This is a genomic window from Streptomyces sp. NPDC017890 (assembly GCF_044328675.1).
In the GTDB taxonomy this organism is placed as follows: Bacteria; Actinomycetota; Actinomycetes; order Streptomycetales; family Streptomycetaceae; genus Streptomyces.
This window is the reverse complement of the sequence record NZ_JBIRHU010000025.1, coordinates 63,014-117,280: the sequence shown is the minus strand read 5'-3', so window position 1 is coordinate 117,280 and position 54,267 is coordinate 63,014. Positions and strand designations below refer to the sequence as shown.

Annotated in this window: 52 protein-coding genes, 5 pseudogenes and 1 CRISPR repeat array; of the genes and pseudogenes, 34 read left to right on the top strand and 23 right to left on the bottom strand. The window is 69.6% G+C overall.

Annotated elements, in window-relative coordinates; all coding sequences use genetic code 11:
* Positions 1 to 264: 264 nt before the first annotated feature.
* The 4 genes from ACH4F2_RS29215 to ACH4F2_RS29200 form a co-directional block, all read right to left on the bottom strand.
* Positions 265 to 1,317, bottom strand: a complete 1,053-nt coding sequence (locus ACH4F2_RS29215) for a FomB family phosphonate monophosphate kinase (RefSeq protein ID WP_398135746.1) — start codon at positions 1,315 to 1,317, stop codon at positions 265 to 267.
* 9 nt (positions 1,318 to 1,326) lie between these two features.
* Complete coding sequence (locus ACH4F2_RS29210) at positions 1,327 to 2,400, bottom strand: hypothetical protein (protein ID WP_398135739.1); 1,074 nt, start codon at positions 2,398 to 2,400, stop codon at positions 1,327 to 1,329.
* Between the two features lie 230 nt (positions 2,401 to 2,630).
* Complete coding sequence (locus ACH4F2_RS29205; RefSeq protein ID WP_398135738.1) at positions 2,631 to 3,716, bottom strand: Kelch repeat-containing protein; 1,086 nt, start codon at positions 3,714 to 3,716, stop codon at positions 2,631 to 2,633.
* 403 nt (positions 3,717 to 4,119) lie between these two features.
* A complete protein-coding gene (locus ACH4F2_RS29200; RefSeq protein ID WP_398135737.1) occupies positions 4,120 to 5,610 on the bottom strand; it encodes a winged helix-turn-helix domain-containing protein in 1,491 nt (496 codons plus the stop codon).
* Between the two features lie 1,550 nt (positions 5,611 to 7,160).
* On the opposite strand from ACH4F2_RS29200, the gene ACH4F2_RS29195 reads away from it, so the two are divergent.
* The gene (locus ACH4F2_RS29195) at positions 7,161 to 7,454 is read left to right on the top strand and encodes a hypothetical protein (protein ID WP_398135736.1); all 294 of its coding nucleotides are present in this window, start codon (positions 7,161 to 7,163) and stop codon (positions 7,452 to 7,454) included.
* A gap of 11 nt (positions 7,455 to 7,465) precedes the next feature.
* Entirely contained in the window at positions 7,466 to 8,215 is a 750-nt protein-coding gene (locus ACH4F2_RS29190; protein ID WP_398135735.1) for a Tn3 family transposase, read from the top strand.
* Here ACH4F2_RS29190 and ACH4F2_RS29185 read toward each other — a convergent pair.
* Positions 8,175 to 8,627 carry a VOC family protein gene (locus ACH4F2_RS29185; protein WP_398135734.1) on the bottom strand — a complete coding sequence of 151 codons (453 nt, stop codon included), beginning with the start codon at positions 8,625 to 8,627 and terminating at the stop codon, positions 8,175 to 8,177. The two genes, ACH4F2_RS29190 and ACH4F2_RS29185, sit on opposite strands and share 41 nt — an antisense overlap.
* Before the next feature lie 21 nt (positions 8,628 to 8,648).
* Between ACH4F2_RS29185 and ACH4F2_RS29180 the strand changes: the two genes are divergently transcribed.
* Both ACH4F2_RS29180 and ACH4F2_RS29175 read left to right on the top strand, forming a co-directional pair.
* Entirely contained in the window at positions 8,649 to 9,251 is a 603-nt protein-coding gene (locus ACH4F2_RS29180) for a CGNR zinc finger domain-containing protein (RefSeq protein ID WP_398135733.1), read from the top strand.
* A gap of 5 nt (positions 9,252 to 9,256) precedes the next feature.
* Entirely contained in the window at positions 9,257 to 9,652 is a 396-nt protein-coding gene (locus tag ACH4F2_RS29175) for an SRPBCC domain-containing protein (protein ID WP_398135732.1), read from the top strand.
* 342 nt (positions 9,653 to 9,994) lie between these two features.
* Here ACH4F2_RS29175 and ACH4F2_RS29170 read toward each other — a convergent pair.
* Positions 9,995 to 10,332, bottom strand: a pseudogene (locus ACH4F2_RS29170) (transposase); the annotation flags it as partial.
* A 31-nt stretch (positions 10,333 to 10,363) separates the two neighbouring features.
* Here ACH4F2_RS29170 and ACH4F2_RS29165 point away from each other — a divergent pair.
* The 4 genes from ACH4F2_RS29165 to ACH4F2_RS29150 all read left to right on the top strand — a co-directional run bounded on the left by ACH4F2_RS29165 (position 10,364) and on the right by ACH4F2_RS29150 (position 13,478).
* The gene (locus ACH4F2_RS29165; RefSeq protein WP_398135731.1) at positions 10,364 to 10,933 is read left to right on the top strand and encodes a hypothetical protein; all 570 of its coding nucleotides are present in this window, start codon (positions 10,364 to 10,366) and stop codon (positions 10,931 to 10,933) included.
* A gap of 681 nt (positions 10,934 to 11,614) precedes the next feature.
* A complete protein-coding gene (locus ACH4F2_RS29160) occupies positions 11,615 to 11,893 on the top strand; it encodes an ArsR/SmtB family transcription factor (protein ID WP_398135745.1) in 279 nt (92 codons plus the stop codon).
* 138 nt (positions 11,894 to 12,031) lie between these two features.
* Positions 12,032 to 13,030 (top strand): zinc-dependent alcohol dehydrogenase family protein, encoded by a 999-nt coding sequence (locus ACH4F2_RS29155; RefSeq protein ID WP_398135730.1) that lies wholly within the window; start codon positions 12,032 to 12,034, stop codon positions 13,028 to 13,030.
* 52 nt (positions 13,031 to 13,082) lie between these two features.
* Positions 13,083 to 13,478 carry a hypothetical protein gene (locus tag ACH4F2_RS29150; protein WP_398135747.1) on the top strand — a complete coding sequence of 132 codons (396 nt, stop codon included), beginning with the start codon at positions 13,083 to 13,085 and terminating at the stop codon, positions 13,476 to 13,478.
* Here the strand turns inward: ACH4F2_RS29150 and ACH4F2_RS29145 are convergent.
* A pseudogene (locus tag ACH4F2_RS29145) lies at positions 13,388 to 13,736 on the bottom strand (Tn3 family transposase); the annotation flags it as partial. The gene ACH4F2_RS29150 and the pseudogene ACH4F2_RS29145 overlap by 91 nt on opposite strands.
* Before the next feature lie 32 nt (positions 13,737 to 13,768).
* The gene (locus ACH4F2_RS29140) at positions 13,769 to 14,803 is read right to left on the bottom strand and encodes an NlpC/P60 family protein (protein WP_398135729.1); all 1,035 of its coding nucleotides are present in this window, start codon (positions 14,801 to 14,803) and stop codon (positions 13,769 to 13,771) included.
* A gap of 426 nt (positions 14,804 to 15,229) precedes the next feature.
* Between ACH4F2_RS29140 and ACH4F2_RS29135 the strand changes: the two genes are divergently transcribed.
* The 3 genes from ACH4F2_RS29135 to ACH4F2_RS29125 all read left to right on the top strand — a co-directional run bounded on the left by ACH4F2_RS29135 (position 15,230) and on the right by ACH4F2_RS29125 (position 17,469).
* Positions 15,230 to 15,862: a hypothetical protein gene (locus ACH4F2_RS29135; RefSeq protein WP_398135728.1), complete on the top strand. Its 633-nt coding sequence runs from the start codon at positions 15,230 to 15,232 to the stop codon at positions 15,860 to 15,862.
* A gap of 559 nt (positions 15,863 to 16,421) precedes the next feature.
* A complete protein-coding gene (locus ACH4F2_RS29130; RefSeq protein WP_398135727.1) occupies positions 16,422 to 17,267 on the top strand; it encodes a hypothetical protein in 846 nt (281 codons plus the stop codon).
* A 19-nt stretch (positions 17,268 to 17,286) separates the two neighbouring features.
* Positions 17,287 to 17,469: a hypothetical protein gene (locus ACH4F2_RS29125; protein ID WP_398135726.1), complete on the top strand. Its 183-nt coding sequence runs from the start codon at positions 17,287 to 17,289 to the stop codon at positions 17,467 to 17,469.
* Positions 17,470 to 17,875: 406 nt separating this feature from the next.
* On the opposite strand, the gene ACH4F2_RS29120 is transcribed toward ACH4F2_RS29125, so the two are convergent.
* The gene (locus ACH4F2_RS29120; RefSeq protein ID WP_398135725.1) at positions 17,876 to 18,244 is read right to left on the bottom strand and encodes a hypothetical protein; all 369 of its coding nucleotides are present in this window, start codon (positions 18,242 to 18,244) and stop codon (positions 17,876 to 17,878) included.
* Between the two features lie 978 nt (positions 18,245 to 19,222).
* Between ACH4F2_RS29120 and ACH4F2_RS29115 the strand changes: the two genes are divergently transcribed.
* On the top strand, positions 19,223 to 19,360 hold the full coding sequence (locus tag ACH4F2_RS29115; RefSeq protein WP_398135724.1) for a hypothetical protein: 138 nt from the start codon (positions 19,223 to 19,225) through the stop codon (positions 19,358 to 19,360).
* 331 nt (positions 19,361 to 19,691) lie between these two features.
* On the opposite strand, the gene ACH4F2_RS29110 is transcribed toward ACH4F2_RS29115, so the two are convergent.
* Complete coding sequence (locus ACH4F2_RS29110) at positions 19,692 to 20,570, bottom strand: helix-turn-helix transcriptional regulator (RefSeq protein ID WP_398135723.1); 879 nt, start codon at positions 20,568 to 20,570, stop codon at positions 19,692 to 19,694.
* Positions 20,571 to 20,782: 212 nt separating this feature from the next.
* On the opposite strand from ACH4F2_RS29110, the gene ACH4F2_RS29105 reads away from it, so the two are divergent.
* From ACH4F2_RS29105 to ACH4F2_RS29075, 7 genes are all read left to right on the top strand, one after another.
* The gene (locus tag ACH4F2_RS29105) at positions 20,783 to 21,799 is read left to right on the top strand and encodes a zinc-dependent alcohol dehydrogenase family protein (RefSeq protein WP_398135722.1); all 1,017 of its coding nucleotides are present in this window, start codon (positions 20,783 to 20,785) and stop codon (positions 21,797 to 21,799) included.
* A gap of 27 nt (positions 21,800 to 21,826) precedes the next feature.
* Positions 21,827 to 22,237 carry a cupin domain-containing protein gene (locus ACH4F2_RS29100; RefSeq protein WP_359741370.1) on the top strand — a complete coding sequence of 137 codons (411 nt, stop codon included), beginning with the start codon at positions 21,827 to 21,829 and terminating at the stop codon, positions 22,235 to 22,237.
* 53 nt (positions 22,238 to 22,290) lie between these two features.
* On the top strand, positions 22,291 to 22,956 hold the full coding sequence (locus ACH4F2_RS29095; protein WP_398135721.1) for an SDR family NAD(P)-dependent oxidoreductase: 666 nt from the start codon (positions 22,291 to 22,293) through the stop codon (positions 22,954 to 22,956).
* Positions 22,957 to 22,976: 20 nt separating this feature from the next.
* Positions 22,977 to 23,513: a cyclophilin-like fold protein gene (locus tag ACH4F2_RS29090; protein WP_398135720.1), complete on the top strand. Its 537-nt coding sequence runs from the start codon at positions 22,977 to 22,979 to the stop codon at positions 23,511 to 23,513.
* A gap of 97 nt (positions 23,514 to 23,610) precedes the next feature.
* Entirely contained in the window at positions 23,611 to 24,378 is a 768-nt protein-coding gene (locus ACH4F2_RS29085; RefSeq protein ID WP_398135719.1) for a glucose 1-dehydrogenase, read from the top strand.
* Between the two features lie 58 nt (positions 24,379 to 24,436).
* Positions 24,437 to 25,204 carry an SDR family NAD(P)-dependent oxidoreductase gene (locus ACH4F2_RS29080; protein ID WP_398135718.1) on the top strand — a complete coding sequence of 256 codons (768 nt, stop codon included), beginning with the start codon at positions 24,437 to 24,439 and terminating at the stop codon, positions 25,202 to 25,204.
* Between the two features lie 726 nt (positions 25,205 to 25,930).
* Positions 25,931 to 27,574: a tetratricopeptide repeat protein gene (locus ACH4F2_RS29075; RefSeq protein ID WP_398135717.1), complete on the top strand. Its 1,644-nt coding sequence runs from the start codon at positions 25,931 to 25,933 to the stop codon at positions 27,572 to 27,574.
* A 56-nt stretch (positions 27,575 to 27,630) separates the two neighbouring features.
* On the opposite strand, the gene ACH4F2_RS29070 is transcribed toward ACH4F2_RS29075, so the two are convergent.
* Complete coding sequence (locus ACH4F2_RS29070; RefSeq protein ID WP_398135716.1) at positions 27,631 to 27,930, bottom strand: hypothetical protein; 300 nt, start codon at positions 27,928 to 27,930, stop codon at positions 27,631 to 27,633.
* A gap of 447 nt (positions 27,931 to 28,377) precedes the next feature.
* Between ACH4F2_RS29070 and ACH4F2_RS29065 the strand changes: the two are divergent.
* Positions 28,378 to 29,049: pseudogene (locus tag ACH4F2_RS29065) on the top strand (leucine zipper domain-containing protein); the annotation flags it as partial.
* 45 nt (positions 29,050 to 29,094) lie between these two features.
* On the opposite strand, the gene ACH4F2_RS29060 reads toward ACH4F2_RS29065, so the two are convergent.
* Together ACH4F2_RS29060 and ACH4F2_RS29055 are read right to left on the bottom strand one after the other, a co-directional pair.
* Positions 29,095 to 30,012: a recombinase family protein gene (locus ACH4F2_RS29060; protein WP_398135715.1), complete on the bottom strand. Its 918-nt coding sequence runs from the start codon at positions 30,010 to 30,012 to the stop codon at positions 29,095 to 29,097.
* 413 nt (positions 30,013 to 30,425) lie between these two features.
* Positions 30,426 to 31,331 carry a LysR family transcriptional regulator gene (locus tag ACH4F2_RS29055; protein WP_398135744.1) on the bottom strand — a complete coding sequence of 302 codons (906 nt, stop codon included), beginning with the start codon at positions 31,329 to 31,331 and terminating at the stop codon, positions 30,426 to 30,428.
* Positions 31,332 to 31,463: 132 nt separating this feature from the next.
* Between ACH4F2_RS29055 and rarD the strand changes: the two genes are divergently transcribed.
* Entirely contained in the window at positions 31,464 to 32,399 is a 936-nt protein-coding gene (gene rarD, locus ACH4F2_RS29050) for an EamA family transporter RarD (protein ID WP_398135714.1), read from the top strand.
* Between the two features lie 6 nt (positions 32,400 to 32,405).
* Here the strand turns inward: rarD and ACH4F2_RS29045 are convergent.
* Positions 32,406 to 32,988, bottom strand: a pseudogene (locus tag ACH4F2_RS29045) (DUF4158 domain-containing protein); the annotation flags it as partial.
* Between the two features lie 356 nt (positions 32,989 to 33,344).
* On the opposite strand from ACH4F2_RS29045, the gene ACH4F2_RS29040 reads away from it, so the two are divergent.
* From ACH4F2_RS29040 to ACH4F2_RS29030, 3 genes are read left to right on the top strand one after another with little or no spacing between them, the layout of a single operon-like run.
* Positions 33,345 to 34,469, top strand: a complete 1,125-nt coding sequence (locus tag ACH4F2_RS29040; RefSeq protein ID WP_398135713.1) for a tyrosine-type recombinase/integrase — start codon at positions 33,345 to 33,347, stop codon at positions 34,467 to 34,469.
* On the top strand, positions 34,466 to 34,801 hold the full coding sequence (locus ACH4F2_RS29035; RefSeq protein WP_398135712.1) for a helix-turn-helix domain-containing protein: 336 nt from the start codon (positions 34,466 to 34,468) through the stop codon (positions 34,799 to 34,801). The genes ACH4F2_RS29040 and ACH4F2_RS29035 overlap by 4 nt, the downstream gene beginning before the upstream one ends.
* Positions 34,802 to 34,842: 41 nt before the next feature.
* On the top strand, positions 34,843 to 36,339 hold the full coding sequence (locus ACH4F2_RS29030; RefSeq protein WP_398135711.1) for a hypothetical protein: 1,497 nt from the start codon (positions 34,843 to 34,845) through the stop codon (positions 36,337 to 36,339).
* A 30-nt stretch (positions 36,340 to 36,369) separates the two neighbouring features.
* Here ACH4F2_RS29030 and ACH4F2_RS29025 read toward each other — a convergent pair whose 3' ends face one another.
* A complete protein-coding gene (locus ACH4F2_RS29025; protein WP_176161692.1) occupies positions 36,370 to 36,999 on the bottom strand; it encodes a class I SAM-dependent methyltransferase in 630 nt (209 codons plus the stop codon).
* Positions 37,000 to 37,207: 208 nt separating this feature from the next.
* Between ACH4F2_RS29025 and ACH4F2_RS29020 the strand changes: the two are divergent.
* Positions 37,208 to 37,597, top strand: a pseudogene (locus ACH4F2_RS29020) (hypothetical protein); the annotation flags it as partial.
* Positions 37,598 to 37,865: 268 nt separating this feature from the next.
* Here the strand turns inward: ACH4F2_RS29020 and ACH4F2_RS29015 are convergent.
* Positions 37,866 to 38,954 (bottom strand): integrase, encoded by a 1,089-nt coding sequence (locus ACH4F2_RS29015; RefSeq protein WP_398135710.1) that lies wholly within the window; start codon positions 38,952 to 38,954, stop codon positions 37,866 to 37,868.
* 202 nt (positions 38,955 to 39,156) lie between these two features.
* On the opposite strand from ACH4F2_RS29015, the gene ACH4F2_RS29010 reads away from it, so the two are divergent.
* Both ACH4F2_RS29010 and ACH4F2_RS29005 read left to right on the top strand, forming a co-directional pair.
* A complete protein-coding gene (locus ACH4F2_RS29010; RefSeq protein WP_398135709.1) occupies positions 39,157 to 39,765 on the top strand; it encodes a hypothetical protein in 609 nt (202 codons plus the stop codon).
* 105 nt (positions 39,766 to 39,870) lie between these two features.
* On the top strand, positions 39,871 to 40,080 hold the full coding sequence (locus tag ACH4F2_RS29005) for a hypothetical protein (protein ID WP_398135708.1): 210 nt from the start codon (positions 39,871 to 39,873) through the stop codon (positions 40,078 to 40,080).
* 348 nt (positions 40,081 to 40,428) lie between these two features.
* On the opposite strand, the gene ACH4F2_RS29000 is transcribed toward ACH4F2_RS29005, so the two are convergent.
* Both ACH4F2_RS29000 and ACH4F2_RS28995 read right to left on the bottom strand, forming a co-directional pair.
* Positions 40,429 to 40,848, bottom strand: coding sequence for a DUF5959 family protein (locus ACH4F2_RS29000; RefSeq protein WP_398135707.1), 420 nt, complete (start codon positions 40,846 to 40,848; stop codon positions 40,429 to 40,431).
* A gap of 237 nt (positions 40,849 to 41,085) precedes the next feature.
* On the bottom strand, positions 41,086 to 41,628 hold the full coding sequence (locus ACH4F2_RS28995; protein ID WP_398135706.1) for an MOSC domain-containing protein: 543 nt from the start codon (positions 41,626 to 41,628) through the stop codon (positions 41,086 to 41,088).
* Positions 41,629 to 41,927: 299 nt separating this feature from the next.
* On the opposite strand from ACH4F2_RS28995, the gene ACH4F2_RS28990 reads away from it, so the two are divergent.
* Together ACH4F2_RS28990 and ACH4F2_RS28985 are read left to right on the top strand one after the other, a co-directional pair.
* Complete coding sequence (locus ACH4F2_RS28990) at positions 41,928 to 42,167, top strand: antitoxin MazE7 (protein WP_398135705.1); 240 nt, start codon at positions 41,928 to 41,930, stop codon at positions 42,165 to 42,167.
* Positions 42,168 to 42,170: 3 nt separating this feature from the next.
* Positions 42,171 to 42,557 carry a toxin Doc gene (locus ACH4F2_RS28985; protein WP_398135704.1) on the top strand — a complete coding sequence of 129 codons (387 nt, stop codon included), beginning with the start codon at positions 42,171 to 42,173 and terminating at the stop codon, positions 42,555 to 42,557.
* Positions 42,558 to 42,911: 354 nt separating this feature from the next.
* Positions 42,912 to 43,305: a CRISPR direct-repeat array (repeat unit 29 nt; unit sequence GGGACCATCCCCGCGGGTGCGGGGAGCAG).
* Between the two features lie 256 nt (positions 43,306 to 43,561).
* On the opposite strand, the gene ACH4F2_RS28980 is transcribed toward ACH4F2_RS28985, so the two are convergent.
* The 3 genes from ACH4F2_RS28980 to ACH4F2_RS28970 form a co-directional block, all read right to left on the bottom strand.
* Positions 43,562 to 44,695 (bottom strand): hypothetical protein, encoded by a 1,134-nt coding sequence (locus tag ACH4F2_RS28980; protein ID WP_398135703.1) that lies wholly within the window; start codon positions 44,693 to 44,695, stop codon positions 43,562 to 43,564.
* Between the two features lie 400 nt (positions 44,696 to 45,095).
* On the bottom strand, positions 45,096 to 45,509 hold the full coding sequence (locus ACH4F2_RS28975) for an ATP-binding protein (protein ID WP_398135702.1): 414 nt from the start codon (positions 45,507 to 45,509) through the stop codon (positions 45,096 to 45,098).
* The gene (locus ACH4F2_RS28970) at positions 45,506 to 46,075 is read right to left on the bottom strand and encodes a hypothetical protein (protein WP_398135701.1); all 570 of its coding nucleotides are present in this window, start codon (positions 46,073 to 46,075) and stop codon (positions 45,506 to 45,508) included. The genes ACH4F2_RS28975 and ACH4F2_RS28970 overlap by 4 nt, the downstream gene beginning before the upstream one ends.
* Before the next feature lie 225 nt (positions 46,076 to 46,300).
* Here ACH4F2_RS28970 and ACH4F2_RS28965 point away from each other — a divergent pair, with 225 nt between their 5' ends.
* The gene (locus tag ACH4F2_RS28965) at positions 46,301 to 47,605 is read left to right on the top strand and encodes an XRE family transcriptional regulator (RefSeq protein WP_398135700.1); all 1,305 of its coding nucleotides are present in this window, start codon (positions 46,301 to 46,303) and stop codon (positions 47,603 to 47,605) included.
* Positions 47,602 to 48,141: a GNAT family N-acetyltransferase gene (locus tag ACH4F2_RS28960; RefSeq protein ID WP_398135699.1), complete on the top strand. Its 540-nt coding sequence runs from the start codon at positions 47,602 to 47,604 to the stop codon at positions 48,139 to 48,141. The genes ACH4F2_RS28965 and ACH4F2_RS28960 overlap by 4 nt, the downstream gene beginning before the upstream one ends.
* Before the next feature lie 678 nt (positions 48,142 to 48,819).
* Here the strand turns inward: ACH4F2_RS28960 and ACH4F2_RS28955 are convergent.
* Entirely contained in the window at positions 48,820 to 49,173 is a 354-nt protein-coding gene (locus ACH4F2_RS28955; RefSeq protein ID WP_327315755.1) for a hypothetical protein, read from the bottom strand.
* Between the two features lie 598 nt (positions 49,174 to 49,771).
* Here ACH4F2_RS28955 and ACH4F2_RS28950 point away from each other — a divergent pair.
* Together ACH4F2_RS28950 and ACH4F2_RS28945 are read left to right on the top strand one after the other, a co-directional pair.
* Positions 49,772 to 50,176, top strand: a complete 405-nt coding sequence (locus tag ACH4F2_RS28950; RefSeq protein ID WP_398135698.1) for a hypothetical protein — start codon at positions 49,772 to 49,774, stop codon at positions 50,174 to 50,176.
* Between the two features lie 1,006 nt (positions 50,177 to 51,182).
* Positions 51,183 to 51,866, top strand: coding sequence for an NUDIX hydrolase (locus ACH4F2_RS28945; RefSeq protein ID WP_398135743.1), 684 nt, complete (start codon positions 51,183 to 51,185; stop codon positions 51,864 to 51,866).
* A 2-nt stretch (positions 51,867 to 51,868) separates the two neighbouring features.
* On the opposite strand, the gene ACH4F2_RS28940 is transcribed toward ACH4F2_RS28945, so the two are convergent.
* Positions 51,869 to 53,242, bottom strand: coding sequence for a hypothetical protein (locus ACH4F2_RS28940; RefSeq protein WP_398135697.1), 1,374 nt, complete (start codon positions 53,240 to 53,242; stop codon positions 51,869 to 51,871).
* A 208-nt stretch (positions 53,243 to 53,450) separates the two neighbouring features.
* On the opposite strand from ACH4F2_RS28940, the gene ACH4F2_RS28935 reads away from it, so the two are divergent.
* On the top strand, positions 53,451 to 54,248 hold the full coding sequence (locus ACH4F2_RS28935) for a 2-keto-4-pentenoate hydratase (RefSeq protein ID WP_398135696.1): 798 nt from the start codon (positions 53,451 to 53,453) through the stop codon (positions 54,246 to 54,248).
* Positions 54,249 to 54,267 lie beyond the last annotated feature (19 nt).

The following is a 54,267-nucleotide window of genomic DNA, read 5'->3' as shown; positions in this document are numbered from 1 at the left end:
TTTGTCCCCCCCCCCCCGGCCCCCCGCCCCGCCCCCCCGCCCCCCCGGCCCCCGGGGGGGGGGCCGGGCGGGGGGGGCCCCCGGGGGGCGGGGCCCCCCCCCCCCCCCCCCGGGGGGGGCCCCACCCCACTTCTCAACGGGCTACGTCATTGCCTTGCGGTACGGACGGGCCGGTCGCTGCCCTCGCCTTTTGCTTGTCCAAGGGAACAACACCGGCCGGGTGCAGCCGTCAGGGCTGCGTTCAGGACGGACATGGCATGGTCTTCAGTTTTCCGCGAGACGCGCCAGCGTGCGGTCCCGAATCGCGGGATCGAGCATGTCGGCGTTGATGTAGAAGCGCCGTGCTCCCCCGACGAGGTCGCTCATGCGCCGTTTCATCGCGGAGAAGGCGGCACTGTACCGGTGGATGTCGTTGTCCAGATGTGCGAGCATGTCGTCTTTCAACCCGTAGGTTCCGGGCGCGCAGGCGAAGAGGTCCAAGAAGGAGGTGAAAGACTCCGCGTCGACCTCGTCGAAGCAAGGCGGCCGGCCCGGGTTGTAGTCGATGATGCACAGGTTGCGGACCGTGGCTTCGGTGATCGACGCGCGACCGAAGATCATATCAGGATCGATCCGGTACTCGTCTGCCTCCAGGTGTTTCTCCAGCTCTCCCGAACCGATGAGCTGGTCGAATCCCGGGCCTTTCCTGATGCGCATCGCGGACGGCACGCCGTATACGGTGGCATCGCATGTCAGTACATGCGTGTTGCTCATGAACCGTGCGCCCGCGGCACAAGCCTGGGTGAGGAAGACGGTTTTGCCTCCTTTCTGGCGGCCGAACAGCAGGGTGGCACCCTGCGGCTGGACAAAAGCCGCGGCTTTGAGGTGGAGCAGACCCTGGTCGATGGCGAAGTTGGTGAGCAGACGCTTGGTGAAGTACGGCCAGAGCGTGCGTTCCAGTTCACGGCCGAAGACGAGGATCCGGTTGCCGCGGGTCACCAGATGGGCGGGCGGGCCGAAATGGTGGGTGATGTAGGACCCTCCGCGAAATCGGTCGGCGCGGTATCCCTGGTCCGCGACGGGCTCGATCAGCGCTGGATCGATCGGATCCTCATTCAGGTCCACGAAGACGAGTTCATAGGCGCAGGTCTGCTCGGGACCGGCGAACCGGCTGAAGAAGGCGTACCCGGCGAAGTCCGGGATGTTGCTGGAGACGCGCACCTTGAACACGTTCAGGTCGATCACCCGGGACGACCTGATGGTGTAGTGCTGCCCGAGAGGGTCATCCACCTTTTCGTGTGTGTCCGGTTCGACCGAGGCAGGGTTGATCGGTGACATCACGCTGCTTTACCTTCCAAGCCTTTCACCGGTGGTACCTGTCGCGGCCGTCGCCCGGCCCTCTGCCGGAGAACGCGAGTCGACCGACCAGGCGGACGGGTTCACGTCAGGAATGACGGGTTCGGCTTCCAGGTGCCGCGCGCTCAGTTGGGCTGCCACCGCCGCCCGGTCCCAATGCGACCACTGCAGCCCGTACCTGTCCGTGAAGGCCAGAAGCGACTGCCAGTCCTTGCTGTGGCCGGATCGCACCTGGTGGATCAGCGCGGCGAGTTCCGCACTGTCCGGATGGCCGGGCAGTTGCGCATCCAGCCTGTCCAACGCCGGCTTCCAGAACAGGTCGGATTCCTCGGTGCATGCCTCGACTTCCGCCAGGGCCGCCAGCACCAGTGGCGTGACGTCCTGACGGCTGTCGAGGGCGGCAAGGATTCGCCTCCGCTCCGGCCGATCGAAGAAGACGCCCAGCTCCCTGAGAACGTCGGCGGGTTCGTCCGCGACGTGAACGTAGGTGAGCACCGAAGCCTGGGCCCCTCCCGCGATGTGCCTCAGGTGGTGCGGCTGCCGGTCCTCAGGGCGCGTCGGACCCTTCATTCCGCCCAGTCTGGCGGTGGCCGGCATCCCCGACTCCGCCGTGTCCCGGAGAAGGACGTACAGCGACTCCCCTGTCGGCATGATCATGTCCATCACGTCAATGCGCTCGCGGGTCGCGACGTTCAGCTGGTATCGCCACAGTTCGCGGGTGATATGGCGGTTGAATCGGAACCTGCTCCAGGCAACGGGGACAAAGCCTGCGGCTCGCGCCGCGGCCAGCAGCCTCGCGCCGCCCCGGACAGCCACGGCGTCTGCCTTCAGAACCATGGGGACGACTCGGTGGAACTGCTCGGCCACGTCCCATTCGGTGCCGAGGAGGGCAGTCAGATCGTCCCAGGCGTCTCGGTAGTAGGGGTCACTCGCGAAAATTTCCCGTTTGCGCCCGTCCTGGCTCAGCCATTCCGGCACAACACACGCCTTTTCGGGCTGGCCCACGCTCAATGCCCCTCGTACAGCGTGCCGTCGGCTGCGGCCATCGGCGGTGTGCAACGTCATGAACCAACTGTGATCGTTGGCTGCCCCTGCCTCAAGGCGTTGCCCATTGTCCACCCTGGCGTTACCGGGGCAACACTGAATGCCGCCCCGATCGTCCGCGTCCCCGTCTTGCGTCCCGAGTCCGGAGATGGCTGGCGTTTTCATGGTGGGGTGATGCCCGTCCCGAAGTCGTTGTTGCTGGAATTGTCTGAACCGGGCCGCTGTCGGACAACAGTGTTTTCCACTGACCTTCAATGGGTGATGTCGTCGTGGCGGTGGACGGGGCGGTAGGCGTCGTTGACCTCCACCGGGGCGCCGCCCGCGAGGACGCCGCCGCCGGGGATGTGGATCGTGCCGCGTACGGCGACGGCGGCCGTGCCGTGGCGCGGCACCGGCATGGGCGCCAGCCGCTGCCACCGGTCGCGCACGGTGTCGTACGCCTCGGTCTCGTCGAAGACCGTGTTCGGGTTGTCGCCGTCGTGCCGGCCCTCACCGCCGAAGGTGTAGATCTTCCTCCCCACGGCCGCGGCGGCGATGCCGCCCCGGGCGGTGGGCATCGGTGCCCGCTCGGACCAGCGGCGGGCACGCGGGTCGAGGGCGTAGACGGTGTCCCGTACGTGCACCTGCCCCCGGTCCCGGCCGCCGAGGACGTAGAACGTCCCGTCGACGACGGCTCCGCCCACATGGTCGCGGGCCTGCGGCAGGCTCGGCAGGCTCTTCCAGCGGCCGGTCACGACGTCGTACGCGGACACCGTGTCCACCGTGTCCTGAAGGCCGCCCGCGCCCGGCACGAGGACACGCATACCGCCGGCGAGGAGGATCCTCGTCCCGTGCACGCCCATCGCGGCGCTCCCCCGCTCGACACCCGCGGGCACGGGGGGAAGCCGGCGCCATCGGCCGGCGCGCGGCGAGTAGACGAAGCTGTCGCGCAGGGCCTGCCACGCGGATCCGCCGGACAGCCCGCCGAGGACGTAGATCCGGCCGTGGACCACCGCCACGTTGGGGTGGTTCATCGCGACGGGCAGCGGTGCCGCGACCGACCAGGTGTCGCGACGCGTGTCGTAGACCTCCACCCGTCCGGTCGTGGTGATGCCGCCGGACGCCTCGGGGACGATGCCACCGATGAGGTAGACCTTGTCGCCGACCGCGGCGACGCTGTGCTCCTGCCGGGGGCCGCTCGCGATCGGCGCGAGCTTCCGCCAGCCCTCGCCGTAGGGCCCCTCCGTCACGGGGGGCGTCTGCCCGGGGGTGGCAGGGTGGTCCGGGTGGGCGTGGGCCTTGACGGCCGGGGACACCGCCAACGCCGCTCCGAGGAGGAGGACTGTCCGCCGCTGCATGAGCAACTCCTTGTCACAGAGCCTGAGATCGGTCGGAAGCCGGTGGCTTCGGTCCGTTCAGTGTTTCTGTGCGTGGCAGGGGCAACCAGGGGATGTCATCCCGGGGGTGGGAGTGACCACCACTCGGCGGAGGGCGTGTCGGTGTCCGGGTGCGGAGCCGACGACGTCCTGGGTGCCGAGAACGGCGACGTCCTGAGTCCCTGCCGACACCACGCGCTGAAGGCCAGGAACGGCGGTCGGGCGGCGCCGGTGCCGGACGCGGGTCTCGCCGCTGCCGTTGTTCCTTCGCTGCCAGCCGGGCCTGCTGCGGAGCGGCCCGGGCGAGGTCGACGCCGGGCAACTCCGGGGCGCCGCCGCTGTCGACCTGCTCGGTGGTGGTGCTCTGCTCGGTCACGTCGGCCTCCTACCAGCTGCCGTAGGTCATCAGCGAGCTGCGGAAGCCGCTCTCGAGCTGGCGGGCGCGGTGCACCAGACGCTCGCCGTAGACGCGCAGCGCCGTCTTCGGGTCCAGGGACGTAATCAGCGCCGTCTCGCCCCGCATCAGCTCGCCCGCGGCGGTGGCGCGCAGCTCGGCAAGCTCCTGCTCGTCCGGCTCCAGCCCGGCCGCCTGGTCGCCGGCGACGTGGTCCTGGTCCTGGCGGCGGCCGCCGCCGGCCGCCTTCCTGATGTCGGCGAACGCGGCCTTCACCTTGCGCTGGACCGCGCGGCTGGTCGGGGCGTCCCAATCGCCCTCGTACCGCTCGGTGCGGGCGCGGGCCTGCTCGATGCGGTGGCGGCGGGCAGCTTCCTGGGCATCGCGCCACCGCTCGACCGCGTCGGCCCGCTTGGCGGGGGTGTCGAGGACCGTCTCCGCACCGGCCAGCAGCACGGCGAGCAAACCGGAGCCACGGCGAACCCGGGCCGCCTCGCCGCGCAGGTGCAGCCAGCCCTTCACGTCGGTCACGGTCCATCCGGCATCGGCCACGTTCCGGGCCACCCAGGCGATCCGGGGCACCGAGCAGCCACGCAGCCAATCCAGCTCCCGGGTGAGTTCGCGGGCCAGCTGAAAGCGGCGGCCCACGGTGTTGAGCTTCCGGCGGCCGTCGGCCTCGGCGCGTGGCTTCTTCGGGGTGGACTTGCCGGCCCCGCTCGCGAGCTTGCTCTCAGGGGGGGAGCAAGTACCACCGGCGGAGGAAGAAATTGAGGTACCGGCCTGCATTGGGGTGCAACGGACCTCATCCGAAATGGCCGTCACCACCCTCTGCCCAGCGCCCCTGCAGGCACCCTTCCTCGGCATCTTCGGGGATGTCTTCGGCCGGGGCCGGCGGACCTTCCGCGACGCCTTCTTCGCCAGCTTCGCGATCAGCTTCCGGCCCGCCTCCGCGACCCCGGTCATCACGCGCGTGTACTCCGGGGCCTCTTCGTCGCGCAGCACTGTGCGGATCCCCAGCGCGATGTCGAACTCCGGCGGGATCATCAGCGCGAACTCGCTGGCCTGCGCGGACTCCCCGCGCACTCGGGTGCCCCGGACGATGTAGGCGAGCAGCCCGGCCTCCCTCATCATCGCCAGGTGATACTCCACCGACCGCTCGGACAGACCTGTGCGGCGTACCAGGTACTTGATTCCTGGGCGGCACGGTGACAACTGCGCAAGCTGCTGGGCGATGCGCACGGTCGTCGCTCCGAAGGAACGCGGGCCGTGCGACCGGTGCCGCCGCGGCTGGTACAGCCCGGACCCGGCGAGCCAGTGCACTGCCTGCATCCACGAGTAGCCCTCGCTCGCGATCCGGCCCGACGACGTCGACAACCACTGCGACGCCTCCGGCACGAACAGCACAGGCGGCACGGCGACTGCGCCGGTATCACCGGCCGCCGAGCGCGGAACGGGCACCATCACGGCGGCCGGTGCCGCCACAGCATTCACCGGCCCAGCCAGACGAAAGTCAGAACGAGATCATCCATGGACAGATGCCGATCGCCCGTGCATGTCCTCAGCGCTCCCGCCGGGTGGCTGGAAACCTTTGTTGGCGTACCGTCAGGCGGAACGACGCGCTCGCAGGCGAGAGTCGCGAGGCAGCCCGGTAATGGCGCGTCCGGAAACTCCACACCTGCCACAGGTTCGAGAACCGAAATCGCGTGCGGCGTGGCACGTCCGCGCAGGTACCTCCCGGAAGACGCGGCGCTCATGTCGGTGGTGCCGGGGTACGGCGTGATGTCAGCCACGTCCGCACGGCCATATGGCTGCTCTGCGTGGTATGTCAGGCGTGTACGGGCGTACCGGAACTGGCGGTTGGCGGAAAGACCATGCACAATGAATCCTGTCGAGGGGCTCGCGCCTCACGGCACAACGAAGCCCCCTGGTGGCGCTTCGGGTTCCTGTCACAGAACCGAGATCCGAACCGTCCGACCGGCTCCTACCGGGCGGACAATCCTTCGGAGGGGTCTTCCAAACTCCTCCGGTGGCAGTGGGTGCTGAACCGGGGTGACTTGCGATCACCGTGGTTCAACGACCCGGGGCGGCACAAAGGCCCGTACGAGTGCCGCCCCGATGACTACGTCATTCCGGCCCCCTCACCAGAGCGGCGGACCGGGGCATGTACCGGCAGCACGAACACCCCGTCGACGGGCGAGCAACCGGTACGGCTGCTGACCCCACGGCGGGGTGTGGTGTGTCGAGTGACGGGTACGAGTACTCTGAGCACGTCGGCACCTTCCTTTCGGCAAAAAGGGTGCACGGCAGGCTACGGGGCCTCTCCTACAAGGTCCCTCGGCCATGTGGCCCCTCCCGCCTTGCCAAAGACGGTCGATGGGGCCACTCCTTTCTTTGGAGACGCTTCGGATCACTCTATCGTTCCCCGACACTCCATTTGCCGCAGTGACCGTGTGTACTGAACAGCCTCTTCGGGCACGCCGGCATCCCGAATTCGTGTGACCGAGCCTCAGCCCCGGTGCGAAGAGGGGCTCCTGCTGCTCAGCACCCGGTGCATGGACGCCGCCCCCAACTGCGGGAGGATTCCCCGTGCGTGACGAGAGCCCGGCGCTGATGCGGTCGCGGTCGATCCGATGCCCAGGAGACCGGCGGACAGTGCTCCTGCGTCGATCGGAGTGGTCACACGCCGAACACGGTTGCGCTGATGCTTCATCAAACCCTCACGGTCGTGACGGTGTCTCCGGACTCCGAAGCTACGGATCCGGCAGCCCGGAATCGTCACCCGGCAGTGGACACTTTTCCGTAGCTCGCACGGGGGACGGGCTCAGGGCTTCGGTGTAGTCGGCCCCGACCTTTTTGGTCTTGTGAGGCCGAGAGGAGTGAGGGAGCGGGTTCAGTCCCGGACTGTCCGTCGGAGGCCGGCGGCGAGGTTGCGGATGCCGGCGCGGCGGAGGCTCCGATCGCGAGGTTTCTGCAGGTCGCCATCGCCCAGGGTGGATCCCCGGTCCGAGCCGCAGTCGTACGGGAGGTGAACCTTGGCAGCACTGTCCGGCACGGATCATGGCCCACAGGGCGTTGGGGCGTCGGCGGGCGAGTGCGAGCAGGGACTGCTTGTGTCCCTTTCCCTCGCTGCGCTTGCGCTGGTAGTAGGTCGATCGAGAGGACCGCGTATCCGGCGCTTCAAGCGGCTGATCACCGCGCATGAGCTGCATCTGTTCTTCGCGCCGAGCCGCGAGGAGGTCGAGTGGGCCGCGGCTCGCACCGACTGCGACGAGCATGTGCTGGCCCAGTTGGCGTTGAAGTCGTACCAGCGCACACCTCCGAGCTGAAGCCGACCACCGTGCACGCCGACACCCAGGGCCAGTCCTTCCCCGTCTTCGCGCTCGCGCACCTGCTCGGCTTCGATCTGATGCCCCGCATCAGGAACTGGCAGGACCTCGTTTTCTACCGGCCCACCAAACAGACCGAGTACGTCCACATCGACGCCCTGTTCGGCGAGAGCGGCCGCAACGTCATCGCCTTCGACTTCGACCTGATCGAGTCCCAGTTCCGGCACCTGATGCGGGTGGCGATCTCGGTGCGGGAGTGGATCGGCTTCGGCAACGGCGGCGTCATCACCGACAACGACCTCGTCGAGCAGGAGAAGACCGCGAAGTTCAACGCGTTGTTGACCAACGCGGTCATCTTCCACAATGCCCTGGACATCGCCGAGATCGTGCGCCGACTCCAGGAAGAGGGCCACGTCATCGCCCCGGAAGACCTCGCCCACATCTCGCCGTGTCTGACCGAGCACATCCGCCGCTTCGGTGAGTACTCCACCCACGAACTTGTCCTGGAGCCCGAGGCGTACGACCCGCACCTGGACGTCGACTTCAGCTGCGTGACGACGGTCCGCCCGCCACGGACGGCTTCGGCCAGGCGGCATGATCAGGAGAAGCCGGGCGGCAACGCGTCGGGGATGCCGGCGATGTCGTCGGTGACGAACTTCGCCGACAGCAGCCGCGCTGCCGGGCGCGCAGCGCTGATGCCGAGGGTGGCCGCGGCCCGGCCTACGCCGCGCAGAACTCGTTGCCTTCCGGGTCCTGCATGATCCACCAGTGCCCGGCAGGCCCCTTGTCGACCTCGCGGACGCGGGTTGCCCCCAGCCCTTCCAGGCGGTCCACCAGCTTGTCGAGGCCGCCGGGCTCGCTGTGGACGTCGAGGTGCAGGCGGTTCTTGCCCGCCTTGCCCTCGGGTGCGTCCTGGAAGAGCAGCCGCCGACCGCGGCCGACACCATTCATCTCGTCGAACGGGTCCTCGGGGTGGCGGATCGCGGCGTAACCGCGGAAGGTCTTGCGGCCGCGATGCTCGATGACCGCCTCTTCGCCGATGTGGCCGGCGGCCGGCAGCTGCTCGATGAGAGGGCTGGGGTCTTCCACCTCGTACTCCAGGGCCTCGGCCCAGAAGTCCGCGAGGGCTGACGCGTTCGTGCTGTCGATGACCAACTTCCAACTCAATGCCATGTAACCGGTTATATTGGTTACATGGACTCCTCCGCAAGCAAGGGGATGACGCTGCGCTCCCAGGCCGGCGTCGCCTACCGGTTCGACCCCGGCGCGCTGTGCCTGGAACTGCTGGTCACCGGCGGCCCCGGCCCCTATCGGCGGTACGAGGTCCTGCACGAGCCCGCCGACCTCGCCGTCTGGGCGGAGCGGTCGCGATTGACACCGGCGCCCGTGCTGGAGATCTCCGAAGCCGAGGTGGCCGACATGCGAAGGCTGCGCGACGCACTGTTCCGTGTGGTCATCGCTCACACACGCGGCGAGCCGCACCCGCCCGGCGACCTGGAGGTCATCAACGAGGCGGCCGCCCGCCCTGCCCTGGCTCCCGCCATCGCTCCGACCGGGAAGCGGCAGTGGGCCGGAACCCCCGACGGCACGCACCTGGCGGCCACCGTCGCCCGGGACGCGGTCGAGTTGCTGACCGGTCCCTTCGCGCACCGCATCCGCACCTGTGCCGCCGAGGACTGCCACCTCGTCTACGTCGACACCTCCCGCCCCGGCCGCCGCCGCTGGTGCTCCATGGAGCACTGCGGCAACCGCCACAAGGTCAGGGCGCTGCGCGCCCGCCACTCCGAGGAAGGATGACCACCATGCCCACAGGACTCACCAAGGACGCCGGCTGGCAGATCGGCGTATCCCGCACGCTGCCCCACCCCGTGCCCATCGTCTGGGACTTCATCAGCGGCCCCGAAGGGCTCGCCCTCTGGCTCGGCCCCGGCGCGGTCCTCACCCCGGAACGCGGCGCCCCCTACCGGACGGCCGCAGGCGCGGCGGGTGAGGTGCGCGGCTACCGCCCGGCGGACCGCATCCGCGTCACCCACGGCACCACCACGGTCCAGGTCGCCCTCACCCCCGCCGCCGACGGGGCCCGGACGATGCTCCGCTTCCATCAAGAGCACCTGGCGAGCGCCGAAGAGCGCGAACAGCAGCGGACACACTGGCAGCTCATCATGGACCAGGTCGCTGCTGCCCTCGACCGGCAGTGACGGCGGCCCGCGATTCCCGACCAGAGATCAGCGCCTACAGCACCTCGACCACCATCTGCGGCTGCATGCCCGACCTGTCCGCGATCCCCAGCGTGCTTGTCGTGCCAGACCTCTCCGTTCCTACGCTTGCGGAGTCAGAGAGCCACACGGCCTCTGGAGCGTTGAGCCCTCAACTCAGCACGGCGCAGGAGGGCGGCACGATCACGAACCCCCGGACGAAACGCGGACGGGTACGGCATCGGGCCGCGGAGTACTCCCCTCGGCACCGAGCGCGGAGAGGGGGACCGAGCTGACCGGACTCCAAGATCATCCCGTGGCGGGTTTCTGGCGTATCTGGGTCACACCCCTGGTACGCCTTCGAGGCGGGGGGCATGTGGTGATGCTGACCATCGCCGCAAGTGCATCGACCGGAGCAGGCCCCGGTGGCAGCGCCTGGGTCTGCGAAGGTTGCCGCAGTCGCGGAGCCTGGGGGCCAGGCCGGCGAAGCCGGCCAGGCGGTCTGCGCTGCCGAAGGCGTCCATGTCACCGCCGGTCGCGGCGATGAACTCAGCGCCGAGCTTGGCGCCCATGCCGGGCAGGCTGCGGATCATCTCGGCGTACGGATGCTCGCGAGACCTGGCCTCGATCAGGGCATCGAGTTCGGCGATCTCCTCATCGAGGGCTGACACCCCCTTCGCGAGGGACCACCATGGCGGCGGCCATGATGGGGGCGTGGACTACAGCCTTGTCATCGCAGCCGCCCAGGCCGCCGGCCCCTGCCCGGTCGGTGAGGAACCGTCCTGGGGTCGCCGCGTGCACGCCCTGACCGTCGACCTGCACCTGATCGCCCAGCAGGCGGCGCAGGACATCGACCGCCTGGAGAGCGCCTCGCGGTTCGTGGCCTTCCTGGAGAACGTCGAGATCGAGGAGTCCAGCCGCCGGGGCCTGCTGACCCTGCGCTCCCCCGCCGGGGAGACCGAGCACATCCGCACCGAGCAGCAGGAGACCGACCGCGGCCGCGATCTCATCGAGCGGGCCCGCGGCCTGCGGGGCCGGTGGGTGCTGGTCTTCCGGTACAACGAGAAGGCGTCCGCGACCAAGAGCGTGCGCATGCTCGCCCACCTCATGGATCTCGGCGACGGCGCCATCGCCGTGAACCTGGCGAAGAAGATCCTCCTCGACGACGCCGACGGTGCCGTGCCCCGTGCACAGGCCGCGTGGGCGGAGGCGGGCCTGCCGGACTCCGGCGCCGTGTCCGTCGAGCAACTGCAGCGGGCCCGCGCCGAACTGCGGGGTGCGTGAGCAACCCCTGCGGTGTGGTCTCTGCCGGTGACGACCAGGTGATCGGGCGCATCGCGGCGGCGGCCTGCTCGTCGTGCCCATGACGCTTCCCTGCGGGGTGCTGTCCTTCCGTCATGCCGAAGGAGAACGGGGCGGGAAGGCGGGGAACCGTCGGGGGTGCCCGTCCGATGATGCTCAGGCGGATCGGCCGGAGCCGCCGGCGGTCACGTCCGGCTCGCCCGGCGGGGTGATGCCGGCGTCGACCTTCGGGTTCGTGACGCGCGCGTGGACGCGGTCGACGTCGCTCATCGCCCGGCGCCGCTGGTGGGGTCTGGTCGATGCCCAGCACGGCGGCGACGGTGGATCGCGGGCACGGCCTCGGGCGAGGGCTCCCTGAGACCACTCACGTATCACCGGCGCTCCTTCGGCACCCACACACCACTGGCCCAGTGACCGTGCGGCACGTCGAGGACGGCATGGAATTGAGGGCCTGATCACCGGCCCGAGGCAGGAGGCGGTGCTGTGTTGCCCTGCTCCGCCCGGCACGCACGTTGCGGGTCAGCTCTGACCGTTAATTCGACGACAGTCGTAATATGGGTGCGTTGTCGGTATCGCCTCTAGGAGTTGACTGTGGCCCGCCCTCGTACCGCCCCGCGGACAGTGGATCATCCCGACCTTGCCCAGGTGGATCTCCAGCAGGTGATGGAGGCGCTGGTGGACCCGGTGCGCCGGATGGTGGTCTCCCAGCTCGTGCGCAAGGGCGAGGACATGAGCTGTGGCACGTTCGAGGCGCCGGTCTCCATCTCCACGCTCACCCACCACTTCAACGTGCTGCGCGAAGCGGGGGTGATCCGGCAGTACTACGTGGGCGTGACCAAGATGAACACGCTGCGCGCCGACGAGATGGAGGAACGATTCCCCGGCCTGCTCCCGGCTGTGATCGCGGCCTGCGCGGCGGAGGCCGGCTCGGACGTCGACTGAGAGGGTGAGCCGGCCTCGACGTACATAGTTCGATGGTGGTCAAAATTTGACACTCATCGAACCTTGGAGCAAGGTGGAGGAGGAGGCCGGGGCGACACCGGCTTTCCCAGCGCACCGAGCCGCACCAAGGAGCCATGCATGAACCGCGTCGTCCGTTTCCATCAGACCGGCGGACCCGAAGTCCTGCATCTGGAGGAGGCCCCCGTGCCCGAGCCCGGGCCGGGTGAAGTCCTGATCCGGACCCGGGCGCTGGGCCTGAACCGGGCGGAGTCGATGTTCCGGCTCGGCCAGTACGGCACCGATCCCGTCTTCCCCTCCGGCATCGGCTACGAGGCCGCCGGAGTGGTCGAGGCCCTGGGTGACGGCGTGCGCGGCCTGAGCGTGGGTGAGGCGGTCAGCGTGGTCCCGTCCTTCACCATGACCGACTATTCCGTGCACGGGGAGGCGGTTCTCGCCCCCGCCCACGCGGTCGTCGCCCACCCCGAGCGGCTCTCCTTCGAGGAGGCGGCCTCGGTGTGGATGCAGTTCATCACCGCCTACGGCGGCCTGGTCGACCTCGCGGGCGTCCGTCCCGGCGACACCGTCCTGATCTCCGCGGCCTCCAGCAGCGTCGGCCTCGCCGCCATCCAGGTCGCCCACAAGGCCGGCGCCCGCGCCGTCGCCCTGACCCGCACCGGCGCCAAGCGCCAGCAGCTCCTGGACGCCGGCGCGGACGAGGTCATCGCCACCGCCGAGGAGGACGTCCCCGCCCGGGTGCGGGAGCTGACCGACGGCCAGGGCGCCCGCGTCATCTTCGACCCCGTCGGCGGCACGGCCCTGGCCGACCTCGTCACCGCCGCCGCCCACGAGGCCCACCTCGTCCTCTACGGCGTCCTCGACCGCACCCCCACCCCGCTCAACGTCGGTGAGGTCCTCTTCAAGCACCTCACCATCCGCGGGTTCGAACTCTTCGAGATCACCACCGACGACCGGCGACGCGCCGAAGCGGTCGCCTTCGTGGCCGACGGTCTCGCCAAGGGCGAGCTGACCCCCACCATCGACAAGACGTTCCCGCTGGAGGACATCGCCGAGGCACACCGGTACCTGGAAGCCGGCGGACAGGTCGGCAAGATCGTCGTCACCGTTTCCGGCAACTGATGTCCTCAGCGGGCAGTGTGAGCGTCGTGGACGCCGGCCAGGGTGACCGGGTGTGAGTAGTTGCGGTACAGAAAGTGTCGTTCAGATTGATCATGGTCTGAGCGGCCTGCCGGGCCCTCCTACTGCGTTCGATCCGGGCGAGGTCTACCTGGCCGCGGACGCCCTCCTGGAACGGCCCGTAGTCCACTCGCGGGTCGATCTCGCCGTATCCCCTGCTGCGGATCTTCGGCTCCTCATCCAGACCAGCACCGACTCCTACCGCTTCCAGGCCGTCGCGCGCACCGCACGCAAGGAAGAGACGCGGGAAGTCGTCCCAGTGGCTGGGCACCTCTCCGGCGGCCGCGGACACCATGTCGTCGTGTCGCGCGGGGTGTCGCGCACGACCATCGCGCCGATCCCCGCGACCTGGTCGTTGACGGCGTTGAGCCAGGTCACGCCGCATTTGTAGCCGTAGTACTTGGGTGAAGGCCCGGTGTTGACGCTTCTGACGGGGACGACGAAGCGCAGGCCGTCGGGGAGAAGCGAGCAGACCGCCGCCCCACCTCTGGGCCAGCTCGATCGCGGATTGCGCGCCGATCAGCGCGGCGTTCGCCGCGGCGATGGTGTCGGCGCGCACGTGATTCTGGTCGATGTGCGAAAGCCGCGAGCGGATCAGCGCCTTGTTGTTCGGGTCGATGACCGGGGCCAGCCCGATGTTGCAGCTCTGGAGACGTCACCTGCGCCGCCTTTCCGGGTTGTTCACGCGCTTATGTGGCGGTAGGCAACGACGTTGCCGGGGTCTGGCAGGCGGGCGGTCGTGACCGTGCTGCCGGTCGTGGGGGCGTGTATGACCTGTCCGTTGCCGATGTACAGCGCGACATGGCCGCCGCCGTGGGACAGGACGAGGTCGCCGGGCACCAGGCGCTCCCGGGTGGTGGCACTGCCGGCGTGGATCTGTTGGTAGGTGGTGCGCGGCAGCTTCATCCCGGCCGCCTCCCAGGCCCGCATCACCAGGCCAGAGCAGTCGAAGCCGCGCGGGCCGGTGCCGCCCCAGACGTAGGGCTTGCCCAGCTGGCCCCGGGCGTAGGCGAGGACGGTGCTCGGCGCCGGCTTCCCCGGCTTCCCAGGCTTCCCCGGTTTGGCGGGCTTGTCCGTGGGCTTCGCGCCGGCGGTGGGTTCGGGCTTCACGGTGGGCTTCGCGGTGGACGGCCCGTCCGGCGCGGGTGCGGTCGCCGACGGCTGCGTCGCCTTCGACTGCCGCACGGAGTCGGCCATGGCCGGCCCGGCGGGAACGTCCAGCGTCTTCCCCGCGTAGATCAGCGTCGACGAGCCCAGGTCGTTGAGCCGCTGCAGCACCTTCACACTCGTGCCGTGCGTGCGGGCCAGCTCCCACAGCGTGTCACCGGATCGCAGAACAACCTTCCTGTGCCTGGGCTTGGCGTCCGCCGGGATCTCCTCGACGGGCTCGGCCGGCACCGTGGGCTCCACCGGCGTCACCGGCGCGGGCTCGGGCGTGGCCGGTTCTTCCGGCTGGAGCGTGACCGACGGCCCGCCGTCCGCCGACGACGGTGCCGACGGGCTGTACACGGCCAGCAGCACGCCCGCCAGCAGCGACAGCACGAACGCCACGAACAGCCCCGCCACGCCCCACACGGTGCCGCGGGTTTTCCTCTCGCCCGCGCCGACAGTGCGCGGCTTGCGGTGCGAGGCCGGTGCCGGCCGGGCCCCCTTCTGCGCTGCCCGCCGCTTCCCAGGGGCCTGCCGCGGGAGCGGGGCCAGGGTCTGCTGTGCCATCACAACCTCCTTCGCGGGACCGCGGTTTCGCGGCCCGGTAAGGAGGCTGATTCGCCGTGTCGGTGTCCCGCTAGCTCTCCGGGCGTCCGGGACAGTCCCGGCCGGCCCGGCCTGTGCAGCACCCCGGTGAGGGGGCGGCGTCCCGGTCCTGGACACCTGCTGTGACCAGCACAGACAACCCGGGACTGTCCGGGCCGCCGCAACCCGTTGCCCCGTCCTCGACCGCCGGGCAACGCTTCTTGCACCGCCCCGCACCGCCCGGTCGGCGCCTCGCTGTGGCGCTTCCTGAGGCGGGTGCCGGGCCCGCCCTGCCGACGCTCACCCGTCTCGCACGGACCAGCGGCAGGAGCGCTCTCTCCCCGGTGTCGTCGCCCGCCATGCGGCACGGCACCGAACCATCCATCAGCGTCACAAGGAGCATCCAGCATGCGCAGTACACGCGTACCCAGGGCCCGCACGCTGGCGGTCGCCGCCGTCGCCACGGGCCTGCTGGCCGGCGGTATCACCGCCACCACCACCGACCTCTTCCGTGAAGAGACCCGCGCCTCGCAGTCGGCCGACACGATCACCAACGCGTCGGCGACCCGGGACAACCCGATCTGCGTGCTCGGCCGGGAAGTACGGAACGTCAAGTTCGTCAAAACGGTCAAGGTCTGGCCCAACGAACCCGGCTACGTGATCGCCGGATGGGGACCGGGGCAGCTGAGGATCGACTACAAGGTGGAGACCGCCAACAAGGTCAGTGGCACTCTTGGCCTGTCCGAGGGTGCCATCAGCGCCGCGGTCGGCTTCGATGTCACCGAAACCATCGGCAAGAACTTCGGATACACGGCCCACCTGAAGAAGCACGCGCACTACAAGCTGCGCGCGGGCGTCGTCTACAAGCAGTACCAGTTCGATGTATACGAGAAGCGCGGCCGGTACCACTGGATCAGGCCGACCGCGGCCCGCTGCTACCCGACCTCGGGAGCCGGCGCCTGGGTGAAAATCGGCACCGAGACCGCCACCGGGTTCTGGACCACCGACCACCGGCTGACCAAGGGCCGGATGGCTCGCTGATCCTGGGGCTCAGCGTTCTGGCTCCCGGTAAGCCTCTCCGGGAGCCAGAACCGTGCCCTCCTCGCCCCCTACAGCACTTCATCGCTTTCGCAGGTCACGGCCGCACGTCCGAAGGGCTGAGCTGAAACGGATACGTCCCGGGGCCCGGCCGGCCGGGCCCCGGGTGAGAGGGTTCGCGGTATCCGGGGCATGGAGAGTTGATCATCTGTCCACGCAAGAACGTCAACGGCGACGCCGGGCGCGCTTCTCGGCGCGTCCCCTGGCCAGGGCTGTCCGGTACGTCTCCCCTTTGCTCGACCGGGTCAGGGGCATGTCGAGACGGCGGCGGTTCTCGATGGCGGTCTCCCATAGATAACAGCAAGAAGCAGGAGCAACTTCCGCGGGGCCAGGAGCCCCGCCTCCGGGTCGCCTGAGGGTCGTACAAGGACCGTACCGGGCCTTTCCGGACCGTCTTGGTCCAACACGGACCGAAACGAGACCCGCAGTCGGCCGGGAGGAGGGGGACCTCGCTTCTTGCTGTTATCTAGTATGGCGGGACTGGATTCCGTACCCTGTCGGCATGCCGAACCCGCGCACCGCCGACGCCCTCGCCGCGATCGGCACCTTCATGCAGGCCCAGCAGAACGCCGGGTACGCCGACCAGACCGTCCGGCTGCGCGGCACCCTCCTCGCCGAGTACCTGGAGCACGTCCTCAACGCGGAGAAGACCGCGGCCCTCACCGCCGAAGAACTCGTCCAGCGCGAGCGCGCCGACTCCTGGCTCGACGCAGCCGACGCCGGTGAGACCCGCCGCCGCAACACCCTCACCGGCCCGGACGCCGCCGCGGCGTACGACTCCCAACGCGCCCGCATCCAGACGTACAACGCCTTCGTCGACTACCTCTCCCTCTCCGGCCTGCACCGGCCCTACCCAGCCTCCGGGCACGGCGACCGCCTGGAGCCGGAACAGGCCTACAAGCTGCTGCGCACCCTCGCCGTACGACGGCCCACCGGCGCCAACGCCGCCACCGCCATCCGCACCGCAGCCGTGGCCGCCCTCGTCGCCGCCACCGGCCGCACCGTGCCCCAGCTCCACCAGCTCGACGTCACCGACATCGACCTGGAGAGCCGCCCCGTCCCCGTCGTGACCGTCGCCGACTTCGGCCACCCCCTCGACAAGCACACCGTGGAGATCCTGCGCCGCTGGCTCGACGTCCGCGCCGGCATCACCGCAGCCCTGGAAGGCAGCGACCCGGGCTACCTGTGGATCCCGACGAAGCCCGGCCGCGAACGCGCCGGCGTACAGCCACCCAAGCCCGGCCTGACCCGGGCCGCCGTGCGCACCCTGCACGCCGCCCACCGCTCCCTCGTCCTGCAGGTGATCGGGGTGCCCCTGCGCCCGTACGCGCTGCTCCCCCGCCGATGACGCTGCTACCGTCGCGCCCATGACGGAGCTGTTCACCGACGCCGACATGGAGCGCATCGCCGCGGCGGCCGCACGCGACGGATGCGACCCCGCCGAGTGGCTGCGCCAGGTCGTACGGGCGCGGCTGGACGCCGAGGACCTCGAGCACGCGCTCGTCGGCGCGCACTTCACCGTCGCCGCCCGCGCGGCCGCCGGCGAGTAGCAGCCCCGCAACGATCACGTCCAGCTTCTGCAGCCGTTCAGCAACAGCCCCTCCCCCACCGGTCGGCGCCGCATGGCCGTTCTCGCGGACGAGCAGCCGGCCCCAGGCGTGGCGGCCGCGGCGCTCGCGTTGGCGCCCGAGGTACACCAAGCCGTCGACGAGGCAGTGCGCGGGCTGAACCCCCGGGTCACTGAGGAGGCGCAGGCCCGTAGCCGCCGCGCCCAAGGCCAGGGCTTGATCAAGTTCCCTGAAGGCGGGGTTGTTGGTGATGACCAGGAGTGGGAGTGCTCGTTCGGGCTGGTCGCGGGTCGCCCGGGTGCTCTTGGTGATGTTGTCGGCTCCGAGGGCCGTGTGCCGAGCCGCTCGGCCCTGTGGGTGTGGGCGGCTCGGCAAAGCGCGCTACCGGTCAGGTGCCGCGCCGATCCTGCTCGAAGAAGGAGCCCTCCTTCCGCCTCTCGTAGGCGGGTTCGGCTCGCGCCATCCACGCGTCCACGTCGGCCGCCATCGAAGGGAACCTCTCCTTCATGGGCTCTGCCAGATCGGAGATCTCCTCCCAGGAGTCGGCCAGGTACGTCTCGTTCTCCAAGCCGATCGCGACAGCCACCCGGAACTGGTCGTCCGACGTCAGCCACCGCTTCGCCACCTCGATCACGGCTGCCACGTCGTCGGGACGGAGGATCCACGACATGGACAGGAGTTGTTCGGAGATGTAGCCCGGGACGACGTCGGGTGCCCTGCGATCGACCAGGAAATCCATAACGTCTTCCACCTGCATGGATCACAACCTCCGATACACGCGGTATTCATAGGCGGTCTGGTCAGGATCGATCGCCCCGCCGTGGGCCAGGGCTTGATCAGCACACCACAACCTCCACCGGCCACGGCCGCCGCGAGTCCCGCTCGATCAAGACCTGCGGCATCGCCGACCACCTCGGCGGAATCGCCTTCCCCTACGCCCGCCTGGCCATCCGCGTCCACCGTCGCCGCCGGCAGACCGGCCGACGCGAGAGCCGCGAGACCGTCTACGCCGTCACCAGCCTCGACGCCCACGAGACCACCCCAGCCGAACTCGCCACCGCGATCCGCGGCCACTGGGCAGTGGAGGCCCTGCACCACGTCACAGACGTAGCCTTCGCCGAGGATGCCTCCACCATTCACACTGGCACCACACCTCGCCATGGCCACCCTCCGCAACCTGTCCATCGGCCTGCTGAGAACCCTCGGAGCTGACAACATCGCCAAGACCACCCGGAGCGGCAGACAGGTCGACCTGTCGTCGCACCGTGCAATTCAAGGTGGGCTGGCTGAACGGCCGTCAGGTCGCTAAGCGGAATGCGCTCGCTACCTTGACGGAAATCGCTCCTTGACGAACCGAAACTTGCTGCGTTCCGACCGGACGACGACGGCCAGGATCCGGCACGTTGCGAGGCGTGCGCACCTACGCGCCGGTATTCCAGTTGGGCATTGGGTGCCCGGTTAGCTGCGGAAACAGGCGAATGGCAGATGCATCCGCGATGCGTCGATGCGCCTTCGACCTGACGCGGAACTCACCTGACCCTGCCTCACAGACTGTGATTTATATGATTATCAGTCTGGTTTTCTTGCTCCATTTCGGGCAACCGACCCTTGTGGTTTTCTAGATCTCACTGCGGCACGACCGCCGTCGGCGGTACCCCATCTCGAGTACCCGGGTCCTGAGATGAGGGACGAGGCCCTGGCCTTCTACCAGGAACGTGGAGAGGAGAAGCCGCAAATGCGTGAGAAGAAGGGGTGGCGCAAGGTCCGAGCGGGTTGCGTCACCGTGGCGGGTGTCATGGCGGCCATCTACTGGACACTGCGGACCGTGCAGGCCGGAATCGACTTGTACGGGGCCGCCGGCCCCTGGGCGTGACGGCCCAGGAAGCCGATGGTTAGCCGAAGCGGCGGGCCCGGAGGTTGAGCGGGGAAGAGTGCGTGCCGCGTGCTGCTTGCGTCGCGCGCTGGCCCACCGCGAGACGTTGAGCAGACCGGCGTTGGGAACATCGGTACAGCCGTTGGCGCCGAGAACGATCATGGTTCGATCGGCGCGAGCGTGCTGACGCGGTTCTCGTACTCGCGGCGGGCCTTGCGCTGGGCTGGAACAGCCGGGACGCCCTGGCCGCCGTCGAGCGGCTGGCAGCGTCAAACGATCGTTTGACGACAGGACCGTCGTGGTGAGCGTGGCCAGGGCCGGCCGGGGAGCATCAGTCCCGCGAGTGTGGTGCGAGGGTCTGGGACGTGGCTGCCCAGGAGGCGAGGAGGCGCAGGCCCTCCTCGGAGGCCGAGCCGGGTTCGGCGGTGTAGATGGTGAGTGTGAGACCCGGGGCGGCGGCCATCTCCAGGCCCTCGTAGGCGAGGGTGAGGTCGCCGACGGTGTGGTGGTGGAAACGCTTGGTGCCGGTGCCGTGGTGGCGGACGTTGTGGGCGCCCCAGCGGGTGCGGAAGTCGTCGCTGCGGGTGGACAGCTCACCGACGAGGTCGTGCAGGCCCTTGTCGTGGGGGCTGCGGCCGGCTTCGGTGCGCAAGATGGCCACGGCAATGTCAGCGGCCTGCTCCCAGTCGGGGTAGAAACGGCGTGAGGCGGGGTCGAGGAACTGGAAGCGGGCCAGGTTCGCCTGGTTGCCGGCCGAGGCGTAGACGTCGGCATAGAAAGCGCGGGCGAGCTCATTGGCGGCGAGCAGGTCCATGCGGCCGTTGCGCACGAAGGCGGGGCCGGCGGTGACGGCGTCCAGGACCCACTGCAGGCTCCGGTGCGCCTTCCACTGCGCGGTGCGGCGCCGGGGGCGGGTGAGGGCGTCGGAGCCGTCGGCGGCGTGAGCGAGGTTCAGCAGGTGAGCGCGCTCGGCGTCGTCGAGCTGGAGCGCACGGGCGACGGCTTCGAGGACGGCCGGGGAGGCGCCGGCGAGGTTGCCGCGCTCCAGCTTGGCGTAGTACTCCACGCTCACATCGGCGAGCGCGGCGACCTCGCTGCGGCGCAGACCCGGCACCCGTCGGCGGCTCCCGGAGGGCAGGCCGGCCCGCTCTGGAGTGATCTTGGCTCGCCGCGAGGTCAGGAACTCGCGGACCTCTGCTCGGTTGTCCACGCCTTCGACGGTACGTCCCGCCTGCGCCCATAGGGATGTACTGGCGGTACACCCCTTGATGGTGTCTCGCTCCCCGCGCGAAGAGCGGGTTACCTGGATGACGTGGTGCTTTTCACCCGGTCACCACGACGGGATCTCGCACCTGGCCCTGCACTCGGCGACGACCCCGGCATCCGGGATCGCCCGCTCCGACACGCGAAGGAAGCTCATCCATGCGCGGCGCAGTCATACACGCCCCCGGCGACGTCCGCTTCGAGTCTCTGGACGACCCGAAGCTGCTTCACCCCACCGACGCGATCATCCGCACGGCCGTCACCTGCGTGTGCGGCTCCGACCTCTGGCCCTACCGCGGCGCCGAGCCGATCGGCGACCCGCACCCGATGGGCCACGAGTACGTCGGCTTCGTCGAGGAGGTCGGCTCCGAGGTCACCGCGGTGAAGCCGGGGCAGTTCATCGTCGGCTCGTTCGCCACGTCCGACAACACCTGTGCGAACTGCAAGAACGGTTTCCAGTCCAGCTGCTTGCACCGCGAGTTCATGTCGACCTGCCAGGCCGAGTACGTGCGCATCCCCAACGCCCAGGGCACCCTGGTGGCCACCGGCGAGGTGCCCGGCGAGGAGCTGTGGCCCGGTCTGCTGGCCGTCTCCGATGTGATGGGCACCGGCTGGTGGGCCGCGGACGCCGCCGAGGTGGGGCCCGGATCGACCGCCGTGGTCGTCGGTGACGGCGCGGTGGGCCTGTGCGGGGTGATTGCGGCGAAGGAGATGGGCGCGGAGCGGATCATCGCCATGTCGCGGCACGAGTCCCGGCAGAAGCTCGCCCGGGAGTTCGGCGCCACCGACATCGTCACCGAACGCGGCGACGAGGGCGTGGAGAAGATCAAGGAACTGACCGGCGGCATCGGCGCCGACAGCGTCCTGGAGTGCGTCGGCACGGCCCAGGCCATGAGCCAGGCCCTGCGCTCCGCCCGCCCCGGCGGCAACGTCGGCTTCGTCGGTGTCCCCCACGAGGTCGCCGTCGACGGGCAGGAGCTGTTCTTCTCCCACGTCGGCCTGCGCGGCGGCCCCGCCCCCGTACGTCGCTACCTGCCCGACCTCATCGACCGCGTCCTCACCCGCCGGATCGACCCGGGCAAGGTCTTCGACCTCACCCTGCCCCTGGAGCAGGTCGCCGAGGGCTACAGGACGATGGACGAGCGCCGCGCCATCAAGACCCTCCTCAAGCCCTGACCCTCCAGACCGCCCGAAGGAACAACCATGCAGATCACCCGCAGCTCGCTCGACACCGTCAAGGGCCCGGCCGACTGGTTCACCGGCGACGTCTACATCGATCCGATCGCCGCCGCCCCTGCCCCTTCCCGGGTCACCGCCTCCCTGGTGCACTTCATGCCCGGCGCCCGCACCCACTGGCACCGCCACCCGCTCGGGCAGACCGTCTTCGTCACCGAAGGCGTCGGCCTGTGCCAGCGCCGCGGCGGCCCGGTAGAGGTCATCCGGCCCGGCGACCGCGTCCTGTTCGAGGCCGACGAGGAGCACTGGCACGGCGCCGCCCCGAACAGGCTGATGGTCCACGTGGCCATCAACGAGGGCGACGACGACCACGCCGTCGTGCACTGGCTGAACCCGGTCACCGACGACGAGTACACCGCCGCCCCGGCCACCGACTGACACTGCGGTCCACCCGGCCCTGCTTCCGCACCGCCCCACCTGAAAGGCTCACCGTGACCACGTTCGCTCTCGTCGGCGCCGGCCCCGGACTGGGGCTGGCCGCCGCCCGCCGGTTCGGCGCCGCCGGCCACCACGTCGCCCTCCTGTCCCGCAACGCCGATCACCTCGACGCCCTCGCGGGCGAACTCGACGGTGAGGGCATCCGGGCGCGCGGCTTCACCGCCGACGTCCTCGACCCCGCCTCCCTGACCGCAGCCCTGGACACGGCGGCCAAGGAGCTGGGGCCGATCGAGGTCCTCCAGTTCAGCCCGGTGCCCCGCGGCGACTTCATGAAGCCGGTCCTGGAGACGACCGCCGCCGACCTGGAGGACCCGTTGGCCTTCTCCGTCAAGGGGCCGGTGACCTGTGTGCACGCCGTCCTTCCGGGGATGCGGGAGCTGGGCCGGGGCACGCTGCTGTTCGTCAACGGCGGCAGTGCCGTACACCCGAACCCCAAGGTGGCCGGCACCTCGGTCGCGTTCGCCGCCGAGAGCGCCTACGCGGCGATGCTCCACGACGCTCTCGCGCCCGAGATGATTCACGCTGCCCAGCTGATCGTCCCCGGCGCGATCCGCCCGGACGCCGAGCACTCCAGCCCCGACGCGCTCGCCGAGCTCCTGTACGCCATCCACACAGAGCGCGGCGCCTTCCGGCACTACGCCGAGCCCATGCCCGCGTGATCACTTTCAGGACACCGCTCGTGAACTCCGCAGTCCGCCGCGGACCGGGCTGTGCCGCTTCGGTGGCCGTCCTGCTGCTGACCGTGACCGCCTGTTCCAGCGGAACGCAGGAGGGCACCCCGGCCGCCACGCCCTCTGCCGCCGCCTCGGCGGGGCAACAGGGGCCGGTGGCCTCCCCCTCTTCGTCCGCCTCCGGGAGGAGTACGTCCATGAACATCCGGGTCACCCTCGACGGCCGCCCCGTCGACGCCGTCCTGAACGACAGCCCCGCCGCCCGCGGCTTCGCCGCGCTGCTGCCGCTCACCCTGGACCTGAAGGACTTCCACGGCACCGAGCGGGTCGCCGACCTGCCGCGCACACTCGACACCGCCGGCGCCTCCGAACCGGTCGCGGCCACGGTCGGCGACATCGCCTACTACGCCCCCTGGGGCAACCTGGCCCTCTTCTACCAGGACGGGCCCGATCCCTCCCCGGATCTCCTCGTCCTCGGCCACCCCGACGTCAGCGCCGACCAGCTCGGCCGGGCGACCAGCATCACCGTCGAAGCCGCCTCCTGACCCCCGACCGCCTCCTCGCCAACGCACCGGTGCCCCGCGGCACCGACCCGCCTCCGGGCCCTACGCCCGCGGCCCGCCTCCCGAAGGGAGAACACACGTGAGCGTCACCTACGACTTCCACGGCAAGACCGCCTTCATCACCGGCGCCGCCGGGGGCATCGGACGGGCCACCGCCCTCGCTTTCGCCCGCGCAGGCGCGCGGGTCGCCCTCGCCGACCTGTCCAGCGACGGGCTGCACGAAACCGCCCGCCTCATCGACGCCACCGAAGGCGAAGCACTCGCCCTCACCTGTGACGTCACCAGCGAGGACGACGTCCAGGCCGCGGTCGACCGGACTGTCGAGCGCTTCGGAAGCCTGGATGCCGCCTTCAACAACGCCGGCGTCGAGCAGCCCGTCCAGTCGGCCGCCGACACCGCCAAGAACGACTGGGACCGCATCCTCGGCGTCAGCCTCACCGGAGCGTTCCTGTGCGCCCGCGCCCAGATCCGGCAGATGCTGAAGCAGGACGGCGGCGGCGCGATCGTCAACGTCTCCTCCGGAGCCGGTCTCAAGGGCTTCAAGGGGCAGGCCGCCTACGCCGCCGCCAAGCACGGGATCATCGGCTTCACTCGTTCCGCCGCCCTCGACCACGCCGCACAGGGCATCCGTATCAACGCCGTCTGCCCCGGGATCATCGACACCGAGATGATCCGCCGCTTCGGCGACACCCGCCCCGGGGGCCGCGAAGGCCTCATCGCCGACGAGCCCGTCGGCCGCCTCGGCACGCCCGAGGAGATCGCCTCCGCCGTGCTCTGGCTGTGCTCCGCCGACGCCGCCTTCACCACCGGCACCGCCCTCGTCGTCGACGGCGGCCAGACCACCTGAACCCTCCGGAATCCCCGTCCGAAGCCCCCGTCGAAACCCTGTCCGAGGAGACATCTCCATGAACCCCACCTATGACTTCACCGGCCAGGTCGCCTTCGTCACCGGCGCCTCCTCCGGCATGGGCCTGGCCACCGCCCGCGCCTTCGTCGAAGCCGGCGCTGCCGTCGGCCTCGCCGACATCGACGAGACAGCCGTCAAGGCCGCCGTGAAGGAACTCACCGACGCCGGACACCGGGCCCTCGCCCTGGTCTGCGACGTCACCGACGAGGACCAGGTCGCCGCCGCCGTCGACCGCACCGTGGAGACCTTCGGCCGCCTCGACATGGCCTACAACAACGCCGGGATCATGCCCCCGCCCACCGACGCCGCCGATGAGAGCGCCGAGCAGTTCGACCGCGTCCAGAACATCAACCTGCGCGGCATCTGGGCGGCCATGAAGCACGAACTGCGCCACATGCGCGACCAGGGCAGCGGCGCCATCGTCAACTGCTCTTCCCTCGGCGGCCTCGTCGGCAACCCCGGCCGCGCCGCCTATCACGCCACCAAGCACGGCGTGATCGGCCTGACCAAGAGCGCCGCCCTCGAATACGGCTCCCGCGGCGTCCGCATCAACGCGGTGTGCCCCGGCACCATCGCCACTCCCATGGTCGACGCCATGGTCAAAGGCGGTGAACTCGACCGCACCCAGGCCGAAGCCGGCCAGGCCATCGACCGTCTCGGCACCGCCGACGAGATCGCCCAGGCCGTCCTGTGGCTCTCCAGCCCCGGCGCCGGCTACGTCACCGGCGTCGCCCTGCCCGTCGACGGCGGCTACACCGCCCAGTAACCCCCTGCGTTGCCATCAAGCCGAGAGGTCGTCCTCGTCGAACTCCGGCGTGTCCGGGTCGCGCAGCGGGCGCAGGGGGCCCGCGGCCGAGGTGAAAGCGGTGAAGCTGTACTGAAGTCGTAGCCGAGGATCTTGAACAGGTTCTCGGCCAGGGCCTTTGGTGCGGTCCGGCGGCTCCGGCCGCCGCTCCGGCGGGCCCGGCCGGTCGGTGCGAGCTCGCCGGCGAGCATCCACCCCCACGTCGTGAGCGAGATCCGGTAGATCCGTGCGGAGGACTTCGCGATACCCGCACCGGCGAGATACCGCTCCACCGCCGCGGTGTACATGGCCGGCGGGGCGGACAGGGGCACCACCCGGGCACGCGGCAACCGCAACGCGCCCCGCTCCCGAGCTCGGTCACCGGTTCGATCGCCACGCCCGCCCCGCCTCCCGGCGTCGCCGCGGTACATGCGTACACCTCACCCCGGCAGCCGGAATGGTCCGCCGCAGGTCGCGGTGAGCACGGTAGAGGCTCCGCCGCAGTGAATCCGGTACCTACTGCGGATGACCCAGCACACTGTCCGCCCGTGATCCCGTGACCGGCACCGGCACCGGCACCGGCACCAGAGGGACGCTGTCGACACTGATGAACCACAACCGCCGAGACAGGGCGGTCTGCGCGATTCCCGTCTGGGCCCGTACAGATCCGCCGTAGGCTGGCGGCCTCGCGACGAGGGGAGAGAAGCGGTGAGCGAGCACGACCGGCCGGCGGCCGCGGACGGCATCGACGGGGGCGACGAGGCCGGCTGGAGGGCGCCCGACGGCGTGGCCCCCGCCCCGCGCAAGGACGGCAACTACATCTCGGGCGGCCATTTTGGCAACGTCGTCATGGCGGACACGGTGCATGGCGGCGTGACCTTCAACCACGGTGGCGGCGACACTCCGAGTGACTTGGAGGATCCGGTCATCGCCTCCGTGCAGCTGAGGCCGGGCGGGACCCTCGCTGATCTGGTCGTGGACGCAGATCCGCCACGCGTGATGGTGCCCAGCGGCACGGTTCACGTCATCACTCTGGAAGCCAGGACGAACCGGGCCGTGGTCCTCGACGCCGCGCGCCCTGTCGTTCTGGCTCGCAGGCCACCGCGCCCCGCCTGTCTGCTGATCCGCATCGGGGCGAAGATTGAACCCCGCCGCTTCATAACGGACTTCGACGTCCGGGTGCCGCAGATGCAGGCCCAGGGCGCGGACTTCCCGTTCTCCATCAGCGCCGCCGACGTGGAGCAGTTCTGGTTCGAGCCCATCGCCCGCACACACGAGATCTCATGGCAGCTGGAGCTCGACTGGACCTGCGCGGGCCGTCGAGGCACCACCGTCATCAACAACAACGGGGAACCGTTCGAGGTGTATCCCGTGGCCGCGTTGTACGACGGCCGGGAGCCCTCGGTTCTGAGTTCCGGCTGCAGCCTCCACCATGCACGGGGGTGCCCGTCCCTTCTTCTCGAAGAATCAGGGGCTCCCACATCTTTGTGGACGTCGGCTACGTCGTCCTCGCTCCCGTCCTACCCTGCGGTGGGCGGACCGCGAGCCGCCGACGCTGCAACCGCGCCGCCGAACCGCTCCGAGGACGACACCCCGGAGGATCTCCAACGTCGCATCCTGGCTCTGCACGCCGGTCTTGCCGTCAGCGACCCAGAGCTTCCTGCTTCCTGGCCCGAGTACCGCAAGCTCGCCTCACTCGTACGGATCCTGTGCAACCGCCCGGACTTTCGCAGCCACGAACCACAGGAGTTTCGGGCCCTGCTTGTGCAGGTGCTGCGCTACCTGTACGTGTCCGGCCAGCACGAACCCGGCGTGGCCCTCGGCCGCATAGCCAGAGCAGCCTGGAGCGAGACGCTCGGGGAGGACCATCCGGACACATTGGCGGCGGCCAACAGGCTCGCTGGGTGCCTGGTCGGCCTCAGGAAATACGCTGAGGCAAGGGATCTGTTCGCGGACCTTCTCCCGCGCTGCGAGCGGGCGCTGGGCTGGGAGGATCCCCTCACCCTGACCGTCGCCAGCAACCTTTGCGGGTGCCTGTCCGCGCTCGGTGCTCACGAAGAGGCCCGGCGACAGTGCGAGGACGTTGTGCGGCGGAGCCGTCTCGCGCTCGGCCCCGACGATCCCCGCACACTGCGCGCGGCATCCAATCTCGCGATCTTCCTGCGGCGCCTCGATGATCATCAGGCTGCCCTTGCCGTCTTGGAGGACACCCTGCTGCGGTACCGGCGGGTGCTGGGTGAGGACCATCCCGACACCCTGCACGCCAAGAGGGATCTCATCGCTCTTCTTCGCGCGATGGGGGAGGACGACCGCGCCCAGGCCGTGGCGGGGGATCTACCGGCCGGCCCCTGAGCGGATTTCGGACACGGGCAGCCGAGAACCCGCCCTGTCAGGCGTGCCCCGCATCCTCACTGGGAATGCGGGGCACGATCTCCGTCGCCGTCCGGTGGTGAGCTCCTGCCGGAGGCGGGCGTCGTGAACGTGAGTCCTCCGGAGATGTTCTCGGCCAGCACCGCGGGCCCATGGAACGTGCCGCCGCTGATGTGGTTGGTCGTCTTGCCCTCGCCGACGCGCAACGTCATGGCCAGCTCGTGCCACTGGCTCAGGTCTGAGCGGAAGCCGCTGTCGGCTGTCGCTCGTGCGGCCAGAGCCTCGCTCAGGGCCTGGGCACGCGGCTGATCAGCGGGGGCCTCCTCCAACCGGCTCATCTCTCCTTCACCGGACGTTGCCGGCGAGCTTTCCGAAGTCTCTCCGGCGCCGCGGAAGGGGCGCCGTACCAGGGTGCTCAGCCCTGCCCATGCCTGTCGCCCGGCCTCGCCTCCGGCGCCACCCGCCAACGCCATCAGCAACCCCACCGATACAGGATCCACCACGTGCTCCCTGCGTCCACATACTCACCTTCTGGCAGGAGCCAGGCTACGTGAAACGGCGGCTCCCCAAAGGCCGACCAGGAGCTTCAATCGCCCGACTCTTTGCCGCACCGGGCCGACCCCGGACACCCTCGCGGCAGCGGCCTGAAGATTCCCCTCGCCGTTCGGCTGGCCCAGCATCTAGGTGTATTGATCACGAGCGTTGTCAACGCTGGTGGGGCTTGATCATGGCGAAGACCTCCGGTGTGGTGGAGCTGTCTAGGACTGCACCGCACGGAGGTCTTCGTGTCCCACCGTAATGCCCGGCTGACCGTTCACGGCAGGCGGCTGCTCATTGAGCGTGTGCGCACCGGCCGCCCGGTCGCGCACGTCGCAGCCGAGATGGGCATCTCCCGCGTCACGGCCCACAAACGGGTCCGCCGCTGGCGGGCCGAAGGCGAGCAAGGACTGCACGACCGCTCCAGCCGGCCCCGCAGCACACCGCACCGCGCCCCGGCGACGACCGAGGCCCAGGTGTGCCGCCTGCGCCAGGACCGCAAGCTCGGCCCCGCCCGCCTCGGTCCGATCCTGGGCCTGCCCGCGTCGACCACCCACCGGATCCTGGTCCGCCACGGCCTGAACCGTCTGGCCTTCCTGGACCGGCCCACCGGAGAGGTCATCCGCCGCTACGAACGCGACCGGCCCGGCGAACTCGTCCACGTCGACGTCAAGTAACTCGGCCGGATCCCCGACGGCGGCGGCCACAAGGTCCTGGGCCGCCAGGCCGGCCGGGCCACCCGCAACAATATGGGTTTCGACTACATCCACTCCGCTGTCGACGACCACACCCGCCTCGCCTACAGCGAGATCCACAGCGACGAGAAGGCCGCCACCTGCGCCGCCTTCCTCCGCCGGGCCGCCGCCTTCTTCACCGCACACGGCATCGACCGCATCGAACGGGTCCTGACCGACAACGGCCTCGAGGAACATCGGTACAGCGGTTATCGGTGAGAACGATCATGATCAGGGTGTGAGTGCGCTGACCCGGTTCTCGTACTCGCGGCGGGCCTTGCGCTGGGCCGGGACTGCGGGGAGGCCCTGGGCGCCGTCGAGCGGCTGGCAGCGGGCGAGGAGCCCTCGGTGCACGGCGGGGACGGTGGTGACGCGCAGGGTGTAGCCCTGGCCGCGCCATACGGTCGTCCCCTGGTCGAGTGCGGCGCGCTCGGCGGGCTCCAGCTCGGTGGTGCGGAGGTAGTCGGCGACCTTGCCCGGCATGTCGAGGGTGACCGGCAGCTCCGGGGCGGGCGCGTCCTCCTCGATGGCGGTGTGGTCGGGCAGGAGGTCGGCGACGGCCGTGCGGATGGCGCCGCGGCTCACGCCGTGGTCGCGGGCGAGGGCGGCGATGGAGCGGCCTTCGAGGTACGCGGTGCGTACGTCGGCGGTCTTCGTGGCCGCGACGGCGGGGCGGCGGCCGCCCTTGTTGCCCTTGGCCTCGGCGGCGCGCAGTCCGTCGTAGGTCAGCTCGCGCTGGAGGTCGCGTTGGAGTTCGCCGGCGGCGGCGAGGGTCTGCACCATGAACTTCACGGTGGACAGCAGCTCGCCGGTGCGCGGGTGGCGGGCGGTGAGGTCCATCGCGGAGAACGCGCCGTCGTGGATGCGCAGGGCGAGGCGGTCGCGCTGGAGGACGTCGAGCACGTCGAGGATGTGCCCGGTGCCCCGGACGAGGCGGAACATCTCGGAGATGTGCACAGTGTCGCCTGGCCGCGCGTACGTCAGCAGCTCGCCGAACTTCGGGCGCTGGAGCGGGTGGAGGCGGCTGGAGGTACCCGGGTCCTCCTCGAAGACGACCGGGTCCTCGATCCCGGCCTCGTCCAGGACGAGGTTCTGCCGGGCGGTGGACTGCTGGTCGGTCGAGACCCGCTTGTAGACCAGGTTTGCCACCTTGGGGCCCCTTCCGTACGGAGGATCGGACCCTATCTGTCGTCAAACCCTGTCAGCAATCACCATCGGATTTGATTGGATTCCGGCCGCCGTGAACCCCCGGATTGCACGGGTTCATTGGACGCACCGCTCGCCTGTCGTCAAACGATTGTTTGCCGACAGGCGGGAACCGTTCGGGTGTCAGCCCGCATCCGGTTCTCCCGTGTGGTCTGCGTAGAGGGCACTGTCGGTGCCCGTTGCGATGCTCTGCGCCGAGACGATGCTCACCCTCGCGGCCGTCACGCTGGTGACCCGTTGCCTCACCCGGTAATTCGTCCACCCCGCCCGCATCGGCATCTCGGCCGGTGGCGGCCGTTCGAGCCGTATGACCTGCGGGGATCACTCCGGCGACCGAAGTTCAGGTGCAGGCAGGATCAGCTCTGCCGGTGCAGGGCTTGGAGGTAGGCGTTGAGCGCTGGTGAGGTTTGGGACTGTTGGCGGGTCACGGCGTAGAGCCGTCGGGTCAGGCTGGTACCGGCGATGTCGCGAATGGCCAGAGACGGGTCGGCGGCTGGCAGGGTCAGGTCGGGCAGCAGGGTCACTGCGCCTGCGCGGCGGACGAGTTCGAGCTGGACGTCGGCATCGTTGGATCGGTGTCGGAGGTCGGGGTCGAATCCTCCGTGTGCCCGGCAGGTCCCGATGATCATTGCGTGGTGTCCGGTACCGCTGCTTGAGGAAGCCCATACCTCGTGGCGCAGCGAGGAGAGAGCAACGGGCCCGGGGCGGGCGGCGAGTGGATGTCCTGCCGGCAGAACCAGGCGTGTCCCTTCGTGAAGGAGCAGGTGATGGTCCACGCCGTCGGGGCGCGGGCGGGGATGGCCTTCGTACTCGTCGCTGATGACAAGGTCGACGGTTCCCAGACGCAGCTCGGGCAGGGCCACTTCGAGTTCGAGTTCGGTGACCTCGACCTCGACGAGTGGGTGCGAACGTGCCACTTCCACCAGCGCGGGGATGAGCAGACGGCGGGCTGCCGATTGCAGGCCCACGGCTCGGATCCTGCCGCGGACTTCCTGGGTCAGGTTCGCCAGTTCGGTTTCGGCGGTTTCGGCGACGTTCAGCAGGACGGCGGCGTGACGGGCGAGCACCTTTCCGGCGTCTGTGAGCCGGACTCCCCGTCCGGCCGGCTCGACCAGGCGGGCACCGGCTTCCCGCTCCAGTACTGCCAGCTGCTGGGAGACCGCCGAAGGGCTGTAGTCGATCGCGGCGGCCACGGCGGCGAGGGTCCCCCGCTCGGCGAGTTCGCGAAGCATCCTCAGGCGGCGGAGATCAGACAAGACCATCCACAAATCCTAATGAATCAGCTCCATCATTCATCGCTGGTCCTTACCGGCGAGGTGGGGGACGCTGGAGGTCGCCGCTGGTCGGCCCCAGGCATCTCGCACTCCCGCCTCCCGGAAAGTCCCTACGCTCACATGAACGCGCGCACCTCCTCCGTCCCTGCGTCCGGAATTTTGTCCTCGGTCGGAGCGTCGGTCATCTTCGGGATCATTTTCATGATCCCCCCGCACCTTCTGCCGCTGGATCCCGAGCAGATCCTGGGATACCGCATCATCGCGATGGTCGCCTTCCTGGCTGCCTTCTTCTGTGCGGCGCGGATGTGGGACCAGGCCGCGGCGCTGGTCGGCCGTCTGCGCGCAACACCGCATCTGGCCGGCGTCCTGGTCGTGGACGCCGCTCTCCTGGGGCTGCAACTGTGGCTTTTCGGGTGGGCGCCCCAGAGCGGGCACGGCCTCGATCTGTCTCTGGGCTATCTCATCCTGCCGCTGGTCATGGTGGTGGTCAGCGTCGTGGTCTACCGCGAGAAGCTCTCCCGCTGGCGGATCGCGGCTGTGCTCTGCGCCGCGGCGGGAGTCACGGCGGCCGTAGTCGTCGCCGGCGGGCTGCGCTGGCCCACCCTGCTCGTTGCGCTGGGGCTTCCGCTCTACTTCATCAGCCGACGCGCCTTCGCCCTGGACTCAGCCGCGGCCCAGCTCTTCGAACTCGGCGCGATGCTCCCCTTCTCGGTCTTCGTCCTGGCGGCCAAGCCGTCGCTCGGCACGGTCATCCACCACCCACAGCTGATCGCCGGACTTGTCCTGCTCGGGCTTCTCAGTGCCGCCGGGTTCGCGCTGTACCTGACCGCCAGCCGTGTCCTGCCGTTCTCCCTGTTCGGGGTGCTCAGCTACGTCGAGCCGGTGCTGCTCGTGCTGGTTTCCCTGACGTTCCTGGGCGAGCCGTGGCAGTCGGCTGACACCTTCGTCTACATCCCGATCTGCGCCGGGCTTGTTTTTCTCGCGCTCGAATCGGCAGCAAAAGAACCCGCCGCGCCGAAGCAGCCCGCCCCTAAGGTCGACAGCGCACGCCCGTGACCCAGCGGCCGGGTCCGCGCGGCGGGCGGCGCCCGCGACCGTGGCGTGCAGCCGCTTCTCCGCGACCTTCCGCGCCTTCGACACCTGACGGGCCAGCACCGACACCCCCGGCAGCAGCACCCGGTGACGGCGCAGCCAGCCCACCGCGTGGTCGAACAACGCCTTCGGACCCTCGGAGTGCGTCCACGCCCGCCCATGCAGGAACGTACGGAACCGCCGACCCCACTCAGCGTCCTCGTAGGGGCGGTAGCCGTAGGCGTCCCGGATCTCCCACCCGTGGTCGTACAGCGTCTGACGCCGCTCGGTGTACCGCTTGACCACCGACGAGTCCTCGATGCCGAGCTGCCCGGCCAGGTGCTCGACCACCGGCCACGGCACCGCAAGCGGGTCCTCCAGGAACAGACCGACGTACCGCACCGTGCACATCTGGAGCGCGAACCCAAGCTGGTGGTGCTTCGTACGCCGCAGGGCGATCAGGTCCCGGTCCACGTCGTCCAGGAAGAAGAACCGCCAGCTCGGGGCGGGTCGGCTCCTCGGCGAACGTCCCGTACGCCTCCGCCTGCTCATCACTCAGAAATTCCACCGGCACGAGCCGGACCGTAGCCAGCCCCGGAGCAGGCCCGGAGACGTTTCACCGAGCCCCAGCAGCGAAGTGGATCACTGTGCTAGACGGCCATGATCGTTCTCACCGATAACCGCTGTACCGATGTTCCAAGCGCCGCCAATTGCATCGGATGCGAACTCGCGACAGGTGGAGAATCTTCCCGGAGAGTGGAGCAATCACACTGTGGACCTGCGTACTCGAGCAGGATTCTGGCCGCGACGATACCGGTCACGAGGGCCTAGCTGCGACCCGTGCAGGGGGCTGGCCTGGGACTCCGCCGACGACTCGCATAGGATGCGGTTTTCTCGCATCTGATGCGAGTCGCGGAGGGTGGTGAACCGGTGGGGTTCAACGGGTCGATACCGGGGGCGGCAGGGCTGCACCTGGTCGACGGGGTCGCGTTGCTGCGGCCGGAAGAACAGGTCTTCGCGGCGATGCTGACGGGGTTCGCCAACCAGCAGCTCGCGCGGAATCTGGCCCGGACGACCGTGGAGGGCCGGGAGAACACGGTCAAGGCGTTCGCGGCCTACGTGAACACCTACCCCTGGCGCTGGACACCGGCGATGGTCGACGAGTGGCTCGGTGACCTGCGCTCGCTGCGGGACCTGAAGCGCTCCACGATCCGCTCGTACTCCGAGGCCGTGCGGGCGTTCTGCCACTTCACCACCGATCCGCTCTACGAGTGGACAGCGACCTGCGAAGAGCGGTTCGGCACCCACCCGGTGCAGGTCGTGCACGAGTGGAACACCGCGGTGCACGTCCAGGACAACGAGGCGGACGCGAAGAAGCGCGCGTTCACCAAGGCCGAGCTGCACGCCTTCTTCGCGCACTGCGACGACGAGGTCGCCCGCATCCGGGCCTTCGGCCGCAAGGGCTGGCTGCCCGCCTTTCGCGACGCGACCCTGTTCAAGACCGCCTACGCCTTCGGACTGCGGCGCAACGAGACGCGGATGCTGGACGCCGCCGACTTCGGCCGCAACCCGCACGGCGGCGAGTTCGGTGAGTACGGCCGGTGCCAGGTGCGGTTCGGCAAGGCCAAGAAGGGCTCGCCGCCCAAGCGCCGCGGGGTGCTGACCGTGTTCGACTGGACTCCGGACGTCCTGGACGAGTGGTTCACCGAGGTCCGCCCGCTGTTCGGCACCAACGACAACCCGGCGGCCTGGCCTTCCGAACGGGGCCTGCGGATCGGCTGCCAGCGGCTCAACTCCCGCTTCATCGCCTACCGCAAGGCCCTGGGCCTCGACGAGGGGCTGGACTTCCACTCCTTCCGCAGGTCCTACGTCACCCACCTCATCGAGGACGGCTGGGACCCGCGCTTCGTCCAGGAGCAAGTCGGCCACGAGCACGCCAGCACCACCTCGCTCTACACCTGCGTCTCCTCGGACTTCCGCACCCGCACCCTGCGGCGGCACCTGGACGCCACCATCGCCGCGGCCCTTGAGACCCAGACCGGGAGGCAGGCATGAAACGCAAGGTCGGATACACGTGGCGGCTGCGTGAGGTCATGGCCCAGCACCAGATTTTCACGGCCACCGAACTGGTGCCGCTGCTGCGCGAACGGGGCATCGACCTGTCCGCCTCCCAGGTCCACCGCCTGGTCTCCGGCACCCCGGAACGCCTGTCGTTGCAGGTCATGGCCGCGCTCTGCGACATCCTGTCCTGCACTCCGGCCGACCTGGTGGCCACCACCGCCGAGAACGCCGGAGTCCGCAAGACCGCCACCGGAGACCTTCCCGCCCCGCCCGCGAACGTCACGAAGCTGCGGCCCCGCGCCGCCCGCATCCTGCCCGACGCATGACCCGCACCTACGCCACCGACGAGCAGTAAGAACGCTGGTACATGGCCGAGTGCTGCCGCTGTGGCCGCCGCAGGCACAAGGCCGGCACCTGGCCGGACGGATACGTCTGCCGGACCTGTTCGGACCGCGCCGTCCGTACGCGGGGCACCTGTCCGGGATGCGGCCAGGGCCGGGCCCTGCCTGGGCTCCGTCCCGGTGACGGAGTCCCGATCTGCACCACCTGCGCCGGCTTCTCCCGAACCTTCGACTGCTCACGCTGCGGCTTCGAGGGCAAGCTCCTGGGCGGGCGGCTGTGTGAGCGCTGCACGCTCAGCGACCGCCTCACCGCGCTCCTGGACGACGGCACCGGTCGCATCCGTTCCGCGCTGGTCCCGCTGTTCAACCTGCTGGTGGCGATGGACAAGCCCGGCAGCGGACTGGCCTGGCTGGCCATGCGCCGCAGCCAGCCGACGAACGCCTCCCGATTGCTGCAACAGCTCGGCCTCGGCCAGATCTCGCTGACCCACGACGCCTTCCACGAGCTCCAGCCCTGGCGGACCGCCGCTCACCTGGAAGAACTCCTGATGACCAGCGGAGTCCTGCCTACGGTCGACAAGTACCTCTGCTCCTTCCAACGCTGGCTTCCCGGGCATCTGGCCGGCATCACCGACCCCGAGCACGTCAAAACGATCAGGCTCTTCGCGACCTGGCGCGTCCTCCCGCGGCTGCGGGCCCGCGCCGAACGAAGCCACATCACACCCAGCGTCCGGAGTTTCGCCGCCGAACAGATCAAGTACGCGACCGCCTTCCTGCAATGGCTCGGCCAACGCAACAACAGCCTCGCGTCCTGCGGGCAGATCGACATCGACGCCTGGTGGGCCGAGAGCAGCGAACACGGCCGCACCTGCCTGAGGGCTTTTCTCAGCTGGGCCATGCAGACCCGTAACTGCCCACGCTCCCTGTCCATCCCCGCGATGAAGGTCTCCCGGCGGGCCGCACTGAGCGAAGACGAACGCCTCGACGCCCTCGGCCGACTGCTGACCGACACGGAGATTCCGATACGTCTGCGTGTCGCGGGGGTCATCGTGCCCCTCTATGCGCAGCCCGTGAGCCGCATCGTCCGGCTCAGCGTCGAAGACGTGATCCACGACGGCGACACCGTGCTGCTACGGCTCGGCGAACCCGCCTCACCCGTTCCCGCACCGGTCGCCACTCTGCTGCTGGAGCACATAGCGAACCGCGACAACATGAACACCGCCACCAACCCCGCCTCCCGATGGCTCTTCCCGGGCCGCCGGGCAGGACAGCCAGCCCGCCCCGACCACCTGTCCGCGCTCCTGAACGAGGCCGGGATCCCGGCCGCCGCAGCACGTGGCGCCGCCATCCGCCAGCAGCTCCTCGAACTGCCCGCTCCCGTCGTTGCCGACGCTCTCGGCTACCACAACAAGACCACCAGCCGCCTCATCAGAGAGACCGGCGGGACATGGAGCCGATACGCCGCTGGCGATCACACAAGGTCACCGACAAGCCGGCCTCCTCGGGAAGCCGGCGACAGTTGACTACGAGAGCCCACAGCAGAAGGCCATGCTCTAGCGGAGACGGGCCAGCAAGTGGGCGTCCAGGAAGCCCCGCTCGGAGGCCGGGTCGTGGAGCAGCCGCGCGAATGTGACGAACCCGGCCCCGGCCAGCAACTCGGCGAAGCGGTCCGCCGACCAGCTATAGGCGGGTGTCACCTTGTGGTCGAAGCGGACCGGCTCGGGCGCGTCGGTCCCGAAGAACGAGACCAGGAGAAGGCCCCCCGGCGCCAGGACACGCGCCTGCTCGGCGAGCAGCGCAGGTAGTTCCCCAGGAGGGGTATGGATCATCGAGTAGTGGGCCAGCACGCCACCGAGCGCGCCGTCCTCAACTGGGAGTGCCTCCATCCGGGCCTCATCGAACTTCAGCGCCGGATGGGCCCGCCGGGCGTGGTCGACCATGGCCGGGGAGAGGTCGAGCCCGAAGGCATCGAGCCCCAGGTCGTGCAGCATGGCCGTCAGATGTCCGGGCCCGCAGCCGACATCGGCCACCCGCGAATTCCCCGTTCCACGCACCAGCTCGGCGAAGGTGCCGATCATGTTCCGCGCGAACGGCTGCGTCTCCAGTCGATTAGCGAACATCGACGCATATAACTCGACGACCCCGTCATAGGCCGCCCTGGTCTCGTCCTGGTGCTTCGCCACGGGAAGGAAGTTAACACCCCCCATTCTCAACTGTTCTCCGGCCCCGTGCCGAATCCCGCGCCGTCGTATCGGACTCGCTCGGCTACCAGGACAAGGCCATCACCCGGTGGCGCGACAAGCCGCTGGCGACCACAGTCAGTCACCAGCTGGCTGGACTCCCCGGGGAACTGGCGACAGTTGATTAGGCGATCACACCAGTACCGAGGCCGTACGTGTCTGGCTCAACCCAGAGCACGGACGGACCCTGCTCCAGCTCGGCTTCGAACTGTGCTGGGCCACCACATGGATGGACGATGCCAACCGGTGGATCGCACCGGTCCTCGGCCTCCCGGAACTCCCCTTCGTGGACTTCGGCGACGCCCTGCTCCACGAACGTCCCGATGGGGTCCACTGGAAGACCGGGCCGCTGATGGACTACGCAGAGGGCCATCCCTTCGACTGGGTGGACGACGAGCAGAGCGAGCTGGATCAGACGTACGTGACCGCCAACCACCAAGGCCCCGGGCTCCTCCACCGCGTCAACCCGCGGATCCGCCTACGGGAGAACGACTTCCGCACACTCGCCGATTACGCCCGGTCCCTGAACCACGTGCCGTGATCGTTCTCACCGGAATTCGTGTACCGCAACTGATCACACCCGGATGGGATGGGCACGCCCACGTGCCGTCGGCTCGCCAGGAAGGATCAGATTCCGCACACGCCGGGATAGCCGATCATCAGGGTCATGTCCCAGTCGCGTTCTCTGCCGCTGATGTCGGCATGCCAAGCCAGTGAGCTGTAAGTGATCACTGGGCCGTGGTCTTCGCGGGCCGACGCGACGTGCTCCTGTCTTGTCAGTGGGCGGCCCCGGGGTCGCAGGCACGTGGTCAGATGAGGCCGGCGGTGGCGTTGTCCTCCCAGCCGTCGACTCGCTGGAAGTAGCCGTTCATGGAGCGGGAGTGCCGGGCCCAGCCGCCCTGGTCGGCGATGGCCACGGCGTCCTTGCCCTTCTTGCGGGCGGTCGTGGCCAGGCCGATGCGGAGGGAGTGGCCGGTCCAGGCGAGCGGGATGCCGGCGCGGGTGCTGATCCGCTTCACGGCACGGGTGACGGAGTCGGGGACCATGCCGCCGGTGACGTTGCCGTGCCGGTCGACGCCGACGAACGCAGGCGCGTCGGGCCGCGACCAGCGCGGCTGGGCGTCGGCGGCGAGGCGGGCACGGTACGCCTTCCACGCCTCCACCGGGCAGACCTCCGGGTCCTGTTGGTAGTTGATCTTCGCGTCACGGACGCTGTGCTTGGTCTTGCCGGTTAGCACCGACACGACCAGGCCGCGCGGGGTGAGGGCGACGTCCCCGGCGAGGAGGCCGGCGGGGTCCTGGGCACGCGAGGCGTAGTGGAAGCCGGTCAGGACGAGAGCCTTGTCCCGGGCCCCGGCGAGGGTGTCGGGGCAGGCCCTCGCCACCCGGTACAGGTCGGGGACCTCGGCCGCGGCGGCCTGACCCCGGCCGCGCCGCTCCCCCGCCTTCAGCAACTCCACGGCGGCCGCCTCCAGTGTCGCCCGCGCCTGCGCCTGGTCGTCACGGTTCACCTCCGCGCCACGGCGGCGCAGTTCCACGACGGTCCCGGCGAGGATCGTGCTCGCCGACGACGCCGCGTAGCCCTTGCCGTTCACCTGGCCCCGGTCCAGCAGCCACACGACGAACGCCACCAACGCGCCACGCGTGCCCTCCAGTTCGGGGAACCCCTGCGCCGCGCAGAACCGCGTCCAGACCTTCCATGCCTTCGCGTACGTGTCCGTCGTGTTGGCCGGACGCAGCCGCCGTCGCACCTCGTCCGCGAAGTCCTCCGCGTCCGCGAGACGTTGGGCGACCTCCACGCCGTGGCGCTGCGCCCACTGGGCGACCAGGGGGGACCGCTCCGCCGGAACGGGAGCCGTGCCGGCCCCTCCCGACGGGTGCTCGGTGGCGGTGCTCAACGGGCGCTCCCCCTACCATTCCTGACATCGGATAAGGAGAGGTTATCCGATGTCACATGCACCGTGCCATCAGACAGCTCACCTACCCCCATGAAGAATTCCGGCATGATTCTCCGGGGTCTGCATGCGAGCCGGAGACGAGCGGGCGCATACTCTCCATGTAGAACCCGTAGAACAGGGTAAGAATCTGAGGGAAGGCCACATGAGGATCACGATCGAGGGCGCGGACAAGGACTTCGCCGAAAAGCTCGTCGCGCTCGCCGCAGCGCACCACGCGGAGCTGGCTGTCGTGGCCGTCGACACCAACTGGACCGTCGAGCGCGCCAAGCGTTACCTGCGCTCGCTGACCGCCGGCGCCCGCCGGTTCGCCGAGATGGTCGTCGTCGACGGCGACGGTTACATCGACGCGGACCAACTGCGCGCCGCTCTCGGCAAACTCAACGGCCCGACAGTCGCCCTGTCCCGGGCCGTCCCGCGCGGCGTGCGCGAAGGCTGGTGGCCCGAGGGCGTCAGCGCGCCCATCACTCCGGTCTACGACCCGGACATCACGAGCTGGCAGAAGGTCATCGCCTACGAGATGGCCAGTGACAGCGTCCCCGTCTTCCGCTCCGCCTTCGCCGCCCTGAACACCGGCCGAACAGTGGCCCCCGCGTCACCGGAGCCGCCCGCCCCTTGGAGTGGTGAGGCGCCGTCCGCCTTCGCCGTACCACCCGGATGGGGAGCCGCCGACGACGTACCGCTGGTCACGCTCGACCAGGGCGGCGTCCACGCAGGGCCCGACACCGGCGGTGAGCGTCAGCGGGACAGATGAGGCAGGTCGAAGGGGGTTGCGCGTCTAACCCCCCGCTCCCGCACAGTCGGCGCGGCCCGTCACCCCGGCGGGCCATGAACGCCGCCACCCAGGAGTGATGCCGCCATGCCCGCCCTCGTCTCCCTCGCCCTCGACCAGGGCCTGAACCTTCTCGGCACGGCCCTGGACCAGTGGCTGCTCGTCGCGCTTCTCGCAGCTGCCGCCGCCGGCACCCGGCTGTACCGGCGGAGCCGGGCCACTCCCCCCGAGCCGCCCCGCGTACGCCGCTTCACCCTCCTGCGCACCGAGGACGCCGATGGCACGCCCGTGCGGTAAGAGACCACCCGGCCCACCGGGACCAAGATCACTCCTTGGATCGGCGGCCGCCAGCGCCTCTACGAACTGACTGACGTACACCTCGAGGACGGCACCTACGCAGCCGAGCCCCTCGACCATTCCTGACCGGCGAGTGCCGTCAGTACAGCTCCAGTCTCGACGGATCTCCCCGCCATTCCGGGCCTGTCCTGGGACGGGACGCCCATGGTGAGGGACCGCCCGATAGCCCGTCAGGGGTTCGGGTGGTGTGCAGTTGCACGTGCCGTAGCGGCATGTGGTGTCGTCGAGGCACCACAGCACGAGAGGCCCTGTCTGCGATGACACGCCGAGCAGCACCGCACAGGACGGTCAGCCAGAGAACAACCGCCGCACCTCTTCGAGACGCGCACGCTGATCATCGATCCAGCCAGTCGCCGGAAAGAGAGGCACGCTGACCGTCACCTGTGACGACGGACCGTCATGGACTGATACCGCGATCACACCGGGACGCACCGGCTTGATCTTGAACTGCACCGTCCGTCCCGAGTTCAGCCACGACACGAACCGATTCCCCGCAAGCGCCCCCAGAGCTTCTTCCCAGTCATCGAGGTCATCGGACGTCACATAGACGGGGAAGCTGCCCTTGACCGTCTCGGTCTCCACGACGAACTCACAGTCCAGGACATCCCCGCCTGGGGCCGGCAGCGCCAGCACCCGCAGCGAGACAACGTGACCGCTCGTCCCCGGCGGATCGGCCAGATAAATCAGCTCGCCCAGATCGTCTTCCACCACAGCCCCTCCCACCGGCCTCGAACGGAAGCATCATTCCTGAGCCCGCTGACAGACACGGCGCCGAGGTGGCTGTTACTGATTCTCATCAACATTCCGCAGCCAGTTGATCACCTTCTGCTGCCGAAACTCCACGATAAACGTTCTCCGTTGCCACCTACGAAGCCAGAGGGGGTCTTCTCCGCTCGACGGCTGCTTGTCGGCAGGTTCGGACACTGATCAACCCCGGCGAGCTGATCAGACCCGGTCCAAGGGTCGGTGCGGACCGCTGGGAAGTTCGATCGCGACATCGTCGCCGGGGCGCACCACACCGCCCTCCTTCACGACGCTCATGATTCCGGCTTTGCGCACGATGTTCCCCGCCTCGTCGCGGCCGACGACCTGCTTCAGCAGCCCGTCCTGGAAGTTGTCGATCTGCAGGCAGGGATTGCGGAGGCCGGTGACTTCCAGGACCGCGGAGTCGCCGACGCGCAGCAGTGTGCCGACCGGCAGACCGAGCAGGTCGATGCCACGCGTGGTGATGTTCTCGCCGAGTTCTCCGGGCGCCACTTTGTACCCTTCGTCGCCGACCTCGTCGAAGAGCTCTTCGTGAATGAGATGGACCTGGCGCAGATTCGGCTGGGTGGGGTCCTGCGCGACGCGCGAGCGATGTTTGACCGTCACACCGGCGTGCACGTCCCCCTCCACGCCGAGCCCGGCGAGCAGCCTGACGCTGTCCCGGTTCGGCTTGGTGAACGAGTACTCCCCGTTGCTGCTGACCGCCGTCACTCTCCCGCTCATACCTCGGAACCCCCTCGTCGGTCGGTAACGTGTCCGGCCCCGAGCCTAACCCTGGCCGTCAGCACGGGTGTCCGGGCATTCGGCAGATCCCTTGCCTCTGCTCGCCAGCCCGACCGCACCTTCACGACCTCGGGCGTCTCCACTGCTGGCATCAAGGAGCCGGGCAGCGTCACCGCTACGCGCGAGCGCCAAGGGGCACCCGACTGATCGAACTGATGGAAGCGGTCGGGAAGCCACAGGTCAGGGCGATATCCCCAGGTGACTGGCCTGGCCATGGTGCTACGCGGCATACTCGACGCATGGCTGGCATCGAGATCGACGACACCACCGCGGACGCACTGCGGGCCCTGGCCGACGCCGCGGGGCTGCCGCTGGACGCCTACCTCGCGCAGGTGGCCGAGGAGAAGCGGCGCGAGCGTGCGCTGGCCGAGGGCGCGGAGATCTTCCGGCGGGTCACCGGCGACCCGGAGACGGTCGCCGCGTTCGATGCCGAATACGGCGGCCCGGCGCCGGCCCAGCACGCCCCGCGGGCGGCCTGACCTGTGCCTGCCGAGTACTACGTCGACTACCGGTGGTTCCTGGAACGCCAGGCTGAGCTGCTGGACGATCTCGCGGTCAACGACTACTCCGTGTTCGCCGGCCTGGCCGCCCGGCACAAGGTCGACCCGCCCCGCCACGACCAGCATCACCCAGACGCCTTCTGGCGCGCGGCCGTGATGCTGGAGGAGTGCGTCGTGCTCCGACCGCTGCCCGCCCGCAACGAACTGTACGGCTTCGGCGTGGCCGTGGCCTACCTCGGCATCCACGGAGAACGGGTGAGCACCAAGTTCGAGGCCTGGCGGGACCTGATCGCCGACATCACCGCCCTGCGCCTCGACTCGTTCGCCATCGCGGAACGGTTGCGCTCGCTGCGCCTGCCGACGGCCTGACCTCGCTGTCGCCTGCTTACCCATCCCGCTGGTTGACGAAGCCGAGCAACGTCAGCCCCCTCGGCCGTGATGCTTCGGGCGAGGACGCGCGGGACATGTCCTTCACAAGCTCTGCCTCCTGGCCTCTGCGGATCATGTTGACCACGACCGGGTGATGACACGTCCTCACCATGGCGCCCTGCCGGGCCCTGGATCGACTTGCACGAGGCAACACCTTCGAGGCCAACACGGTGTCGGGTCGCCACTGCTCCGCCCAGTGCTGAAGCAACCCGTCGCGGGCCGCCTGGGCCAGGCCGCCCGTGGCTCGGACGCACTCCGGCAACTTGACCTTGGGCAGGTAGTCCGAGTTGCTGCGAGGCCATCCCCGCGGGTTCGGGGAGCACGTCTTGGGGACCATTTCCACGGGCGTCCAGCCGGGACCATCCCCGCGAGTGCAGGGAGCAGCCCATCCACTTGAAGGGCTCGGAGCCGCCGGGACCATCCCCGCAGGCGCGGGGAGCAGCCGTACAGGCATGAGATGTCGGTCGCGTCGAAGGGACCATCCCCGCGGGTGCGGGGGGAGCAGTCGAAGTCGGCGGCGGTCCAGGTGCTGGAGTCGGGACCATCCCCGCGGGTGCGGGGAGCAGTATGGGCCCGGCCTTTCCGCCGGGGCCCACAGGGGACCATCCCCGCGGGTGCGGGGAGCAGGACGGCAGCCGGGAGCTGCACCAGGTCGCCGCGGGACCATCCCCGCGGGTGCGGGGAGCAGACTCTTTGACCTGCGAGTTTATAGCCGAAGAGGCGTGTTTTCAGTTACTTTTGCAGATTCCGGCAAACTACACATAGGGTCGTGTCAATCCGATGTACTCCCGCGGCTGGGCAACTCGTTCCGCCAGTGCATTGATCGCGGCGTCGCGGTCCCAGTCATGGACGGTGTCGCAGGCGGTACGGACTGTCCAGCCGGCTCCCGCCTCGTCAGGACCCGGCGGCCGGCGCGCGCCAGAACCTGACGAGGCGAAAGCCGGCTACGCCGCGAGCCCGGTGATCTTGGCCAGGAAGTCGGCGTTCGCGGCCACGTCGTGACCGAGGACGACCGAGTGGTGCGGCAGCTCCGCCAGGCGCTGGGCGACGTTCTCGCGGGCGGCCACGGTGCCGCCGCCGTCGACCCCGAGGAGCGCGAACACGTCCGGGTAGCGGTCCTCTGTCTTGCCGCTCATGAAGTCCGCCTCGCCCAGCGTGCGGCCGGTCTCCTCGACGGCCGGGGCCGCGCCGGCCTCGATCCTGGGGAACACCAGCGCCGCCGCCTCACCCTCGGTCGCCAGGGGGACGCCGAACCAACTGGTGAACTGGTCCGGGAGCACCTGCGCTTTCAGCTCCTTGCCGCACTCCCACAACGGTGTGCGGTCTCCGGCCAGCAGAGCCTCCGTGACTCGCTCGTCCTGTGTCGGGTGCAGCGCCTCGCCTGCCTCCATGCGCTCCCTGGCGGTCTCGAACCAGCCCAGCGCCTCCAGCAGGCCGAGGCCGACGGCCGCAGCCGACGGCCAGGGCAGGACGTCCACGCCGCCCCGCTCGCCCGGCCGGACGAACACGCGGTCGTTGGCGAGCAGGCCGAGACCGTGGCGGGAGGCCAGGGCGAGAGCGGTCGTCGTCTTGCCCGCGCCCTTGCCGCCGAAGGTCAGGACCGCGCGCCCGTCCTGGACGACGGCCGAGGCGTGCAGAACGGACCAGCCGTCCCGTAGCAGCAGGCCCCGCACCATCTCCCGGGCCAGGCGGGCGGTCGCCGTGGCGACGTCCTCGGTGCGGCGGCCGACGACGTCCAGCCGCGGCATCCCCGGCTCCGAGCGGTAGGCGAGCGCGCCCTCCGGCGACACGGCCCGGACCACTCCCCCGGACGCGTCCGTCGCGAGGAGCAGTCGGGCCCGCGCGTACGTGGTGCTGGTGTGCGGGGACTGCGTCACGGCCGAGGCGATGTCGTCGTACTCGCGAGTGTCCACGCAGGCCGTGACCAGCGGTCCGGCGCAGAGGCTCGCGGGGTCGGCCTCGGCGGCCTTCCACCAGGTGCCGAAGTAGCGGGCGCACCAGTCGGTGACGGCCTGCTCGGCGGAGACGACGGTCACGGCCGCGCCGGCGCTCTCCAGGCGTACGGCGTGAGTGCTCATGGCCAGTTCCTCCCGGACGGAGACGGTTACAACGGAGCACCGGGCACTGCCTGGTAGGCGGCGCGCAGCTTGGAACGGGACGCCTCCGACTGCCGTTCCTCGAAGCAATCCAGCTGAGGCAGGACAGGAACGGTACGGGCTCGCCCCCGGTGAAGCGCGCGGAATTCCGCACCAGTCACCCGCATGCCGGGCGCCGAGCTCCCCCAAGAGCCGGCCGACCGAGCCGCACCCCACCCCAGCCGGGTCGGCTCCGCCACGGGAACGGCGGGATCCGGGTACCAGCCTCCGGTCCGGACGCACGCCGGCCGGGGCGGGAGTCAGTGGCGGGTGGCGAGCAGCAGCACGGTCACGAGCGCAGCGCAGGTCACCGTGCAGGCCACCGCCTGGGTGCGGGGTGTGATCAAGACGGGCCTTTCAGCTCTGCCCACACGCGTTTCCCCCACGGCAGCGGATCGTGTCCCCACCGCTCGGCCAGGCGGTCCACGATGGCGAGTCCCCGGCCCGCCTGTGCGGCCGGGCCCGGCAGACGCAGTACCGGCACCTGGTGGCTCCGGTCCGTCACGGCGACGTGCACGCCGTCGTCCTCGGTGCGCCGGACGGTCAGGCGCACGCTGTCGCACCGCGCGTGCTGGGCGGCGTTGGCGAGCAGCTCGGTGACCACCAGTTCCGCCGCGTCCACCAGGTCGCCGAGTGCCCAGTCCTGGAGCGTCGCGCGCACGATGCGCCGGCCGGTCGCCGCCGACTCCGCCCTGCGGGGCAGTGTCTCGGCGCGTACTTCCCTGCCGTCAGCAGCACGCAGGATTCTGGAAGTCACCGGTCCCCGCCTCCGCCCAGGCTGTGGTGGCCGCGCTGCACGAGACGCGCGACCAGGCCCCCGTTGCACAGCTCCGCGATGCCGGTCATCGGTACGGGACGGCAGGACTGCGCGCCCTGAGGGCAGGTGGCCCGGAGGGTCGGCGCCCCGAGCCAGGTCCGCGCGGCCAGGTGGTCGGGCCCCGGCGCGGGAGCGGGCCGGCGGCCGGTGCGGGCGGGCATGAGGAAGGAGAACGGCGTGGCTCCGTGGTGGGCGATGACCGGCTCTTCCTCGACCTCCTCGGTCGGGAAGCCACTCGTGGCGTGCGGGTCGCCAGTACCGGCGGCGGCGAAGACCACGGCGGCCGGGACGCGGAGTGCCGTGGACAGGTCCCTGCAGCGCGGGAAGGCCGCCCCGCCCTCGTTCCACTCCCGCCTGAACTGGTTCGTGCGGGGGGCCGCGGCCAGGAGCCACGCCTCCGCTGCCAGGTGCCGCTCGGCGCACATGACGGCCTGTCCGGCCGGAGGGCCGGAGGCGGCCAGGGTCGTCTTGCTCTGATCGGTCTTCTGCGTGGTTGCTCTGGACATCGTTACGCCTTGCCTCTTGGAGAGTTGGGGCGCCCGCGCGCCGGCCCTCACGCAGGGCCGAGCCGGGCTCGCACCAGGGCCCGCGAACGGGCCACCGATGACCAGACAACCCCCTCGCCCGGCTGACCGCTTAGGGCGATCCGGCACTCGTCACATGCAGCCCCCTAGGGGGATTCGACCACTCGTTTACCTGACGGTCTGATTCCGCGGCGCTACGGTGCGTACATGAACCCCCCGCGGAACGTGGCCTTGGCGGCGTGGATGGCGGAGCACGGCCATAGCTCCAACAGCCTGGCCGAAGCGGTGAACACGGCCGTGGAGCGCCTGACCGGACGCCCCGGCGGTCATGACGGGTCGTCCGTGCGCGGCTGGAAATCCGGGCGTGTCCGATGGCCCAACGCCGCGACCCGCAAGGCGCTTGAAGACGTCACCGGTCTCCCCGCCACCGCTCTAGGGTTCGTGCCACGGGGCCGGGCCCCGGCCGCGCCCGCTCCACAGCAGGAGGACCCCGACATGAAGCGCCGTACCCTCGTCGGCGGCATCGCCGCTGCCGCAGCCGTCGCAGCCGCCCCCAGCACTCCAGCCGCGGCCGCCGCTCCGGGCCCGTCTCCTCGCCGTATCGGCATGGGCGACGTCGACCGCCTGCAGCAGCGGTTCTCCGAGATCATCGCCAGCGACCACCGCCACGGCGGGCAACTAGGCATCGAGCAACGCGCCGCCGCCCTCGCCGACGAGGCGCTGAACCTCCAGAACTCCGGCAGCGCCACCCAGCGCGTACGCAACAGCCTGTATGCCTGCGCTGCCTCCTTCCGCTCCTCCGCGATGTGGGCGGCCATCGACGGCCGCCGCTACGCCGACGCCCAGAAGCACATGCGCGAGGCGCAGGCCCTCGCCGAGATGTCCGGTGACTCCGCGATCAAGTTCCGCATCTGGAGTCACGCCGGCAGCATGTACCGGCACATGGGACGCCCCGCGGACGCCCTGGCCGCCAACGATGTCGCCCGCAACCTCCACATCACCCGCCGGGACCCCATGTTCGCGTCCCTCGGGCTCGCCCGGCAGGCGGCCATCCACGGCGCCGCCCAGGACCGCAACGGCACCCGCCGGACGTTCGAGCAGGCACAGGACGCCATGGAACGCGCGGACCCGGCCGACCACCGGCCCGTGTGGATGCTCGCCTTCTACGACCAGGCCGAGCTGGATGCCCTCGCGCTGTCCGCGCACCTGGCGCTCGGTGACTACCCGACAGCCGAGTTCCACGCCCACCGCTGCCTGGCCGGCCTGCGCCCCCACATGGCCCGCTCCCGGGCGATCACCACGACCCGCCTCGCGCACGCCCAGCTCGCCCAGGGCGACGCCGACGCCGCCACCGCCGCGGCGATGACGGTTCCGGCCAGTGCCGCTACCCAGCACGCCCGGGTATCCCGCATGCTGCAGGAGTTCGGAGCCGCCCTGCGCGCCACCGCGCCCGGCAGCCCGGCCGTGCAGACCTGGAACGAGCACACCGCCGCCTGGAGGACCCGCGCATGACCACGGCCCCCACCATCGAGCTTCGCCAGTTCACCGACCTCGACGCCGCCCGCGGCGACCTCCTCGACGTCTACGCCGAGGTACGCGCCCCGCTGCTCCACCTGCCCAACTACGCGGTGACCGCGTTCGGGGAACGCCTGGACCGGCACGGCTGCGAGCCCGGGTTCCTCGCCGTCCTCGCGTATGCCGACGACCAGCCGGTCGGCTACGCCTACGCGAACACGATCGAGCACGGAGACCGGTACTGGCAGCGGACCACCCCGCCGCCGGCCGAGGCGTACACCGCGCAGCCGGCCGTCGCCCTGAAGGAGATCGGGGTGCGTCCCGCCTGGCGCGGGACGGGGACAGCCCGGCGCATCCATGGCGCACTGCTCCTCGCGCGCAGCGAGCGGTACGTCACGCTCATGGTCAACCCGGCGGCCGGGGACGGAAAGGTCCACGCCCTCTACAGGACGTGGGGCTACGAGGACATCGGGCACAGCCAGCCGTCACCGGCGTCCCCTCTGCTCACGGTGATGATCCGCCCCATCCGCTGACCGGCCCGGCAGCCACGCTACAGAACCGGGGCCGACCGCACCGCCCGCAGCAACATGCCCCACCTCACTACGGCGTCGACGTCGCAGTAGCCGCACAGAAGGCTGCGACAGCCCTTGCCTACGTTGCTGTCTCGAGCACATCCCCGCGAGTGCGGGGAGCAGCGGGAAGAAGGCGACCCCGAACACAAAGTCCGAGGGAGTCCAGACCGCTCGACCAGTTCTCCGGCCGAAGCCGCTGGTCATAGTCAGGCGCGAACAGCTCAAGCGCCTTGTCCAGCGTTCCGGCGATCGGATGGATCGGCGCCCAGACCGCCGGATCGTCCAAACACGGCTGAGGTCCGTCATCTGGAGCTTCTCCAGCCAGTGCGCCAGAACCAGTGCCTCGTCACTCCCCAGCTTGATCGTGAGCTGATTATCGCTCATGCACCCCCTACGAACTCGTAACAGGATCTTGCTGACGTGTCCTGGTCGGGCGTGACCGATGTGATAATTCGACCGTTCGCGTCGTGTGATGACTCAGCCGTGGATCGTGGACGACGACTTGTGGGCACGGATCGAACCGCTACTGCCGCCCTGGCCCGAGCGGGTACGGATTACGTGGGTGAGCGACGAAGCCGCGTAACCAACGACGGAAGGGGCTGACCTTGAATAGTCAGCCCCTTCCATACTTAGAAGCGCTTACCCGGCAGCCCAAACGGCGGCGCTGACCGTGCCAGACTTGTGCCACCCGGTGGAGTAGGTTTCACTGCTAGGCGTTCCTAGCGTCGGCGATTTCCAGGATCCAATCTTGATCTCGGCGTAGGCTGCCTTCCTGTCGTTCTTGTTGGTGTCGTAGAGGGTTCCTCGAACCAGGGTTTCACCGTCGCCGTTGAAGCACCTGCTGTACGTGATCTTTGCGCCAGTGACTTCCTTCGTCTGGGCTTTCAAGCAGCTGCCTGCCGCAGTGGCCGACGTGGTGGTCAGCGCGGTCAGACCGCTCACAGCCAGGACGACGCTCCCCGTCACAGCAGCAAGGCGCCTTACAGCCGTCATATGTAACTCCCCGTTTCAGTACGAGCGTCCGTGCTCACTTCGTGACACGTGCACCCCCAGCATGGAGGGCCCCCGCTGCCCTGCGTACCTATAACGTTCCAGGGTCTGAGCCGTCGCGCTCACGCTGCCATGCACCAGGCCACAGCGGAGGGCGCGGGAATCCCCTGCCTGACCTGGGGTGATGCAAGAGTGTTGGTTTGCACTTGATCTCTGTACACCATTACGGCTTCCCCGCAGGAAGAGGGGGAGAAATGGCTTCCGGTGCGACAGCTAAGATGTAGGTTCAAGCCAAGGTCGGCGCGCTTCGGCCTACGAATACGCAGGCCATAGGAATGTGACTGATATTCGCCATTCACTGGCCAGCTACACCATGGTCAAGTGATCGACAGGGGGGGTAGCGTGCACGTTGTTGGGCGCCCGAAAGTTGAGACGTCAACACGTTGGTTCCTTCTTTGACCAGTGGGATCGACAAGCTTCATGTAATGGGGGAAAGAAATCCGGGGCCTTTCGGTTCCACGCCTGTTCGGGTCTTCCTGTGGGCTTCCTCCCCCTTGCGACAACGTGAGGGGTAACACGAATGAACCGTAATACTCTGCGCATGGCAGCCGTTTCGGCCACCACTGCCATAGCCCTTGGCGGGGCTGCCGGCCTGGCGCAAGCGTCCCAGGCTCCGGTGGCCGCACCCCAGGCTGTGTCGGTCACGCAGCAGGCCGAGGCCCAGCAGGCTGCGCGCGCCCTGCTGGCGAGCCCGTTCGCGGTCAGCCTTTCGGCTGCCGAGCGGACCGAGATGACCAAGATCGCCAGCGGCGAGGTCTCGGCCGCCAGCAAGTGGGACGCAATCAAGGCCGCTTTCAGTAAGGTCGGCGGCTTCGCCAAGGCCATCGGCGGCAAGTTCAGCGACTTCAAGAAGTGGTACGACGGCCTGTCCTGGTGGGTGAGGGCGCCCCTCGCTGCGATCTCTCCCGGGCTGACGCTTCTCGAAATCTACAACGCCCTGCACTGACGGAGTTCAGGGGACCGAAGTGATTGCGTCCCCTGACTGAGTGACAGCAGTCGGGTCTGCCCAGACTACCTGGGCAGACCCGGTTGGCTGTCTGCGCACCGCAAACGGAAACACGGAGCACCCCATGACCCATACGCAGTCTTCCCGTACGGCCACCGAAGGCACATGGGCTCTGCCTCTGCTGACGCTTGCGCCACTTACCGCGATCAGGCTTCTTACAGAACTCTCCACGCCATGGCTTGCCCTGGCGTGGGCCCTCTGCATCCTGTCCGTGATTCTCATAACGGCCGGATGGGTGACGGTTTTCCGTCACGGAGCGCGTGACTTCAAAGCGTGGGGGATGTGTGTTCTGGTTCACGCCGTACTGGCTTGGCAGGCAATTGCACTTGCGCGCCAATAAGCAGAGTCTGCAGGAACGCGTGCATTCTCTACCAAACATTCAGAGATGAGTAATCGGGGAAAGAAGTCTGCGCAGGGGACCCTTCGGTTTCCACGCCTGCTCAGGTCACCCTCGAAGGCTTCCTCCCCCTTGCGATAACGCAAGAAGACCCTACATGAGCCGAAGCGATCCGCACCACGGTGGTCGTTTCAGCCATGGCGAGGTCGGTGACGGCGGGACCACCCCCGCGGGTACGGGGAGCAGCCTGTTTGACCTGCGAGTCTATGGCCGTAGAGACGTGTTCTCAGTGACTTTTGCAGATTCCGGCAAACAGGGCACGAGGTGACGCATAGCTCGGCTCGTTCGCCGACGCCGAATGCTGCGCCCGCTGCGTCTGCCAACGACGTAGTCCGTCCTGGCGACCGCGTCCCGGGCAGGCAGGCAGAGTGCCAGGCTCGAGGCGTGAGACATCTCGTCACGGACAGAACGTGGCCCCCGGGCAAGGCGCTCGCGGAACCGCGTGTACGTGAAGTCGGCGGTCAAGTCTGGAGTGAGTTCTACGATGAGCCGGTGACCGAGACACTGCCCCCCGTGGGCACTGACCTCTTCGAGGTGGAACGGCTCCTGATGGCCGAAGCCGCGGAGCCGCCGCTGGCGCCGAAGGACGCTGAAGCCCGGGACCGGGTGTGGGACATGGCGGTCCGGGCGAACCCCACCCTCTTCGACGGGCCTGTGGTGGCGTGCGGGGGGCTGGAGCGCGTGGGCCAGCGGAGTCTGCGTCTGTCATGGGTGCGTGTGACCTACCGGCATTACGCCCTGCGTCGCGTTCCCGGCGCCACCGCGCTGCCCTCGTTGTTCGTGAACGTCGTCCAGCCGACGGACGACGGCCGTGTGCTGGCGGCGAGGATGTCGCCCTGGACGGCCGCCCCGGGCCGCTGGCAGCTGCCCGGGGGGTCTGTGGAGCCTCCCCAGGGCGGGGCGGTGCTGGACGAGTCGGCACTGGCGGGTCAGGCCGCTCGAGAGCTCGGCGAGGAGGTGGGGATCGGCACGGCCGCCGAGGATCTGCGGCTGTGGGTCGTCACCCGCGGCGAGAACGGCAGTGTCGGCCTGACCTACCTCGCCCCGGCCCTTCCCGAGGCATCGCTGCGCGCGGACTTCGCCGCTGTTGCGGCGGCCGAGCGCGCCCAGGGCCGCGAGCCCGAACTCGACGGCATCGCCCTGGTGCGCTCACCGGACGAACTGGCCGGTCTGGCCGGTCCGCACGCTGACTACCTGGAGCCGCTCGTCCGCCGCTTTGCCGGGTGCCGCTGAGGTCAGGCACCGGCGAGGAGGTCGCGTCCCCGTTCGTCGAGTTCGGCCACGCACCGCAGGCCGCGGGCCCGGAAGCGTGCGAGGTCGCTGCGCATGCGGGAGACGGCCTTTCGGGTGCGGACGGAGCGGACACCGCCCATGTGGTCGATGGCCCGGTGCCAGGTGGAGCACGCCTGCTCGATGCTGCCGCGCTTGAGGTGCATCTCCGCGCCCGCGACCAGGTCCAGGGCGACGATACGCGCGTAGGTGTCGGCCGGGCGGGCCGTGGCGGCCAGCGCGTACTGCTCGGCGGCGGTCCGGTGGTCTCCCAGGGTCTCGTGGACCTTGGCGGTGCGGGAGTACACCGACGCGGCCGGTGGGCCCCAGGCCAGTGCCCAGAACGGCACCTCGTCGCCGGGGGCACCGGTCAGCAGGGTGCGGGCTCGTTCGGCCTCGGCAAGGGCAGCACGGTGTTTGCCGCTCTTGGCCAGGGTGTGGGCGTGGACGACGCGGAAGAGTGCTTCGGTCTGGGCGTCCACCCGTCCCTTGGCCCGGTTCAGGCCGGTCTCGGCCAGGGCCAGGCAGTGCTCGGGGCGGTGGAGCCTGAGGCCCTGCATGGCCATCGTGCGCATCACGAATCCGTCGTGCCCGCGCAGGCCGGATTCGGCGGCCAGGGCGTAGGACTGGAGGTAGTAGCGCTGGGCGAGGCCCTGTTGACCTGCGTCGTAGCTCTTCCAGCCCAGGAGGTGTACGCCTCGGCCGGCGGCGGAGAGCATCTGCCGGCGGACTTCGTCGGTACGGAAGCGGGCCCGGCACAGCGGGGCGACGTCGTCGCGGAGGTAGGTGACCAGGGCGCTGCGGCCGTGTTGTCCGCCGTGGCGCTCGTCCATCTCGGAGAACGCGTCGATCATGTCGCGGACGGCGGCGACTTCTGCCATGCCGACAGTGTGGCCGGCGCGGGCGGCGGTGGTGCGGGAGGCGATGTCCTGGAGGTGGTGGAGGGGCAGGGCTGCGGCTGCTGCGGAGTAGACGGAGGCCGTCAGGAAGCGGCGGCGGTCCAATTCGTACCTCCACATCGGCAGCAGGGCGTCCAGCGGGTCACTCCCGAGGGACAGTCCGATGGTGTCATTCTCGGCTTCTGCCGGGGAGGGCAGGCCGAGGTCGACGGGGGTCAGGAGGCGGCCGAGGCGCCGGGAGAGTGCGACCGCGAGATAGCGGGGTGTGTCGCCTCGGGGCACGGATCCGCTGAGCCAGTGTTCGACGTTGGACTTGTTCGTGCGTAAGCGGTCGCCGCATTCGGCGGCGACCGCGCAGACTGCCTTGGCCAGCGCCTCGTAGGTGAGGCCGGATTCGGCGACGACTGCGCTGAGCTGGATGTTCGGTGTGCGCGCGGTCATGAGCACCTGCCCCGATATACGCGATATACCGCTTGGCCCGCCCATCACCGTACCGCTGCCACGAGTCGGCCGGTTGACTCTTCATCAGGCCCGAGCCCGGCGGCCGGCACCGGTACTGCCGCGGATCTGCTCCGGTACCCACGTCCGCGAACCGCATGTGCTGCCCGCCAACCGCATGTGATGCCCCAGGCTCCGAGGAGGGATCGTCATGGACGAGCAGGATGACCGCTGGATTTCCGCTACGGCCTCGGCTCTGCTGACGGCGGAGTACGAGCAGGTGCCGATCGACGCGCTGAGCGTCCGACGGCCGGGGCTGCCGTTGGAAACTGCCTACCGGGTACAGAAGGCGGCGGCGGCCCGGCGGATCGCGGACGGTGCCCGCGTCGTCGGCCACAAGGCCGGGGTGACCTCTCGGGCCATGCAGGAGCAGATGGGCGTCGACGAGCCGGACTCGGGCGTTCTGCTGGACGACAGGGTGCTGCCCACCGGCAGCACCCTGGCCCGGTCTGTGCTGATGCAGCCGCGGGTGGAGGCCGAGATCGCCTTCCGGCTCGGCCGCGACCTGGCGGGCCCGGACGTGGGCGTCGACGAGGCACGGGCGGCGGTGGAGGAAGTGTTCCTCGCCCTGGAGGTGATCGACACCCGGTTCACCACGTGGTGCCTCACGGTCGCGGACAGCATCGCCGACAACGCGTCATGCGCGCGCGTCGTCACCGGGCCCATGGTGCCGCTCAGCGCGGACATGGACCTGGCCGCCGAGCAGCTGGTCGTCAGCGTCGACGGCGCCGCCATCGCGACCGGGGCCGGCTGCGCCGTCCTCGGCGACCCGCTCCGCGCCCTGGCATGGCTCGCCGGACGGCTCCACCGCTCCGGCGACAGCCTGCGTGCCGGGCATCTGGTCCTGGCCGGGGCCGTGCACGCCAGCCTCCCTCTGGAAGCCCGGAGCACGGTACGCGCCCACTCGCTGCGGCTGCGGCTGCCGCCGGTCGAGTTGCACGTGCGCTAGCCGTCGGCGCACCCCTCAT

What these genes read in the sequence shown, in the direction of transcription:
- ACH4F2_RS28935 (WP_398135696.1), top strand. Translation starts at nt 53,451, where the DNA reads ATGGACGAGCAGGATGACCGCTGGATTTCCGCTACGGCCTCGGCTCTG.
- ACH4F2_RS28955 (WP_327315755.1), bottom strand. Translation starts at nt 49,173, where the DNA reads ATGACGGCTGTAAGGCGCCTTGCTGCTGTGACGGGGAGCGTCGTCCTG.
- ACH4F2_RS29005 (WP_398135708.1), top strand. Translation starts at nt 39,871, where the DNA reads ATGCCCGCCCTCGTCTCCCTCGCCCTCGACCAGGGCCTGAACCTTCTC.
- ACH4F2_RS28965 (WP_398135700.1), top strand. Translation starts at nt 46,301, where the DNA reads ATGAACCCCCCGCGGAACGTGGCCTTGGCGGCGTGGATGGCGGAGCAC.
- ACH4F2_RS29135 (WP_398135728.1), top strand. Translation starts at nt 15,230, where the DNA reads ATGCGCAGTACACGCGTACCCAGGGCCCGCACGCTGGCGGTCGCCGCC.
- ACH4F2_RS28940 (WP_398135697.1), bottom strand. Translation starts at nt 53,242, where the DNA reads ATGACCGCGCGCACACCGAACATCCAGCTCAGCGCAGTCGTCGCCGAA.
- ACH4F2_RS29185 (WP_398135734.1), bottom strand. Translation starts at nt 8,627, where the DNA reads ATGGCATTGAGTTGGAAGTTGGTCATCGACAGCACGAACGCGTCAGCC.
- ACH4F2_RS29155 (WP_398135730.1), top strand. Translation starts at nt 12,032, where the DNA reads ATGAACCGCGTCGTCCGTTTCCATCAGACCGGCGGACCCGAAGTCCTG.
- ACH4F2_RS29070 (WP_398135716.1), bottom strand. Translation starts at nt 27,930, where the DNA reads ATGAGCCGGTTGGAGGAGGCCCCCGCTGATCAGCCGCGTGCCCAGGCC.
- ACH4F2_RS29115 (WP_398135724.1), top strand. Translation starts at nt 19,223, where the DNA reads ATGCGTGAGAAGAAGGGGTGGCGCAAGGTCCGAGCGGGTTGCGTCACC.
- ACH4F2_RS29175 (WP_398135732.1), top strand. Translation starts at nt 9,257, where the DNA reads ATGCCCACAGGACTCACCAAGGACGCCGGCTGGCAGATCGGCGTATCC.
- ACH4F2_RS28945 (WP_398135743.1), top strand. Translation starts at nt 51,183, where the DNA reads ATGGCCGAAGCCGCGGAGCCGCCGCTGGCGCCGAAGGACGCTGAAGCC.
- ACH4F2_RS29105 (WP_398135722.1), top strand. Translation starts at nt 20,783, where the DNA reads ATGCGCGGCGCAGTCATACACGCCCCCGGCGACGTCCGCTTCGAGTCT.
- ACH4F2_RS29140 (WP_398135729.1), bottom strand. Translation starts at nt 14,803, where the DNA reads ATGGCACAGCAGACCCTGGCCCCGCTCCCGCGGCAGGCCCCTGGGAAG.
- ACH4F2_RS29010 (WP_398135709.1), top strand. Translation starts at nt 39,157, where the DNA reads ATGAGGATCACGATCGAGGGCGCGGACAAGGACTTCGCCGAAAAGCTC.
- ACH4F2_RS29125 (WP_398135726.1), top strand. Translation starts at nt 17,287, where the DNA reads ATGACGGAGCTGTTCACCGACGCCGACATGGAGCGCATCGCCGCGGCG.
- ACH4F2_RS28960 (WP_398135699.1), top strand. Translation starts at nt 47,602, where the DNA reads ATGACCACGGCCCCCACCATCGAGCTTCGCCAGTTCACCGACCTCGAC.
- ACH4F2_RS28980 (WP_398135703.1), bottom strand. Translation starts at nt 44,695, where the DNA reads ATGAGCACTCACGCCGTACGCCTGGAGAGCGCCGGCGCGGCCGTGACC.
- ACH4F2_RS29055 (WP_398135744.1), bottom strand. Translation starts at nt 31,331, where the DNA reads ATGGTCTTGTCTGATCTCCGCCGCCTGAGGATGCTTCGCGAACTCGCC.
- ACH4F2_RS29080 (WP_398135718.1), top strand. Translation starts at nt 24,437, where the DNA reads ATGAACCCCACCTATGACTTCACCGGCCAGGTCGCCTTCGTCACCGGC.
- ACH4F2_RS29180 (WP_398135733.1), top strand. Translation starts at nt 8,649, where the DNA reads ATGGACTCCTCCGCAAGCAAGGGGATGACGCTGCGCTCCCAGGCCGGC.
- ACH4F2_RS28990 (WP_398135705.1), top strand. Translation starts at nt 41,928, where the DNA reads ATGGCTGGCATCGAGATCGACGACACCACCGCGGACGCACTGCGGGCC.
- rarD (WP_398135714.1), top strand. Translation starts at nt 31,464, where the DNA reads ATGAACGCGCGCACCTCCTCCGTCCCTGCGTCCGGAATTTTGTCCTCG.
- ACH4F2_RS29120 (WP_398135725.1), bottom strand. Translation starts at nt 18,244, where the DNA reads ATGCAGGTGGAAGACGTTATGGATTTCCTGGTCGATCGCAGGGCACCC.
- ACH4F2_RS28950 (WP_398135698.1), top strand. Translation starts at nt 49,772, where the DNA reads ATGGCAGCCGTTTCGGCCACCACTGCCATAGCCCTTGGCGGGGCTGCC.
- ACH4F2_RS29215 (WP_398135746.1), bottom strand. Translation starts at nt 1,317, where the DNA reads ATGTCACCGATCAACCCTGCCTCGGTCGAACCGGACACACACGAAAAG.
- ACH4F2_RS29160 (WP_398135745.1), top strand. Translation starts at nt 11,615, where the DNA reads ATGGAGGCGCTGGTGGACCCGGTGCGCCGGATGGTGGTCTCCCAGCTC.
- ACH4F2_RS28970 (WP_398135701.1), bottom strand. Translation starts at nt 46,075, where the DNA reads ATGTCCAGAGCAACCACGCAGAAGACCGATCAGAGCAAGACGACCCTG.
- ACH4F2_RS29130 (WP_398135727.1), top strand. Translation starts at nt 16,422, where the DNA reads ATGCCGAACCCGCGCACCGCCGACGCCCTCGCCGCGATCGGCACCTTC.
- ACH4F2_RS29035 (WP_398135712.1), top strand. Translation starts at nt 34,466, where the DNA reads ATGAAACGCAAGGTCGGATACACGTGGCGGCTGCGTGAGGTCATGGCC.
- ACH4F2_RS29210 (WP_398135739.1), bottom strand. Translation starts at nt 2,400, where the DNA reads ATGACGTTGCACACCGCCGATGGCCGCAGCCGACGGCACGCTGTACGA.
- ACH4F2_RS29205 (WP_398135738.1), bottom strand. Translation starts at nt 3,716, where the DNA reads ATGCAGCGGCGGACAGTCCTCCTCCTCGGAGCGGCGTTGGCGGTGTCC.
- ACH4F2_RS29030 (WP_398135711.1), top strand. Translation starts at nt 34,843, where the DNA reads ATGGCCGAGTGCTGCCGCTGTGGCCGCCGCAGGCACAAGGCCGGCACC.
- ACH4F2_RS29100 (WP_359741370.1), top strand. Translation starts at nt 21,827, where the DNA reads ATGCAGATCACCCGCAGCTCGCTCGACACCGTCAAGGGCCCGGCCGAC.
- ACH4F2_RS28995 (WP_398135706.1), bottom strand. Translation starts at nt 41,628, where the DNA reads ATGAGCGGGAGAGTGACGGCGGTCAGCAGCAACGGGGAGTACTCGTTC.